This window comes from Martinezella lusitana (assembly GCF_016901135.1).
Classification (GTDB): Bacteria; Pseudomonadota; Alphaproteobacteria; order Rhizobiales; family Rhizobiaceae; genus Rhizobium; species Rhizobium lusitanum_D.
Map to the genome: position 1 here is coordinate 168569 of NZ_JAFEVL010000061.1, position 46569 is coordinate 215137.

General features: G+C 60.3%; 38 protein-coding genes and 1 pseudogene (1 of these 39 running past the window's edge). 17 read left to right on the forward strand and 22 right to left on the reverse strand.

The features are described from left to right. The 3 genes from JTP94_RS26280 to JTP94_RS26290 all read right to left on the reverse strand — a co-directional run. Nucleotides 1-271: the 5' portion of a PIN domain-containing protein gene (locus tag JTP94_RS26280; RefSeq protein ID WP_204853350.1), read on the reverse strand. Its footprint begins 125 nt before the window's first position; only the first 271 of its 396 coding nucleotides appear in the window; its start codon is at nt 269-271; its stop codon lies off the left edge, out of view. Beyond that, complete coding sequence (locus tag JTP94_RS26285) at nt 268-528, reverse strand: type II toxin-antitoxin system Phd/YefM family antitoxin (RefSeq protein WP_204853351.1); 261 nt, start codon at nt 526-528, stop codon at nt 268-270. The genes JTP94_RS26280 and JTP94_RS26285 overlap by 4 nt, the downstream gene beginning before the upstream one ends. Before the next feature lie 71 nt (nt 529-599). Then, entirely contained in the window at nt 600-1391 is a 792-nt protein-coding gene (locus tag JTP94_RS26290; RefSeq protein ID WP_204853352.1) for a creatininase family protein, read from the reverse strand. Between the two features lie 86 nt (nt 1392-1477). On the opposite strand from JTP94_RS26290, the gene JTP94_RS26295 reads away from it, so the two are divergent. The 3 genes from JTP94_RS26295 to JTP94_RS26305 all read left to right on the forward strand — a co-directional run bounded on the left by JTP94_RS26295 (nt 1478) and on the right by JTP94_RS26305 (nt 4129). Continuing rightward, nucleotides 1478-1990 (forward strand): MarR family winged helix-turn-helix transcriptional regulator, encoded by a 513-nt coding sequence (locus JTP94_RS26295; protein WP_204853353.1) that lies wholly within the window; start codon nt 1478-1480, stop codon nt 1988-1990. A 118-nt stretch (nt 1991-2108) separates the two neighbouring features. Further along, nucleotides 2109-3131 (forward strand): LacI family DNA-binding transcriptional regulator, encoded by a 1023-nt coding sequence (locus tag JTP94_RS26300; protein WP_204853354.1) that lies wholly within the window; start codon nt 2109-2111, stop codon nt 3129-3131. 29 nt (nt 3132-3160) lie between these two features. Further along, nucleotides 3161-4129: a 2-hydroxyacid dehydrogenase gene (locus JTP94_RS26305; RefSeq protein WP_204853355.1), complete on the forward strand. Its 969-nt coding sequence runs from the start codon at nt 3161-3163 to the stop codon at nt 4127-4129. Here JTP94_RS26305 and JTP94_RS26310 read toward each other — a convergent pair whose 3' ends face one another. Continuing rightward, nucleotides 4130-4918, reverse strand: coding sequence for a gamma-glutamyl-gamma-aminobutyrate hydrolase family protein (locus JTP94_RS26310; RefSeq protein ID WP_204853356.1), 789 nt, complete (start codon nt 4916-4918; stop codon nt 4130-4132). It abuts the gene before it with no gap. A gap of 292 nt (nt 4919-5210) precedes the next feature. Here JTP94_RS26310 and JTP94_RS26315 point away from each other — a divergent pair, with 292 nt between their 5' ends. From JTP94_RS26315 to JTP94_RS26345, 7 genes are all read left to right on the forward strand, one after another. Further along, entirely contained in the window at nt 5211-6317 is a 1107-nt protein-coding gene (locus JTP94_RS26315; protein WP_204853357.1) for a TRAP transporter substrate-binding protein, read from the forward strand. Nucleotides 6318-6547: 230 nt separating this feature from the next. Continuing rightward, nucleotides 6548-8851 (forward strand): bifunctional diguanylate cyclase/phosphodiesterase, encoded by a 2304-nt coding sequence (locus JTP94_RS26320; protein ID WP_204853358.1) that lies wholly within the window; start codon nt 6548-6550, stop codon nt 8849-8851. Between the two features lie 377 nt (nt 8852-9228). Continuing rightward, nucleotides 9229-9984: an N-acyl amino acid synthase FeeM domain-containing protein gene (locus JTP94_RS26325; protein WP_204853359.1), complete on the forward strand. Its 756-nt coding sequence runs from the start codon at nt 9229-9231 to the stop codon at nt 9982-9984. Nucleotides 9985-10164: 180 nt separating this feature from the next. After that, entirely contained in the window at nt 10165-10389 is a 225-nt protein-coding gene (locus JTP94_RS26330; protein WP_204853360.1) for an aa3-type cytochrome c oxidase subunit IV, read from the forward strand. A 112-nt stretch (nt 10390-10501) separates the two neighbouring features. Further along, nucleotides 10502-11665: a Re/Si-specific NAD(P)(+) transhydrogenase subunit alpha gene (locus JTP94_RS26335; RefSeq protein ID WP_204853361.1), complete on the forward strand. Its 1164-nt coding sequence runs from the start codon at nt 10502-10504 to the stop codon at nt 11663-11665. A gap of 1 nt (nt 11666) precedes the next feature. After that, nucleotides 11667-12065 (forward strand): proton-translocating transhydrogenase family protein, encoded by a 399-nt coding sequence (locus JTP94_RS26340; RefSeq protein WP_204853362.1) that lies wholly within the window; start codon nt 11667-11669, stop codon nt 12063-12065. A gap of 10 nt (nt 12066-12075) precedes the next feature. After that, nucleotides 12076-13470 (forward strand): NAD(P)(+) transhydrogenase (Re/Si-specific) subunit beta, encoded by a 1395-nt coding sequence (locus JTP94_RS26345; RefSeq protein WP_204853395.1) that lies wholly within the window; start codon nt 12076-12078, stop codon nt 13468-13470. Between the two features lie 35 nt (nt 13471-13505). Here the strand turns inward: JTP94_RS26345 and JTP94_RS26350 are convergent, their stop codons facing one another. The 4 genes from JTP94_RS26350 to rpsU form a co-directional block, all read right to left on the reverse strand. Then, nucleotides 13506-15161: a sensor histidine kinase gene (locus JTP94_RS26350; protein WP_204853363.1), complete on the reverse strand. Its 1656-nt coding sequence runs from the start codon at nt 15159-15161 to the stop codon at nt 13506-13508. 255 nt (nt 15162-15416) lie between these two features. Then, nucleotides 15417-16487, reverse strand: a complete 1071-nt coding sequence (locus tag JTP94_RS26355) for an FAD-binding oxidoreductase (protein WP_204853364.1) — start codon at nt 16485-16487, stop codon at nt 15417-15419. A 116-nt stretch (nt 16488-16603) separates the two neighbouring features. Then, nucleotides 16604-17479 (reverse strand): tetratricopeptide repeat protein, encoded by an 876-nt coding sequence (locus JTP94_RS26360; RefSeq protein ID WP_204853365.1) that lies wholly within the window; start codon nt 17477-17479, stop codon nt 16604-16606. A gap of 137 nt (nt 17480-17616) precedes the next feature. Next, nucleotides 17617-17829, reverse strand: coding sequence for a 30S ribosomal protein S21 (gene rpsU, locus JTP94_RS26365; protein ID WP_003585885.1), 213 nt, complete (start codon nt 17827-17829; stop codon nt 17617-17619). A gap of 348 nt (nt 17830-18177) precedes the next feature. On the opposite strand from rpsU, the gene JTP94_RS26370 reads away from it, so the two are divergent. The 7 genes from JTP94_RS26370 (at nt 18178) to JTP94_RS26400 (ending at nt 24765) form a co-directional block, all read left to right on the forward strand. Then, a complete protein-coding gene (locus JTP94_RS26370) occupies nt 18178-18456 on the forward strand; it encodes a hypothetical protein (RefSeq protein ID WP_204853366.1) in 279 nt (92 codons plus the stop codon). Between the two features lie 162 nt (nt 18457-18618). Then, the gene (locus JTP94_RS26375) at nt 18619-19872 is read left to right on the forward strand and encodes a sarcosine oxidase subunit beta family protein (RefSeq protein ID WP_204853367.1); all 1254 of its coding nucleotides are present in this window, start codon (nt 18619-18621) and stop codon (nt 19870-19872) included. Further along, nucleotides 19872-20291 (forward strand): hypothetical protein, encoded by a 420-nt coding sequence (locus JTP94_RS26380; RefSeq protein ID WP_204853368.1) that lies wholly within the window; start codon nt 19872-19874, stop codon nt 20289-20291. Before JTP94_RS26375 ends, JTP94_RS26380 begins: the two co-directional genes overlap by 1 nt. A gap of 15 nt (nt 20292-20306) precedes the next feature. Next, complete coding sequence (locus JTP94_RS26385) at nt 20307-20672, forward strand: sarcosine oxidase subunit delta (RefSeq protein WP_204853369.1); 366 nt, start codon at nt 20307-20309, stop codon at nt 20670-20672. Continuing rightward, the gene (locus JTP94_RS26390) at nt 20669-23662 is read left to right on the forward strand and encodes a sarcosine oxidase subunit alpha (RefSeq protein ID WP_204853370.1); all 2994 of its coding nucleotides are present in this window, start codon (nt 20669-20671) and stop codon (nt 23660-23662) included. Before JTP94_RS26385 ends, JTP94_RS26390 begins: the two co-directional genes overlap by 4 nt. Then, nucleotides 23655-24203, forward strand: coding sequence for a sarcosine oxidase subunit gamma (locus tag JTP94_RS26395; protein WP_204853371.1), 549 nt, complete (start codon nt 23655-23657; stop codon nt 24201-24203). Before JTP94_RS26390 ends, JTP94_RS26395 begins: the two co-directional genes overlap by 8 nt. A 184-nt stretch (nt 24204-24387) precedes the next feature. Next, nucleotides 24388-24765: a hypothetical protein gene (locus JTP94_RS26400; RefSeq protein ID WP_204853372.1), complete on the forward strand. Its 378-nt coding sequence runs from the start codon at nt 24388-24390 to the stop codon at nt 24763-24765. On the opposite strand, the gene JTP94_RS26405 is transcribed toward JTP94_RS26400, so the two are convergent. The 14 genes and pseudogenes from JTP94_RS26405 to JTP94_RS26465 all read right to left on the reverse strand — a co-directional run. Then, the gene (locus tag JTP94_RS26405) at nt 24762-25250 is read right to left on the reverse strand and encodes a MaoC family dehydratase (RefSeq protein ID WP_204853373.1); all 489 of its coding nucleotides are present in this window, start codon (nt 25248-25250) and stop codon (nt 24762-24764) included. The genes JTP94_RS26400 and JTP94_RS26405 overlap by 4 nt on opposite strands. A gap of 170 nt (nt 25251-25420) precedes the next feature. Next, the gene (gene glgX / locus JTP94_RS26410) at nt 25421-27391 is read right to left on the reverse strand and encodes a glycogen debranching protein GlgX (protein WP_204853374.1); all 1971 of its coding nucleotides are present in this window, start codon (nt 27389-27391) and stop codon (nt 25421-25423) included. A gap of 212 nt (nt 27392-27603) precedes the next feature. Further along, nucleotides 27604-29232, reverse strand: coding sequence for an alpha-D-glucose phosphate-specific phosphoglucomutase (locus JTP94_RS26415; protein WP_204853375.1), 1629 nt, complete (start codon nt 29230-29232; stop codon nt 27604-27606). Between the two features lie 4 nt (nt 29233-29236). Continuing rightward, on the reverse strand, nt 29237-30679 hold the full coding sequence (gene glgA, locus JTP94_RS26420) for a glycogen synthase GlgA (RefSeq protein WP_204853376.1): 1443 nt from the start codon (nt 30677-30679) through the stop codon (nt 29237-29239). Between the two features lie 3 nt (nt 30680-30682). Next, on the reverse strand, nt 30683-31945 hold the full coding sequence (gene glgC / locus JTP94_RS26425) for a glucose-1-phosphate adenylyltransferase (protein WP_204853377.1): 1263 nt from the start codon (nt 31943-31945) through the stop codon (nt 30683-30685). A gap of 26 nt (nt 31946-31971) precedes the next feature. Further along, entirely contained in the window at nt 31972-34179 is a 2208-nt protein-coding gene (gene glgB, locus JTP94_RS26430; RefSeq protein WP_204853378.1) for a 1,4-alpha-glucan branching protein GlgB, read from the reverse strand. Continuing rightward, a complete protein-coding gene (locus tag JTP94_RS26435; RefSeq protein WP_204853379.1) occupies nt 34176-36638 on the reverse strand; it encodes a glycogen/starch/alpha-glucan phosphorylase in 2463 nt (820 codons plus the stop codon). The genes glgB and JTP94_RS26435 overlap by 4 nt, the downstream gene beginning before the upstream one ends. A gap of 274 nt (nt 36639-36912) precedes the next feature. Continuing rightward, the gene (locus JTP94_RS26440; RefSeq protein WP_246755347.1) at nt 36913-38115 is read right to left on the reverse strand and encodes a vWA domain-containing protein; all 1203 of its coding nucleotides are present in this window, start codon (nt 38113-38115) and stop codon (nt 36913-36915) included. A 132-nt stretch (nt 38116-38247) separates the two neighbouring features. Beyond that, a pseudogene (locus JTP94_RS35655) lies at nt 38248-38408 on the reverse strand (transglutaminase family protein); the annotation flags it as partial. Nucleotides 38409-38429: 21 nt separating this feature from the next. Further along, on the reverse strand, nt 38430-39395 hold the full coding sequence (locus tag JTP94_RS26445; protein WP_204853380.1) for a TadE/TadG family type IV pilus assembly protein: 966 nt from the start codon (nt 39393-39395) through the stop codon (nt 38430-38432). A gap of 128 nt (nt 39396-39523) precedes the next feature. Further along, nucleotides 39524-40405, reverse strand: coding sequence for a transglutaminase family protein (locus JTP94_RS26450; RefSeq protein ID WP_204853381.1), 882 nt, complete (start codon nt 40403-40405; stop codon nt 39524-39526). 4 nt (nt 40406-40409) lie between these two features. Beyond that, a complete protein-coding gene (locus JTP94_RS26455; RefSeq protein WP_204853382.1) occupies nt 40410-42827 on the reverse strand; it encodes a circularly permuted type 2 ATP-grasp protein in 2418 nt (805 codons plus the stop codon). A gap of 13 nt (nt 42828-42840) precedes the next feature. Next, on the reverse strand, nt 42841-46161 hold the full coding sequence (locus JTP94_RS26460; RefSeq protein WP_204853383.1) for a DUF2126 domain-containing protein: 3321 nt from the start codon (nt 46159-46161) through the stop codon (nt 42841-42843). A gap of 181 nt (nt 46162-46342) precedes the next feature. Continuing rightward, on the reverse strand, nt 46343-46569 hold a 227-nt coding region (locus JTP94_RS26465; protein WP_204853384.1), incomplete at its 5' end, for a cupin domain-containing protein.

Sequence of the window (46569 nt, forward strand, 5' to 3'; positions counted from 1 at the left end):
CTGGATGAATTCCCTTGCCCCAACGCGAATACGCATCTGCGGCACGCTCCGCGCGTTCCGAGGTGACTTCGATAACCTCGATCGCAGGCGAGGTCAGAAGCTCCCGCATTTGCTGACTGAAGCCGCGCCGTGTCGCAACAATGAGTGCTTCGAGCATTGTTCCTGCTGAGATAAGGACGCGATTTTCACTCTCAAACACGACTTCGCATGCTGAAGCGTGCAGCTCATTTGCAAGCATCGCAACAAGAGCCGAAGTATCGATGACAATCACTTGGGCAAGCCATGTTCATCGTACAGGAAATCCTGGCTTCCGGCGGCATCGGGGCCTGGAGGCAAGTTTTTCTTCCTGATCTCCTCCTGCAGCCTTTTGATCAGATTTTCCTTTTCCGCGGATGTCATGGGCTTTTTCACTGGCTGTATGCGTGCAGCCGGCAGACCATCCTGTGTCAGGACAACTTCCTCGCCTTGCTTTGCAAGTCGTACCAATTCTTTGAGTTGGCCCTCCGCATCATCGAGGGAAATACGCATATCTGCCTCCCGGCGGACAAAGATAATTGCTGATAATATGATGGATTGCGCCGCTTGATACAAGCGATCGGCTATCGCAGCTTCGTCACATCGAACCGATCGACATCCTGCAAAAGCTCCACCAGCCCTCGCACCGTATGCGCGACTAGCTGCTCGCCCTTTGCCGCCGTTGCGGCGCCCGCATTGCCGGTGACACCCTGCGTGTTCAAATCGGACATCTTCCAGCCGAAGGCATGCGGCCCATAGGCTCGCAAGTGCTTGAAGCGCTGTATATAGTCGGACTGCCGGGATGGGAAATCCGCGGCCTTCGACATATCGACCTTTTCAGGGTGCAGGGCGAGCATGACCGATGTCTCGATATCGCCGCCGTGAATGTCGATGGCCTTGTCATCAGGCGCGATCAGTCCGTCCGGAATGCCGAAGCGGGTCCAGCTGGTCGCCACCGCCAGCATGGCGAAGCGCACGCGCGCTTCCGTCGCGACGATGGTCATGAGCGGCGAGTTGCCGCCGTGAGCATTGAGCATGACGAGTTTGCGGATGCCGAGCCCGCTCATCCGCTCGGCAATGCCGAGCCAGCGCCTGATGGCTTCGTCGGAGTCCAGGGTCCTCGAACCGGCGACGTCCATATGCTCGACGGAGTAGCCGACAGGCTCGACGGCCAGGAAGGTGACAGGTAAATTGGCGGGCAAGGCGACCTTCAGACGCGAGACGATGCCTTCGGCGATCAGCGTGTCGGTCTCGAAGGGCAGATGCGGGCCGTGTTGCTCATAGGCGCCAAGCGGCAGCACGGCGATCCAGTTTGCCCGCTCCCGCGGCGTCAATGTCCTATCATTGTCGTCGAAACATGGCAAAGGATGCGCCATCTGAGGGTGTGCCTCTTGTTTATGTCAATAACCTGCGCAATGTCATAGCGTGATGGCGCATCGGCGAAAAGGTCAACGGAATCACGATGGGTAAGAAGAACAAGGTCGGGAAGAAAAGTAAGTCAGGTAAAAAGAAGGATCACCGCGACTATACGCTTGCCGATCTGTCGCCCGCGTTAACGCAGGCGGCGCGGTCGATGCGTACGGTGATAACGCGGAGCCTGACGGCGAGCGGTCTCTATGCCGGGCAGGACGGTGTCATCCTCGCACTGGCGACAACCGACGGTCTTCCGGCTGGGTCGCTGGCGCAGAAGCTCGGCGTCAAGGCGCCGACGATGACGCGTACGATCGGCCGCATGGAGGCGCAGGGCTTCGTCGAGCGCCGGCCGGATGCCGAAGATGCCCGGCTGACCAAGGTCTACCTTACCGAGGCGGGACGCAACAGCGTCAGCGAGATTGAAAGCTCGGCCGCCACCTGCGATGAACTCGCCACACGCGGCTTCTCCGAGAAGGACATCCGCTCGCTCGTGCGCCTGCTCAAGGCGATCGAAAGCAATCTCCAGGCCGGCGATGACGACGAGGACGAAGACGAATTCTGAGAATCCCCGAGAATTCGAGTTGCACGACGTGATTAAACCTTTTAATTAAATATTTTAAATTCCGGAATCGTAAAACGACGGAATGTGAATATGGCTGCGTTTCACGGGGAGGGTGCGCGTGGCGCAAAAGATAAAGCTTTCGACGATTGCGGAAACGCTTGGCATTTCAACGGCAACAGTATCCTTAGCCTTACGCGACAGCCCGCTGGTCGCGACCAACACGCGCGAAAAGATCAAGGATCAGGCTCGCGCGCTGGGCTATATCTACAACCGCCGCGCGGCCAGTCTCAGGACGTCGCGATCCGGGATCATCGGCGTCGTCGTCCATGACATCATGAACCCCTTTTACGGGGAAATTCTCAAGGCGATCGAAAGCGAGCTCGACCGCAGCCGCCACACCTTCATCCTTTCCAACCATTATGATTCGGTCGAGAAGCAGCGGACCTTCATCGAGACGCTGCTGCAGCTCGGTGGCGACGGTGTCATCATGTCGCCGGCGATCGGAACGCCGCCTGAAGATTTCGAGCTGGCAGAAGCAAACGGTATGCCGGCCATCCTCGTGGCGCGCCAGATCGAGGCTCTCGATCTGCCGACCTTTCGCGGCGACGACAGCTACGGAATTTCGCTTGCGACCAACCACCTGATCAGCCTCGGTCATCGCACCATCGCCATGATCGGCGGCACGGATCAGACCTCGACCGGGCGTGACCGCTATCAGGGCTATGTCAATGCGCTGCGCAAGGCGGGCATCGAAGTGGACCCCGATCTGCGCATTCCCGGCGCGCGCTCCAAGCAGGGCGGTTTCGAGGCGGCCGTGCATTTCCTGTCTCTGCCGCAGAAGCCGACCGCGGCCGTCTGCTGGAACGATCTGGTCGCCATCGGCCTGATGAACGGCATTTCCCGCGCCGGCCTCGTGCCGGGACGGGACATCTCGGTCACCGGCTATGACGATCTGGAGGAAGCGGCGATCGCAACGCCTGCGCTGACCACCGTGTGGAACGGCCAGGCCGAGGTCGGAAGGCTTGCAGCGCGAGCACTTTTGGATAGGTTAGCGGGAAGCCATGAGCCGGATGGTATTCATCTTATCAAGCCGGAAATGCGCATCCGCCAGTCGACGACGCCCTACAAAGCTCGCCAGTAGCGCCGAACCGTATCTCAAGAGGAAGATCCATGTCCGATAATCGCATTACCGTCCTCGTTCCGGGGAAGATACACCCGCGTGTTCTTGAAAGGCTCGGGAAGCAATTCGATGTCGTCTCCGTTGATCGCAACGACGAGCCTCAGGTCGATGCGAACGTCGCGGCGCGCGTGCGTGGCATCGCGGTCGCCGGCGGCGTGAATGCCGCCTGGATCGATGCCTTTCCGCATCTGGAAGTCATCGCCAATTTCGGCGTCGGTTATGACGGCATCGATGTCAAGCATGCCGCCTCGAAGGGGATCGTCGTCACCAACACGCCCGATGTCCTGAACGATGAAGTTGCCGATACGGCGATCGCCTTGCTGCTGAACACGCTGCGGCAATTTCCGAAAGCGGAAAGCTGGCTGCGCGATGGGCGCTGGGTGAAGGATGGAGCCTTTCCGCTCTCGCCCTTCTCGATGAAGGGGCGTCGCGTCGGCATTTATGGTCTCGGCCGCATCGGCCTGGAGATCGCGAGAAGGCTTGAGCCGTTCAAGGTGAAGATCGGCTACCACACGCGCTCGCCGCGCGACTCGTTGCCCTACGACTACTATCCGACCCTGAAGGAGATGGCTCAATCGGTGGATACGCTGATCTCCATCGTGCCGAAGACGCCGGAAACGCACAAGGTGATCAATGCTGAGATCCTGTCGGCGCTCGGACCGCAGGGCGTATTCATCAATGTCGGCCGCGGCTGGTCCGTCGACGACGATGCGTTGATTGCAGCGCTCGGCAACGGAACGCTCGGCGCCGCCGGCCTCGACGTCTTCTACGACGAGCCCAATGTCCCGGCCGGCTATCTCTCGCTGCCGAACGTTTCGCTATTGCCGCATGTGGCTTCCGCCTCCGTGCCGACGCGAGACGCGATGGCCGATCTCGTTGCCGACAACATCATCGAGTGGTTCGCGAAGGGCAAGCCGCTGACGCCGGTGCCGGAAACTCCGGTCAAGCCGCGCGGCTGATCAAATGGCTTTTTGCTGATGAGGAGCGGCGACCGGCCGCTCCTTGCTCGCAGCATAGTCGCGCACGGCGTCGCCGAATGCGACAAAGAGCTTGCGTGACGGCGAGTCCGTTTCCGCCCAATATTCCGGGTGCCATTGCACGCCGACGGCAAAGGCCTTCGCGCCGATGACGGAGACGGCTTCGATCGTGCCGTCTTCGGCAAGCGCCTCCACCTGCAGTCTCGGGGCCGTATCGGCAATCGCTTGGCGATGCAGCGAGTTGACCCGCACTTCGCCCGGGCCGACGACGCGGGCGATGCAGGAGCCTTCCTTGACGAAAACGCTCTGGCGGATGGAATACATCGTATCGCGATCGACATTCTGCGGCTTGCGATGGTCCCAGATGCCCGGCTGTTCCTGGATCTCGCTGGCAAGCGTACCGCCGAGGGCAACGTTCAGTTCCTGAATGCCGCGGCAGATGGCAAGCATGGGAATGGCGCGATCGATGGCCCGGCGGATGAGCGGCAAAGATGTCGCATCGCGTGCCGGATCGAAGGGGCCGTCGCTTTCACGAGCCTCCTTGCCATAGAGCGATGGATGCACGTTGCTGGCAGAGCCGGAGACGAGCAGTCCGTCGACGCGGTCCAGAATGGCGTCCGCATCACTGTCTTCTTCCAGCGCCGGGACGATCAGCACCGTCAGCCCGGCAGCCTTGACGGCCGCCCGGACATATTGTTGCTGCACCGCATGCCAGGTCGCGCCGTCGAACTCGCGGATATCGGCGGGAATGGCGATAATCGGTCTGGACATTCAAGGCTCCGGAAGATGCGAAATGGTTATTCGTTGAAACCCCTGGATGATCATGATGTCAATCCGAGGGCGGATTATCCCTGCTGCAAATCTACGCGAAGAGCGCTCCGCCGGCAACGCGGAGTGGTTTCGATAAGGCTTTGTTTCCGTTCGTCATGAGGATGTACAGGAATCGCCATAATGCGATGCGAAAGCAAACTTGAAAGACCGTGTGCGGCGTGGTTAGTTCCATCGCTTGCGCCATGACCGGGAACGTCGTTCCCCAGCAATGCCGTCCGTATGGGAGATTTCAATGGATCGCCGTTCCTTCATCAGGCGGGCAGGAGCAGTTGGCGCGGGCGCTGCCGCCTCCACGCTTGCGAGCCCGGCCCTGGCCCAGGAATATCCCAAGATCACCTGGAAGATGACATCGTCCTTTCCGAAGAGCCTGGATACGATCTACGGCGGTGCCGAGGATATTGCCTCGCATGTCTCCGACGCGACAAACGGCAATTTCGTCATCCAGACTTATGAAGCCGGCGAAATCGTGCCTGGCGCGCAGGCCGCCGATGCGGTGAGCGCCGGCACGGTCGATGCCGCGCATACCTGTTCCTATTATTTCTGGAACAAGGATCCGACCTACGCCATCGGCACGGCCCTTCCCTTCGGCCTCAATGCGCGGCTTACCAATGCCTGGTTCTACCAGGGCGACGGCAACAAATTGATGAACGAGTTCTATGCCACGCAAGGCATAATGGGTCTGCCGGCCGGTAATACAGGTGCGCAGATGGGCGGCTGGTTCCGCAAGGAAATCAATACGCTGGATGATCTAAAAGGCTTGAAGATGCGCATCGCCGGCCTTGCGGGCAAGGTGATCGAGAAGATCGGCGTGGTGCCGCAACAGGATATTGCCGTCAGTGGCGTGTACGACGCGCTGGACAAGGGCACGATCGATGCCGCCGAATGGGTCGGCCCCTACGACGACCTGAAGCTCGGGCTGCAGAAGATCGCCAAATACTACTATTATCCCGGATGGTGGGAGGGCGGTGCGGTTGTGCACGCCTTCTTCAATCTGGAAAAATGGGGTGCTCTTCCAAAAAACTATCAGGCGATCCTGGCCGATGCCTGCGCCTTCGCCAACACCAACATGCTGGCGAAATATGATGTCAAGAACCCCCAGGCGCTGAAGGATATCGTCCAGCAGGGCGTGACGCTGCGTCCTTTCAGCCAAGAGATCATGGAAGCTTGCTTTCAGGCGGCCAGCGGATTGTACGCCGATCTTTCAAAGTCGAACGACTACTTCAAACGTATCTATGAGGATCAGGTCGCCTATAAAAAGGATGCCTATCTTTGGATGCAGCTCTCGGAATATACTTTCGATACATTCATGATGATCCAGCAGCGGGCGGGCAAACTTTGATCGATGTCGTCTAAGCGCTCGGCAATATTCTGCTTTTTCATGAGTGACTTGAAACATATACTGCGGGTAGAGTAACTGTTAGGTGAATGCGCGAATACGATGCGGTGTGCAACTTAAAATCAACGTAAGTTACCGGCATGATTGGAAAATTCGCCCGCATGCATGCTATTTGGGCAATCAAATTTTAAAACGTTTCACCTAGGGTGTCCGCCGCATCAGGGGAACTCTGAATGAAGCCTCCAAGCCCGGACACCGTACCGACAGATGTTTATCTGTCGTTCGTCAGTTCGCTTTTCGGAAACCGTAAAACGCTGTTTACGGGGGTGTTCGTTCACATCCTGACATATGTCATCGTTTTCCTGAGCACGCGTGCAAATATTTACCTCATTCTTTGCGTGGCTTTTGCCGCTGTCTTTGCGCTACGCATGTATTCCTTTTGGTTATTCGATGCCGCCGACAAGCATAGCTTCGCACGTGCCGATATCGCTCGTTGGGAAATCCGCTATGTGATCGGTGCTGCGGCAACAGCGTCCATTCTCGGCATTGGCAGCGGCTATGCCATCCTGATCGTGCAGGATCCGCTGGCGGAATTCATCTGCATCGCGGTGACCATGGCGTCGATGGTGTCGATCGTCGGCCGCAACTATGGTTCCCAGAAAGCGATCGATCTCCAGACCTTGGCATGCTGCCTGCCGATCATCATCGCCTGCCTGATGTCGCAACAGCTCTACAAGGCGATCGTTTCCATCATGCTCGTTCCCTTTGGGTTGACGACGCGCGCAATGGCGAACGGCGTGCGCGAGTTTCTGTACAAGAATGTCATCGCGTCGCGCGAGATATCGCAGATTGCCGACCGGTTCGACACCGCGCTCAATAATATGACGCATGGCCTGTTCATGCTGGATGCCCAAAACCGTATCCTCGTGGTCAATCGCAAGGCATGCGAACTCCTGAATTTCACACATCAGGAGCAGCTCAAGGATTGCGAATTCGACGTCGTGCTGCGGTATGGTGCGCGTCATGCCTTCATCGACGGTTCCTTGCCTGGATTGATCCAGCGGCAGATGGCGCAACTCGTCAGCGGTTCGCTTTCCCGCACGCTCATTCAGTTCAATGAGGATCAGTTTCTGGAATTCGCGGCCAGCCGTCGCGCCGACGGTGTCGTCATCCTGATCTTCGAGGATGTGACAGTGCGCATCCGGGCGGAGCGCAAGATCCTGCATATGGTGCGCTATGACCCGCTGACGGGCTTGCCGAACCGTGAATATTTCGTCGAGCTGGTCAAGGAGCAGCTTGCCGCTCGCACCAGAGAAAGCCAGGTCGGCATCCTGGTTCTCGATGTCGACGACTTCAAACATGTGAATGACACCAAGGGGCATGTAACCGGAGACCGTCTGCTGGTCGCCATAGCGGAGCGCCTGAAGGAGCTTGCGGGCACCACGGCGCTTGCCGCGCGTCTGGTCGGCGATCAGTTCGTGCTGTTTTTCCCGAATGAGGATGGTGCGTCGGACGTGGGCAGCCGCGTGCAGGCGTTGCATGCCGCGGTGACGGGCACTTACGATGTGGATGGCAACAGCTTCCGGATTTCCTTCAGCGGCGGTTACGTGACCATGTCGAGCCGCGAATTCCGCTCGGAGGAATGGCAGATCAAGGCCGACCTGGCGCTGTTCGATGCCAAGCTGCGGATGAAGGGTGGCTGCACCGCCTTCGAAGAGGAGATGGATGCGCGCTACGTCGAGCGGCAAAAGCTGAAGGAGGATCTGCGCGAGGCGGTGGAAGCCGGCCGCCTTCAGGCCGTGTACCAGCCCATGTTCACGCCGGATGGCTCCCGCATCGATTGCTGCGAAGCCCTGGCGCGATGGATTCATCCGGAGAAGGGCTCGATCCCTCCCAACATCTTCGTGCAGATCGCCGAGGAGATGGGCATCGTTGGCGGTATCACCCGCTTCATGCTCAACCAGGCCTGTCGCGATTGCGTTTCATGGCCGGCGCCAGTGTCGGTGTCGGTCAACCTGTCGGCGCAGGATCTGCGCAGCAACGACATCGTCGATATCGTCATGGATGCACTGGAGGCATCGGGGCTGGATCCGTCGCGGTTGCATCTCGAAGTCACCGAAAGCTGCCTGATGGACGAGGTGGCGACAGTCCGGTCCATTCTTGCCGATCTGCGTGCCAGAGGCATCACGATCGCCATCGACGATTTCGGAACGGGCTTCTCCAGCCTCAGCTATCTCGATTCGCTGCCCGTGGACGTCGTCAAGATCGATCGCTCCTTCGTCCGCGATATCACGGCAGACAGCCGTCGTTTCAAGCTGCTGTGCGGTATCGTCGATCTCTCCCGCGCGCTCAGCCTCCATATCGTGATCGAGGGTGTGGAGACGCTTGAGCAACTGGCGCTTGTCGTTGAGAAGAACCTAGCCGACATCATCCAGGGTTATGTGTTCTCTGTTCCCGTATCGCGCGAACAAGTCGTCGAGATGGTCGACAGCCTCATCCGGCGACAGTCGGCCTTGCGGCAGGACAACGTCGCTTGAAGCGATCAAAGCTTTTCACACCGCGCCGCTGAAGCACCTGCCCTGAAAGGCGCATAGTAACGGCCGTGTCTCACCGCCATGCCGGTGCAGGCCATTTACGTCGTTCTTTCCACATCAGACCAGAGCTGACAGTCACCTGACCGCCTCCACGAATATCGGGCCTGTGCCTTCATAGGATGGTTCTGGCAGGCGCATGCGCGCCTTCATGAATAGCAGTAATGCAATATTCAGAACCTGATCATATTCGAATCTATACCGGTATTCGTTGAAAAAATTAACCTTGATGAACGAATAGTTAATGAAAATTTGAAACAAAGATTGATCAATTTTTCTCTTAATACCAATAATGGTCCGTTAATCATAACGGAACATTAACCATGACTCATGTGAGTGTTAAAGAAAGCGGCTTTGCCGGCAAGCTGATGGAGGTGCTCGATCACGTAGAATACCGCCGAATCGAAAGTAGCGAAGACATGGAGGATGTCGCGCGGTTGCGCTATAAGGCCTACAAGGCGCACGCAGTCTTGCCGGTGGCGGCCAAGAACCTGATCGACAACGTCGACTTCGACGACCATGCCTATGTATTCGGCGTCTATTATTACGAGGAGCTGGTGAGCACGGTGCGGATACACCATGTCACGCCGGATCATCGCGTATGCCAGTCGACCGGTATCTTCCCGGATGAAATTCACGCCTTCCTCGATGCCGGCATGACATTGATCGACCCGGCGCGCTTTGCCGTCGACCCCGATTTCGAGCTGGAATTGCCGGCGTTGCCCTATCTGACGCTGAGACCGGCGATCGTGGGTGCCATCTATTTCGACACCGACAGGGTGATGCAGCATATTCGTCCGGCGCATGCGGCTTTTTACAAGCGTGTCTTCTACGCCGATACGGTCGTTCCGCCGCGCATGACCAAGACCTATGGTTTCGAATTGACGCTTCTGGCATCTCGGTCAAAGGAGATCCGCGGCAAGCTGATGCAGCGATATCCGTTCTTCGATTCCGAACCCTGCGAGCGGCGCATGATGTTTTCCCGCGGCGAGGATACCGGCTCGCCTCCCTTGACTATCCTGCCGACGGCGAGACTGGCAAGTGGCGTCCGGCGTGAAATTCGCGGGCAATTCGGCTAGCCTGCGCGCTGATGCGACCTTGTCGTGCATTGCATTTTTCGTCGCTTTGTGTAACCCCTCGGTAGAGGAAATTCGGCTGCGGTGTCTCCTTGCTAGATGCCACAGCTTTTGAGGACGAACTCCAACCGCCGGCCCGTTGTCGGGCCTTTCGGGAGGAGCGCATCGAGGGGAGATTTTTGAATGGCCGAACATAATACCGGACCCGCTGAAACCGGTGCTCCCATGGACTACAAGGAGCATGAGAAGACTTATAATCTTTTCCTCGTAAGTGCCCGGGTCGGATCTGCGATCATTGTCGCATTGTTGATCGCCATGGCGGCCGGCTTCTTCGGCCATGCCGGCTTCCTCGGTGGCGTCCTCATTTTCATCGTTCTTTCCATAGCCAGCATCATCCTGTTGCGCTGACATTCCAGCGCTGATCGACGCCGGGCCTTTCTGGCTCGAGCCTTCCCGTAGTTCTACAGGCCGTCACGCCACCGCATTTGGGCGTGCTGCCGTTTGATGCGAGGTGTTGTCGTTGGGTAATCTGGTTTTCGTGGCCAAGGAAAGCGTGGCGGAGGAGTCGCGCGTTGCGGCATCCGTCGAGACAGTGAAGAAGATGAGAAATCTCGGCTTCGATGTCGTGATCGAAGCCGGTGCGGGCGCTTTCTCGCGCATTCCGGATGGCGAATACGAGACCATCGGCGCGCGTATCGGCGCTGTGAAGGATGCCAAGCGGGCGGATGTCATTCTCAAGGTCAGGCGACCGACCAGCAAGGAGATGACCGGCTACAAGACCGGCGCGATCGTGATCGCCATCATGGATCCCTATGGCAACGAGGCGGCCCTTGTCGAGATGGCGCGCGCCGGGCTGACGAGCTTCGCCATGGAATTGATGCCCCGCATCACGCGCGCGCAGTCGATGGACGTTCTGTCGTCGCAGGCAAACCTTGCCGGCTATCAGGCTGTCATCGAGGCTGCCGCCGTTTATGACCGGGCACTGCCGATGATGATGACGGCGGCGGGCACGGTGCCGGCGGCAAAGGTCTTCGTCATGGGCGCCGGCGTCGCCGGTCTGCAGGCGATCGCGACGGCACGGCGCCTGGGTGCTCTGGTGTCGGCCACTGACGTGCGTCCGGCAGCCAAGGAGCAGGTCGCCTCGCTCGGCGCGAAATTCATCGCTGTCGAGGACGAGGAGTTCAAGGCCGCCGAAACCGCCGGCGGTTACGCCAAGGAAATGTCAGGAGAATATCAGGCCAAGCAGGCAGCGCTGGTCGCGGATCACATCGCCAAGCAGGATATCGTCATCACAACAGCACTTATCCCCGGTCGTCCGGCGCCACGGCTTGTCAGCCGCGACATGCTGAAGGCCATGCGCCCCGGTGCGGTCGCGGTCGATCTCGCCGTCGAGCGCGGCGGCAATATCGAGGGCGCGGAATACGGCGCCGTGGCCGATGTCGAAGGCGTCAGGGTGGTCGGATATCCCAACATGGCCGGCCGGATCCCGGCGAGCGCGTCGGCTCTCTATGCCAAGAACCTCGTCACCTTCCTGGAAACGATGGTCGACAAGGACAGCAAGAGCCTCGGCCTCAATCGCGCCGATGAGTTGATCAAGGCGACGATGCTGACCGACGGCGGCGAAGTCGTGCACCCGAATTTCGTCGATCCCGACCAGCCGACGGTCAACAAGGGAGATCTCTGAGATGGCCAGCCAAGCAATGGACCGGGCACTCCAGCAACTGAATGATGCCGTTACCGCCGTTATGACCGCCGCTGCACAGGCGCCGGACGCGGCCAGCGCCGCAACCGGCGGGGCGATCGATCCCTTCGTCTTCCAGTTCGCGATCTTCGTGCTGGCGATCTTCGTCGGCTACTATGTGGTCTGGTCGGTGACGCCGGCCCTGCACACGCCGCTGATGGCGGTAACGAACGCCATCTCCTCGGTCATCGTCGTCGGCGCGCTTCTGGCAGTCGGTATTTCCGCCAGCGGATTGGCCACGGGCTTCGGCTTCGTGGCGCTGGTGCTCGTTTCGGTCAATATCGTCGGCGGCTTCCTTGTCACCCAGCGCATGCTGGCGATGTACAAGAAGAAAGACAAGTGAGGGCGGCATGCTGACCAATATCGCGGCTTTCCTCTATCTGGTTTCCGGCGTCCTGTTCGTTCTGGCGCTGCGCGGTCTTTCCCATCCCGCAACCAGCCGGCGCGGCAATCTTTACGGCATGATCGGCATGGGTATCGCCATCGTCACCACGCTGGTGCTGGCGACGCCGTCCTTCGGCGGCTTCGTGCTGATCGTTCTCGGACTCGCCATCGGCGGCGGAGCGGGCGCCTATATCGCCCGCGTCATTCCGATGACCTCGATGCCGCAGCTCGTGGCCGGCTTCCACTCGCTGGTCGGCCTGGCGGCGGTTCTGGTGGCGGCGTCGGCGCTCTATACGCCGTCCTCCTTCGGCATCGGCAATATCGGATCCATCCATACCGAGGCCCGCATCGAAATGGCGATCGGCGTCGCCATCGGTGCCTTGACCTTTACTGGTTCGATCATCGCCTTCCTGAAGCTCGACGGGCGCATGTCCGGCAAGCCGATCCTGCTGCCATACCGGCACATCATCAATGCCGCCCTGCTTATCCTGATCGTGTTCTTCATCGTCGGTCTCGCGGTGAGCGAAAGCCATTTCGATTTCTGGGCCGTCGTCGTCCTGTCGCTGGCGCTCGGCGTACTCTTGATCGTGCCGATCGGCGGTGCCGACATGCCTGTTGTCGTGTCGATGCTGAATTCCTATTCCGGTTGGGCGGCGGCGGGCATCGGCTTCACGCTCGGCAATCTGGCGCTCATCATTACAGGCGCGCTTGTGGGGTCTTCAGGTGCGATCCTGTCCTACATCATGTGCAAGGGCATGAACCGCTCCTTCGTATCGGTCATTCTCGGCGGCTTCGGCGGTGAAAGCGTGTCGGGCGGCGCCGACAATTCCGACAAGACCGTGAAGCTGGGCTCGGCTGAAGATGCCGCCTATCTCATGGCGAATGCCTCCAAGGTCATCATCGTGCCGGGATACGGCATGGCGGTTGCCCAGGCCCAGCATGCGCTGCGCGAGATGGCGGACAGGCTGAAGGCCCACGGCGTCGAGGTGAAATATGCTATCCACCCGGTCGCCGGCCGGATGCCCGGCCATATGAACGTGCTGCTCGCCGAAGCCAACGTGCCCTATGACGAAGTGTTCGAGCTCGAGGACATCAATTCCGAATTCGCCCAGGCCGATGTCGCCTATGTCATCGGCGCCAACGACGTCACCAATCCGGCCGCGCGCGACGACAAGACCTCGCCGATCTACGGCATGCCGATCCTCGACGTCGACAAGGCCAAGACCTGCCTCTTCGTCAAGCGCTCCCTCGGCTCCGGCTATGCCGGCATCGACAATACCTTGTTCTACAAGGACGGGACGATGATGCTGCTCGGTGACGCCAAGAAGGTAACGGAAGAGATCGTCAAGGCGATGAACGACTAATAGCGTTCACGCCTCATTCCCGATCGTAACCCGTTTTATGTCCGCTCGCGCTCCATCGTGGCGCGCGGAGCGGTCAATATCCAGACGAGGCCGGCAGGTCGGAAATCGATCTCGACATGACCGCTGAAGGACGCGGCGGCGTGGGCTTTCGTCACGGTCGTGCCGAAGCCGGTCTCTGTCGGCGACTTGACCGGTGGGCCGTCGCTTTCGGTCCAGACGAACCGGATCATCGGTCCGTTTTCACCGGGCTCGTTCGTCCATTCGATGGCAATCTTGCCCTCGGGGGCGGAGAGCGCTCCGTATTTCACCGAATTCGTTGCCAGCTCGTGCAGGACCAGGCCGAGATTCTGCACGGCTTCGGGCTTCAACAGGAAATCGTTGCCTCTGACGTCGAGCTGTTGCGGCCCTTGCAGGAAGGTCGCCAGATGGATGTCGATTACGCGGCGCAGCGAGACGCCGGACCATTGCTCGCTGGTCAGGACCTCTATCGAGCGCGCCAATCCTTCCAGCCGGTCGGCGACCGCGCGCTGGAAGGTATCGACGCTATCCGTCTGGCGTGCGAGCTGGCGGGTCATCGCCTGGGCGAGCGCCAGCAGGTTCTTGGTGCGGTGGACGAGCTCGTGCATGACGAAATGCAGCCGGTCCTCGGTGACGCTGCGGTCGAAGGACGCGTTGGAAAGTGCGACGGCCACCTGATTGGCCTCGACGACACTGCTGTCGATCGGCGACACGATCTCGCCCCGGCCCATGCGATCCGCCATGTCGGCGATGCTCTGTATGGTGGTGCGCACCTGGCGCGCCAAGGCATAGACGGCGATCAGCGCGACCAGCAGCAATGTGACGCCGCCATAGATCAGGAAACGCCACGTGCTCATCAGCGATGCCTGCGCCGAGGCGACGGGTCCCCAGACCACGGCTTTCCATGACCAACCGGAGATCTGCGCATAGCCGACCAGCGAGTGCGGCAGGACCTTGTCATCCTGATAGACGCCGCTGGAAGCGATCAATTTCGGCAGAATATCCTTGTTGAATGCATCGCCGGGGGAAAGGATCGTCGGGCCGCCGGCGGCGACGACATGGCCGGATTTGTCCAGAACCGCGGCTGACCAGCCCGGAGGGAGCGCCTCCGTCGTGATCAGCTTGGCGAGCTGATCGGCGTCCTGGGTTATCGCCAATGCGGCGCCGGCCGGTGAATGATCGAGCGGGAGGGTGACGTTGTAGACCCATCGACGGGCGGTCGAGCCGACAAAGACATCGGATGCCTCGATGCGTCCGGAGTCCAGCGCCGATTGCAGCGCGACGATGTTGCCCGTCTTGCCAAGCGGCTTGCCGAGCGGCCAGCGGGTATTTAACCGAAGTTGGCCATCCTTTTCCAGGAGCAGGACGAAAAGCGCATCGGTGCGCAACACCGTCTCCGTCCGGGCGAAAAAGGTTGCGATATCGTTGCGCTCTAACTCCGGCGAAGAGGAGAGCAGCCGCAGGGTCGTCGCCATATCCTGCAGTTGCCGATCGATCACGCGCGCCAAAGACTGGGCGGCCTGAACGGTATCGCCTTTCAATGCATCGCGTTCATTGTCTTCGAGCTGGACCAAAAGCAAGGCGACGAAGGCCAGAATAGGCAGGGCAATCGCCAATGCGATGGCGATCAGATAAGCCCCAATCGACGCCTTCGGGAAATGTAGCTTCCTCATGGTGCGATCAACCGATCGTACCTCGATGACGACCGGGAGCGCTTGCGGAAGCAAGAATAACGGTTCTGGTTATCATGCTAAGCGCCCCCATGCGTAGACCCTGAGCTACATGCTCTCGAAGGACCCATGTTAGGGCTCGGTAAATTGCCTTGCAACATCTGAAAATTCATTGCCGTGAAATCGTAAGCGATCTCGGACGTTTACGGGGCGGCAATGCATCCTTGTAGTTGCGCGTCCGTGCCCCCAGCGTCCGCCTTAGGCGAAGCGCGACAGTCGGAAAGGCGAGAGTTCCGCAACCTCCTTGCCATCGAGGATTTCCTCCGCTGCCAGCAGACCGACGAGCGGCGCCAGCGTTACGCCGGAATGAAGGACTGCGAGATAGAGCCCTGGCCTGGTGTCGACACCGCCGAGGATGGGCAGGCCGTCTTTCGGCGTCGGACGATAGCCGATGGTATGGAAATCGAGTTCCAACGCATCGCCATCCTTCAATGCCGCCTTCACCTTGGCGAAAAGCTCGCCTGCGGCTTTCTGTGGATTGTCGCCGGGAGCGGTGCCGCCGAAATCGCCGCCGGCAATAATCCGACCTTCCATCGTCTGGCGCATATGCAGTTCCGGGGCCATCACCAGGCCGTTCAGCAGTTTCGGCGCGGGGCGGGAATGAACGATCAGACCAGGCGGCGTTTCGAGCGGCACATGAATGCCGGCCGATGCGGCAAGTGCTGCCGTGCCGGCGCCGGCGGCAAGAACGACATGATCGGCGTGCATCGGGCCTTCGCTTGTCTCAACGCCGGCGATCCTGCCGTTCTCAGTCAATAGACTTGTCACGTCGGTACCGTGTAGCAGCCTCGCGCCATGACGGCTGGCGTCCTCCAGCAGCAGCTCGGCGGCAGCAACGGGCTCGACGGCGCCTTCTTCGGCGATATGCAACGCATAGTCGGGTGGAGTGGCGAGGTTCGGCTCGATCATGACGCTCGTCGCGCGATTGACCGGCTGTATACCATAGCCCCAACCATGATGTTGCGCGGCATAGGCATCCAGTTCGGCCTCCGGCATATCCCAGCACAATCCGCCACACCAGGACAGCGGCAGACCGGGCAGATCCGCCGCAAGCCGCGACCATTCGGCCATCGAGCGGTGACGGAAATGAAAATAGAACTCGGGATTGCCCCAGCTGGCATTGATCCAGGCAAAGGAATTCGGCGTTGCCTCGCCACCAATCTTTTGCGCGATCGTCGTAACGGACGCACCCTTGCGCTGGAGATGCCAGGCGATGGAGGCGCCGATGATTCCGGCGCCGATGACGATGATTTTCTGAGGGGAGGGCATGTCGTTGTCTCGTTCGGATGGGGAGGGATTCGAGACTAGGCGTTCGATGACGCAAAGAAAAGCCGCCGGACGAAGGATCGTCGGCGGCCGAGTGCCTTATTACGATGCTGCCTGTATCAGGAGCCGACGCCGACGCGCGCCAGGCCATCTTTGGCCGGCTGGTAGTTCGGATCAAGGTTGACGGCATGCTGGTACGAACGGCGGGCTTTCGCCTTGTCGCCTTTGCGCTCGTATACGAAGGCCTGGTTTGCCCAAGATTGGGCGACCTTGTTGTCCAGGTCGATGGCATGGTTGAAATCGGCGAAGGCGTTATCGTCGTCATTCTGCGCGAGATAGGAAATGCCGCGGCTATTGTAGGGCTCGGGCGAGTTCGGTGACAGCGAGATCGCCTTGGAGAAATCGTCGATCGCCTTATCCTGCTGATTGCGCTTCTGATAGATCACGCCGCGACCGTTGAAGGCACGGCCATCCGTCGTTCCCAGGCTGATCGCCTTGGAATAGTCGTTGAATGCGTCGTCGTCGCGACCTGACTGGCGATAGAGATTGCCCCGGCCGATATAGGCGACGTCGTAGTTGGAATTGATCTGCAGCGCGGCATTGTAGTCCGCGACCGCTTCCGGCAGCTTGCCCATGTTGCGGTAGATGAGCGCGCGGTTGGCGTAGGCCTGGTAGAACTTCGGATTGAGCTGGATCGCCTGATTGAAGTCCGCAAGCGCGCGGCTGAAATCGCCGCCGCGGCCGTAGGCCGTCCCGCGAACATTGTAGCCTTCCGGATCCTGTGGATTGGCACTGATGACCGAGGTCAGCGAAGCGATATTCCCCGAGGAGCCCTGCGCCTTGTCGATGCGGATCACGCTATCCGTGGAAGCGGTCTGGCAGCCGGACAGGCTGATTGCGGCGAGAATCGCCAAAGCTGGCAGTGCGGCGGCGCGCTTCGAAACAAAAAAAGACAGGTTCGAAGTGCGGAGCCGTTCGGTAGTCGTGATTGCCATTATCGGATTCGCTTTCCCATGCGTCATATCAGGCTGTTCTGATTTAATCCGATTTGTGCGCAGAATAAATCAAAAAGGCGGTGGCGAACGACTCGCCCCCGCCACACATGCATCTGAAAACGTCGAAAAAACGACGATTAGCGTGCGACCAAGCCTTCACGCTGTGCGCGCTTGCGTGCCAGCTTGCGAACGCGACGAACAGCTTCAGCCTTCTCGCGAGCACGCTTCTGCGACGGCTTTTCGTAGTAGTCGCGCATCTTCATTTCGCGGAAAATACCTTCGCGCTGCATCTTCTTCTTGAGAGCGCGGAGAGCCTGGTCGACATTGTTATCGCGGACAAGTACCTGCACGAGAATCACGTTCCTTTGGTTTAGTTGATGCCAGCGGCGACGGCAGCGCCAGGAGGCAAAAATATAACGTTCGCACAGCCGTAGCCTTGCGATTGGTTAGGCGAGATAGCAGATCGGTTTGTCAAAGTCTAGCCAGATCGTGAGTTTGCAGGGTAAAAAGCGGCTTGTCGAGCGCTGAATTGAGCCGGGAATGTCTTTCTCGCCTCGTCGCGCCTATCGAACATGGAGTTGACTCGCAATGTTTTGCGACACTGACATGCTCGTGCGAAGATTCTAGATCACAGTCATTTGCGCCATGACGATTGCCCGATCTCGGCCGTTGCCTGCGCGCCAAGGGGGAATTGCTGCATGACGTTTCATGACCTCGCTGCCGCTGGAAGGTTGATTGCGGCGCCGATGTTCGGCTTTGCGGTTCTTGTCGCAACGCTTGCGCCTGCTGGAGCCGGCGAAGTGCGTCTCGGAAACAATGTCCGCATCGGCGGTCACGATTTTTCGAATCAGACCTTCGACAGCAAGCATCGGGCGCGAATCTATCTTTACGATCGCAAGCCGCCGAAGGAAGGATGCGTCTGGCGCAGCGATGGCCGTGGCGGTCGGGTGAAGATCTGCCATCTGCAGCGCAAATAAAGCTGCTAACAAACGATAAGTTGGCCGTTCGATCGCGTTCCAATTTTAACCGTGTCGAAAGCCGGTCCTGAATGCGTCGCAAAAGAGCCGTTGTGTCGGTTTTTGATTTGCGATTTGTATGACCGATAATAAAGGGCTCTGGCCTGAAGGAGTTGAGGGCGAATGCGTAAATACTCGGTTTTTGCCGTGGCAAGGGAAGCGATGCGGGCCCACAAGGGCTGGGAGGCCCAATGGACCTCGCCGGAGCCGCGCAAGGAGTATGACGTCATCATCATCGGCGCCGGTGGTCATGGCCTGGGCGCGGCCTACTATCTCGCCAAGGAGCACGGCATCACCAATGTCGCCGTTATCGAGAAGGGCTGGCTCGGCGGCGGCAATACCGGCCGCAACACCACCATCATCCGCTCGAACTATCTCTATGAAGAGAGCATGCACATCTACGAGCATTCGATGAAGCTCTGGGAAGGGCTGTCTCAGGATCTCAATTACAATGTCATGTATTCGCCGCGCGGCGTGATGATGCTGTCGCACAATGTGCACGACCAGCAATCGTTCAAACGGCATATCCACGCCAACCGCCTCTATGGCATCGACAATGAATGGCTGACGCCGGAGCAGGCCAAGGCCTTCTGTCCGCCGCTCGATATTTCCGGCAGTGCGCGTTACCCCATCAATGGCGCCGCCCTGCAGCGTCGCGGCGGCACCGCGCGGCACGATGCGGTCGCCTGGGGCTTTGCCCGCGCGGCGTCGGATCGCGGTGTGCATATCATCCAGAATTGCGAAGTGACCGGCATCCAGCGCGGACCGGATGGACGTGTGACCGGCGTCGATACGAGCCGCGGTTTCATCGGCGCCAAGAAGATCGGCGTCTCCGCAGCCGGCCATACCACCGTCGTCATGCAGATGGCGGGCGTGCGCGTGCCGCTGCAGTCGAGCCCGCTGCAGGCGCTTGTTTCCGAGCCGCTGAAGCCGATCTTCCCCTGCGTTGTCATGTCGAACACGGTGCATGCCTATATCTCGCAGTCCGACAAGGGTGAGCTGGTCATCGGCGCCGGCACGGACCAGTATAATTCCTACAGCCAGACCGGCGGCCTGCAGATCATCACCCACACACTGGATGCGATCTGCGAACTCTTCCCGATGTTCCGGCGCGTGAAGATGATGCGCTCCTGGGGCGGCATCGTCGACAACACGCCGGATCGCTCGGCGATCCAGTCGAAGACGCCGGTGCCGGGGCTCTATGTCAATTGCGGCTGGGGCACGGGCGGGTTCAAGGCAACGCCGGGTTCGGCCAATCTGTTTGCGCATCTGATTGCTCGCGACGAGCCGCATAAGTTTAATGCGGGGCTGACGCTGGATCGTTTCCGCAGCGGCCGATTGATCGACGAGGCGGCAGCGGCTGCCGTGGCGCATTGATGCTGGCGGCGGTTGGGATCGTTCTGGCGGCGGGATTTTCGCTTCCGGCAGGGACGATCGTGACCAAGGTCAGCGATCTCTTTCCGGGGGCCGGGGATGTTCGCATGCAGGTGATCCACAAGGCACAGGACGAAGCGGATTGGCCGTTCGAGGCCGAAAGCGGTGTGCTTGCCTGCGTCAAGGTGCTGAACAAGCCGACCGTTTATTTCGTGCCGGAACAGACGCCGGCGGCAACGAGGGCTTTCGAAGTCGACACGGATCTGCTGGGCATGAGTCTGATCAATATGGGGATGACCAACGTGCTGAAACCCTACGGGTCGCTGGAGGCGCTGCTGAAGCGCATAACACCTTTCGTCACCATGGGGCGGCAGCTTTGCGCGCAGCCTCCCGGTACCAATATCTCCGGCTCCGAGCTTTAACACAGGTAGAAAACGATGCTGCTGATTTACTGCCCCTATTGCGAGGAAGAGCGTTCGGAACTCGAATTCCGCAACGCCGGCGACGCGCATATCGTGCGGCCGGCCAATATCGCCGGAATCTCCGACGAGGAATTCGAGGAATATTTCTTCCTGCGTGACAATCCGAAGGGCCTGATCTTCGAGCGCTGGCGGCATATCCATGGCTGCGGCCGCTTCTTCAATGCGGCGCGAGACACCGTGAGCGACCATTTCTACCGCACCTACAAGGCCGGCGAGCCGAAGCCGGATCCTGCGACGCTGCTGCCGGGCGCATCCGAGCCGGTCGTCCAGAGCCACAGCGAACAAGAACAGACGGCACAAAAAGAGGGATTTGCTGAATGAGCGGCGCCAATCGTATTGCGGGCAAGGGGCGTCTGACGCCCGCCAGAACCGCCCGCTTCACCTTTGACGGCAAAAGCTACACGGCGCTCGAAGGCGACACCGTCGCCTCCGCCCTGCTTGCCAATGGCGTTCATCTCCTCGGCCGCTCGTTCAAGTATCACCGTCCGCGCGGCATCCTGTCGGCCGGGGCGGAAGAACCGAATGCGCTGCTCGACATCTCCCGCGATGCGGCTCGGCGCCAGCCGAACGTTCGCGCCAGCGTGCAGGAGGTGTTCGATGGCATGAAGGCGCAGTCGCAGAACCGCTGGCCGTCGCTCGCCTTCGATATCGGCGGCGTCAACAATTTGATGTCGCCCTTCTTTGCCGCTGGCTTCTACTACAAGACCTTCATGTGGCCGAAGGCTGCCTGGAAGCACATCTACGAACCCTTCATCCGTCGTGCTGCCGGCCTTGGCGTCGCGCCGACGGAAGAGGATCCCGATCACTACGCCAGCCGCTATGCCCATTGCGACGTGCTTGTCGTCGGTGCCGGTATTTCCGGCCTCTCGGCGGCATTGGCCGCTGCCGAAACCGGCGCGAAGGTCATTCTCTGCGACGAGCAGGCGGAAGCGGGCGGCGCGTTGCGCTTCGACACCGGCGTCAAGATCGACGGCGTCGAAGGCTATGCCTGGGCGCAGGTCGTCGTCGCCAGGCTCAAGGCGATGCCGAATGTCGAGGTGCTGACCCGGACGACGGCGTTCGGCTATTACAATCACAATTTCTTCGGGCTTGCCGAGCGCGTCACCGATCACCTGGCAAGGCCTGGCCGCAATCTGCCGCGCGAGCGCCTGTGGCAGGTCCGCGCCAAGCGCGTCATTCTGGCGACGGGCGCGATCGAGCGCCACATGGTGTTCCCGAACAACGACCGGCCGGGCATCATGCTGGCATCGGCGGCGCGCGCCTATCTCAATCATTACGGCGTCGCCGTCGGTGCGAAGATCGGCGTCTATACGGCGCATGATTCGGCCTATGAGGCCGCCTTCGATCTCAAGCGTGCCGGCGTTTCTGTCGTCGCCATCGTCGACAGCCGGGCGCGGCCGGGCGAGGCAGTCGTTGCCGAGGCCAAGCGGCTCGGCATCGAGGTCATGACCGATTATGCTGTCGTCGATACCGCGGGCAAGCTGCGGGTCTCTTCAATGACCGTTGCGCGTAACGGCAGCTCCAGCTCTCGCAAGATCGCGATCGATGCGCTCTTGGTCTCGGCCGGCTGGACACCATCGGTGCATCTGTTTTCGCAGTCGCGCGGCAAGCTGAAATTCGATACCGAGAAGCAGCGTTTCCTGCCGGGCACCTATGTTCAGGATTGTCTTTCCGTTGGCGCATGCAACGGCACGGACGGGCTGCAGGCGGCGATCGAGGAATCGCTTGCCGCCGGCGAGCTGATGGCGCGGGCAGCCGGAGCAAGCGGCGGGGAGAAGATCCAGCTCCAGGCCGAGCAGGCTTTCGAATGGACCGGCGGTATGATCGGTGCTGCCGAGGGTGCGGGGCCGGACACCAATGCCAAGGCCTTCGTCGATTTCCAGCACGACGTCTGCGCCAAGGATATCCGTCTTGCCGTGCGCGAGGGCATGCATTCTATCGAGCATATCAAGCGCTTCACCACCAACGGCATGGCGTCCGACCAGGGCAAGCTTTCCAACATGCACGGGCTGGCGATTGCCGCCGAAATGCTTGGCAAGGATATCCCGCAGGTCGGTCTCACCACCTTCCGTGCACCCTATACGCCGGTGACCTACGGCACGCTGATCAGCCATTCGCGCGGGTCTCTCTTCGATCCCGCCCGCAAGACGCCGATGCATGCCTGGGAAGAGGCGCATGGCGCAATCTTCGAGGATGTCGGCAACTGGAAGCGCGCCTGGTTCTATCCGCGCGCCGGCGAGACCATGCATCAGGCCGTCGACCGCGAATGCCGCACGGCGCGCGAAGTAGCCGGCGTGTTCGATGCCTCGACGCTCGGCAAGATCGAAGTGGTCGGGCCGGATGCGGCGGAGTTCCTGAACCTGATCTACACCAATGCCTGGGATACGCTGAAGCCTGGCCGTTGCCGCTATGGCATCATGCTGCGCGAGGATGGCTTCGTTTATGACGACGGCGTCGTCGGGCGCCTGGCTGACGATCGCTTCCATGTGACGACGACGACCGGCGGTGCGCCGCGCGTGCTGCATCACATGGAGGACTATCTCCAGACGGAATTCCCGCATCTGAAGGTCTGGCTGACATCGACGACCGAGCAATGGGCCGTCATCGCGGTGCAGGGGCCGAAGGCGCGCGAGATCATCGAGCCACTGGTTGAAGGGCTGGATCTTTCCAACGAGGCCTTCCCGCATATGAGCGTTGCCGAGTGCAAGGTGTGCGGCGTGCCGGCGCGGTTGTTCCGGGTCTCCTTCACCGGCGAGGTCGGCTATGAAATCAACGTGCCGGCCGATTACGGCCAGTCGGTTCTGGAAGCCGTCTGGGCGCGCGCCGAGCCGCTGGGCGCCTGCGCCTATGGCACCGAGACCATGCACATACTGCGTGCCGAAAAGGGCTATATCATCGTCGGCCAGGATACCGACGGCACGGTGACGCCTGATGATGCCGGTCTCTCATGGGCCGTCTCCAAGAAGAAGACGGATTTCGTCGGTATTCGCGGCCTCAAGCGGCCCGATTTGGTGAAGGAAGGCCGCAAGCAGCTCGTCGGCCTCGTCACCCGCGACCCGAAGGTGGTGCTGGAAGAAGGCGCGCAGATCGTCGCTGATCCCAACGAGCAGAAGCCGATGACCATGCTCGGTCATGTCACTTCGGCCTACTGGTCGGAAAATCTTGGCCGCTCCATCGCCTTCGCTCTGGTCGCCGGCGGCCGCGATCGCCTGGGAAAGACGCTTTACGTACCGATGCCCGACAAGACAATTGCCGTCGAAGTGGCGGATCTGGTGTTCTTTGACAAGGAAGGAGGCCGGATCAATGGTTGATCTCGCAACCCGTAAACTGCCGCTCGCCGGCCGCAACGGCGGTTCGTCCATCGTCCGGCTGACGCCTGCCGCGCCCGCCACCCGCATTGCGCTGCGCGCGCCGGTCGATTCCATCGACGGCCTTTCGCAGGCGCTCGGCCTGCAAGTGCCGAACCGGCCGAAGACCTCGGCCAGCGCCAACGGCCGCCACGCGCTTTGGCTCGGCCCGGACGAATGGCTCGTCATCGATGAGAACGGCGCCGACCTGGTCGGCCTCGCGGCGTCGGCCGGCGTGCTCCATTCGGCGACCGACGTCTCGCACCGCAATACCGCAATCGTTGTGTCCGGCCCAGGTGCTGAAGCGACTCTCTCGGGCGGCTGCTCGCAAGATCTTTCGCTGCAGGCTTTCCCCATCGGGGCCTGCTCGCGCACGCTGTTTGGCAAGGCCGAAGTCGTACTGCTTCGGCTTGAAGAGGAGACGTTCCGCGTCGAGGTCTGGCGTTCCTTCTCCGATTATGCCTTCGGCCTTCTGGCCGAAGCCGCGGAGGATGCGGGCCTTTAGGTTCGACAGGCCTTCGCGAGCAAAGCTGATATAAAGATCGGCTCGTTGCATGACGCCGATGGTTGGTGGCAATCGATCTTGTTTGCCGTCAATTTCGGTCGCATAGTGGTTGTACCGGCGGACGTTCCGTTACACTCGCCAGTACAACCAACTTGCCGTGGTGCACGATACACAGGTCATGTTCATGGGCTCTGACAAGGAACGACTTGACGTAGATTCTGAGTCATGGACGGGGATAGGATTTGCCGAAAACAACCTTGGCAAAACCGAAAAATCAGAATTCTCTTTGAGAAATGTATTTTCTTTCAAAAGGGTTTTGGATTTTACGTTGGTCCTTACTGCGAGCCAGATGTTACTGCAGGCAGCTTTTCACGTTATTTACCAGCTTATCTATGGGAACCTGAGTTTAAATGTTCAGGCTATAGCGAGCGATCCATTTTTCAGCGGGTCTGATTTTTCATACCATCTGAAGATTGGGCTGAATGTCTGCGGCGCTATTATTCTAATAAAAACAATTCTGTTTCTGATTAGAGCAACGTCTCGCTTTTTGCAAAAAAGCTAAGCCTCTTCCGGCCGATCCTTCGGATCGAACTGCGATATGGTCGTCCATGTCGCGGTGAGTGCCGGCTTGCGCTCGTTCTCGATTTCGACAGTCACATCATAGGTCAGCATCAGCATGCTGGCACCACGCAGCCGCGTTTCGGCGAGCATGAAACGGCCGCGCACGCGCGCGCCGCATTTGACCGGCGACATGAAGCGGACTTTTTCGAAGCCATAGTTGATGCCCATGGTCTGCTCACGGATCTTGGGCAGGCCGCTGTAGTTCATCGCCGACAGCAACGACAGGGTGAGGAAGCCATGCGCGATGGTGCCGCCATAGGGCGTTTCCGCTTTGGCGCGCTCCGGATCGACATGGATGAACTGGTGGTCGTGCGTCGCGTCGGCGAAAGTATCGATCATGGTCTGGTCGACCGCGATCCAATCGGAGACGCCGATCTCCGTTCCCACACGTTTCATGATTTCAACAAGCGAGATATCGCCGGGCATTCCATCCTCGTCAGTCTAGAGCAATTCCAGCAAAAGTGCGAAGCGGTTTTGCGTCCGGAATTGCGTGGAAACAAAGACATAGAGCATTTCCGTGACTCTGGTTAAAACGGAAATGCTCTATGTGGTCACTGGCCCTTTCTGACGAATCGGGACGGAAAGTGCAACGGAGATCAGGTTTCGACGAAGAAGCTGACGGAGCGGGCGGGAATAGTGGTCTGCTCGCCGGCTGGCATTTCGCCTGTCGTAGTGAGCAGCGACCAGCCGTCTTTCTCCGATGGCGGCAGCGTGACGTGGAGTCCACCTGCGGTGCGATTGAGGAGCACGGCGAGACGTGTCGGCCGGCCGCTGACGCGATCCTGCGTTTCGATCGCCATGCCGAGCATGCCGGCATCTGGTGCTTCCCACTCCGGCACGGTCAGCGGCGTACCCGTGGCGGAGACCCAGACGACGTCGTTGTCGCCACGAAAGAATTCCGTTTTGCTGAAGACGCCGAAGCGGCGGCGCAGGCCGGCAAGCCATGCGGTGTGGCCTATCAGTTCCTCGTCCAGCTTTGCCCAGTCCATCCAGGTGATGGCATTGTCCTGGCAATAGGCGTTGTTGTTGCCTTGCTGGCTGCGTCCGCCTTCGTCGCCGGCCGTCAGCATGATCGTGCCACGCGTGGCAAAGAGCGTCGAGAGCATCGCTTCGATATCGGCGCGGCGCTTGCGCTGGATGGTCTGATCTTCGGTCCAGCCTTCGACGCCGTTGTTCCAGGAGAAATTCTCGTTGTGGCCGTCGCGGTTGTTCTCGCCGTTGGCTTCATTGTGCTTTTCGGCATAGGAGACGAGGTCCATCAGCGTGAAGCCGTCATGGGCGGCGAGGAAGTTGACGCTGCGCGTCCGCGTGCGGCCGTCGCGGCCGAAGATGGAGGAGGAGCCGGCAAGGATCGTCGCCAGATCGCCGATCCTGCTGTCACCGCGCCAGAAGCGGCGGAGATCGTCGCGGGCGCGGTCGTTCCATTCGAGAAAAGGTGCTGGAAAATTCCCCAGCTGATAGCCGCCGGGACCGATGTCCCAAGGTTCGGCGATGAGGATGCGATCCTGAAGTACCTCATCCGCCAGCATGGTGCGCAGTGTCATGCTTTCGGGATCGAACCCCTTGGTGCCGCGTCCGATTACCGTGGCGAGGTCGAAACGGAAACCGTCGATGCCGGCATGCTGGACGAAATGGCGAAGGCTGTCGAGGATGAGCTTGCGCGTCGCCGGCTGGTCGCAGGCGACAGTGTTGCCGGTGCCTGTGTCGTTGACCAGCGTGCCGGGCTGATCCGGCAGATGACGGAAATAAGTGGGGTTGTCGAGGCCGCGCAGCGATAGCGTCGGCCCCTGGCGATCGCTTTCACCCGTGTGATTGAAGACGAGATCGAGGATGACGGCGATGCCTTCGGCATGGAGGGCCGCGACCGTTTCGCGCAATTCCCTGATGCCGCCGGGCACGAGACGCGGGTCGAGCGCCATGAAGGCAACGGGATTGTAGCCCCAGCCATTGGTGAGGCCGAGCGGCGGCAGGTGCCGTTCGTCGATCCAAGCGGTAATCGGCATCAGCTCGACGGCGTTCACCTGCAGGCGCTTGAGGTGGGCGATGACGGAGGGATGGGCGAGGGCGCTGAGCGTGCCGCGTTTTCCCGCCGGCACGTCCGGGTGCAGCATGGTGAAGGGCTTGACGGCGATCTCGTAGACCAGGCCGCCCGGCTGAAACAGCGGCTTGGCCGGGGTAACAGTGACATCGCGTGAGACGATCGCCTTCGGCATGAGATCCTGCGTGTCTTCTCCGAAAGACCCAAGGCGCGGATCGTACCTGAACGGCCGGTCGATCTCCTTGGCATAGGGATCGATCAGCAGTTTGGACGGGTCGAACCACAAGCCTTGGTCGGGATCGTATGTGCCGTGGGCGCGCAGGCCATAGCGCATACCCTCCTTGGCCCCCTTGACGAAAAGGCGATGCTCCTCGCCGTCGCGGGTCAATGGCAGGCGCGAGATTTCCTTCTTGCCCTCGGCATCGAACAGGCAAAATTCGATCCGTTCGGCATGCCTGGACCAGACGGCAAATTCAACGCCCGTGTCGGTGAGGGTAGCGCCAAGGCAGCGGATTGTCGGCTCTGACATGTCTGGCGGGCTTTCCGGATGTCTGGAGATGGTCCCCTCTCCCCGCTTGCGGGGAGAGGGCTAGGGTGAGGGGCAGAGCGTCCGGCAAGTTCTGCGGTCGCGGTGAATTTTGAGAAGGCCCCTCATCCGACCAGTCGCTGGCTCACTTCGTTCGGAAACGACTGGCCACCTTCTCTCCGCATATGCGGGGAGAAGGGGCTTAGTCCGTAGGTTCAGGTGATAACAGTCGGTGCGTCGCGGCCGGTGCGGCCCTTGATGTCAGCGATTTCCTGGGCTGCGGTAATGAGGTCGGCGAGTGCTTCCTGCGTCTCGATGTTGTGGCGGGTCGGATCGGGCTCGTAGCGTTCGATGTAGACGCGCAGGGTCGCGCCCGTCGTGCCGGTGCCGGACAGGCGGAAGACGACGCGGGAGCCGCCCTCGAACAGGATGCGGATGCCCTGATGCTGGCTGACGGATTTGTCGACCGGATCGTGATAGGCGAAGTCATCGGCAGCGGAAACAGTGAGATCGCCATACTTCGTGCCCGGCAGGGTCGGCAGCTTCTCGCGCAGCGCCGCAATCAGGCCGTTGGCGGCATCGGTGTCGACGCCTTCATAGTCGTGGCGGGAATAATAGTTGCGGCCGTAGGTTGCCCAATGCTGGGTCACGATATCCACGACGCTTTCGCCGCGCACGGCGAGAATGTTGAGCCAGAGCAGCACGGCCCAGAGGCCGTCCTTTTCGCGAACGTGGTTGGAGCCAGTGCCCGAGCTTTCCTCGCCACAGATCGTCGCCATGCCGGCATCGAGCAGGTTGCCGAAGAATTTCCAGCCGGTCGGGGTTTCGTACATGCCAATGCCGCGCTTTTCGGCGACGCGGTCGGCAGCACCACTGGTCGGCATGGAACGGGCGATACCGGCAATGCCGTGCGAATAGCCGGGCGCGAGATTGGCGTTGGCCGCGAGGATCGCCAAGCTGTCCGACGGCGTGACATAGATGCCCTTGCCGATGATCAGGTTACGGTCGCCGTCGCCGTCCGATGCCGCGCCGAAGTCGGGCGCATCGTCGCCCATCATCTCGTCGTAGAGCTCCTTGCAGTAGACGAGGTTCGGGTCCGGGTGATGGCCGCCGAAGTCGGGCAGCGGCAGAAAGTTGCGCACCGATCCATCGGGCGCCCCGAGGCGGATCTCGAATATCTCCTTGGCATAGGGTCCGGTGACCGCGCTCATCGCATCGAAGCAGAGGCGGAAGCCGAGGCTGATCAGATTGCGGATGGCGCCGAAATCGAACAGCTCCTCCATCAGGGCAGCGTAGTCTTCGACCGGGTCGATGACCGAAACGATCATGCCGCCGATATCTTCGCGGGCGATGCGATCGAGATTGATGTCCGGAAAATCTGATATCTTGTAGCTGTCGATGACCTTGGAGCGCTCGTAGATGGCATCCGTGATCTTTTCCGGCGCCGGGCCGCCATTGCCGATATTGTACTTGATGCCGAAATCTTCGGTCGGGCCACCGGGATTGTGGCTGGCCGACAATATGATGCCGCCGAACGCCTTGTACTTGCGGATGATGTTCGAGGCAGCGGGCGTCGAGAGGATGCCGCCCTTGCCGACCATCACCTTGCCGAAGCCGTTTGCGGCGGCCATCTTGATGGCCTTCTGAATGACGTCGCGATTGTAGTAACGGCCGTCGCCGCCGATGACCAGGCACTTGCCCTGATAGCCTTCGAGCGAATCGAAAATCGACTGAATGAAGTTCTCCGCGTAATTCGGCCGCTGGAATTCGGGAACCTTCTTTCGCAGGCCCGAGGTGCCGGGTTTCTGATCCGCGTAGGGGGTGGTGGATACGGTTTTAATCATCGGGTTAAGCGCCTCTCGAGACAAGACTGGAGTAGAGAGCGGCGTAGCGTTCTGCGCTTCTGCCCCAGGATACGTCGGATTTCATGCCCTGCTTTTGCATCTGCGTCCAGACCTTTCGATCCTGGAAAAGGTGCATGGCACGGCGCATGGCTTGCAGCAGCCCTTCGGCAGTAACGGGCGAGAACTGAATGCCGGTTGCGACTTTGGCCTGCAGCGCAGCGTGGTTGGCGTCGATAATGGTGTCGTTGAGCCCACCCGTACGCGCGACAATCGGCAGGCAGCCATAGCGTAAGCCATAAAGCTGCGTGAGGCCACAGGGTTCGAAGCGCGAGGGGATGATAATCGCGTCGCAACCGCCCTGCATGATATGCGACATCGGCTCGTTATACCCGGCCGAAACCCCGACGCGGCCGCGATGGCGGCCGGCTGCGGCGAACAACGCGCCTTCCAGCGCCGCGTCGCCGGCGCCCAGGATGGCGAGCTTGCCGCCCATGTGAACGATCTCGCTGGCAATGCCGGCCAGAAGGTCCATGCCCTTCTGCCAGGTGAGGCGGCTGACGACGCAGAAGATCGGCCCGTCATCGTGGTCGAGCCCGAAATGCGCGATGACGCGCTCGCGGTTGACAGCGCGGTCCTTGAGTGTCGCGGCGCTATAGGTCTGCGCGATCATCGCGTCGGTCGCAGGATTCCAGATGTGGTCGTCGATGCCGTTGACGATGCCGTGGAGGCTGTTTGCCCTGCTGGCGATGACGCCCTCGAGACCCATGCCGAATTCCGGCGTCAGGATTTCCTCGGCATAGGACGGGCTGACGGTGGTCAGCGCATGGGCCGTCTGCAGGCCGCCCTTGAGAAAACCGACATCGCCGTAATATTCGACACCCTCCACGGAAAAGGCGTGCGCCGGCAAGCGCAGGCCGGGGAAGATGCTGGGGCCGAATTGACCCTGAAAGGCAATGTTGTGGATCGTGAGCACGCTCGGCAGTTCCGGCGTCGGATAGTAACGCATGTAGACCGGCACCAGGGCGGATTGCCAGTCATGGGCATGCACCAGATCCGGCTGCCAGCCGGGCAATCGGCCAGCAGCGATTTCCGCACCGGCCAGCGACAAGGCGGCGAAACGCCGCCAGTTGTCAGGGTAATCCTTTCCCATGGCATCGACATAGGGTCCGCCGGTGCGGGTGTAGTAGGCCGGCGCATCCAGCACGAGGAAAGAAATGCCGCCATGCTCGACTTCCAGCACGGTCGCCTGTTCGCCGAGCAGATCGGTGAATTCTAGGCAGACCACTGGGTCGCGAATGGCTTTCATGACCGCGGGATAGCCCGGGATGAGGGTCCTGGTTTCTACACCATAAGGTTTCAGTGCAATGGGCAGGGCGCCGGCCACATCGGCCAGGCCCCCCGTCTTGATCAGGGGGAAAACCTCGGATGCAACCGAAAGGACCTTCATGCCTCAGATATCCAGCTTGTCGATCATCGTCTGGGTGATCAGGCAGATGCCACTTTCCGTACGGCGCCAGCGCTTGGCGTCCAGTTCCGGATCTTCGCCGACGATCAGGCCCTCCGGAATGGTGACGCCATGGTCGATGACGACATTCTTGAGCTGCGCTCGGCGGCCGACCTTGACGCTCGGCAGCACCACTGCTCCCTCCAGCTTGGAGTAGGAGTTGGCGCGCACGCCGGTGAACAGCAGGCTGTTGTAGAGGCTGGCGCCGGAAATGATGCAGTCGCCGGCGACGACGGAGGAGACAGCCGAACCGCGACGGTCCTCGTCGTCATGGACGAATTTGGCCGGCGGGCTGATTTCCGCATAGGTCCAGATCGGCCAGGACTTGTCGTAGATGTCGAGTTCCGGCACCACGGCGGTCAGGTCGATATTGGCCTGCCAATAGGCATCGATCGTGCCGACGTCGCGCCAATAGGCTTCGCGCTCGAAATCGGAACGGACGCAGGACTGCGCGAAGCGGTGCGCGACGGCTTTGCCGTTCTTGACGATGTAGGGAATGATGTCCTTGCCGAAGTCACGGCTGGAATTCGGGTCGGCGGCGTCGCGCCGCAGGCATTCGATCAGGAACTTCGTGTGGAAGACATAGATGCCCATCGAGGCCAGCGCGAAATCCGGATTGCCGGGAATACCGGGCGGATCCGCGGGCTTCTCGACGAAATCGATGATCTCGTCCTTCTCGTTGACATGCATGACGCCGAAGCCGACCGCCTCCATGCGGGGCACTTCGAGGCAGCCGATGGTGACCTCGGCGCCGGAATCGACGTGCTGCTGCAGCATCCATTCATAGTCCATCTTATAGATGTGGTCGCCGGCGAGGATGACCATGTATTCCGGGCCATAGGGCTCGATGATGTCGATGTTCTGGTAGACGGCGTCGGCCGTGCCTTCATACCATTGCGTTTCCGACACGCGCTGCGAGGCCGGCAGGATATCGAAACTTTCGTTTCGCTCGGGCCGAAAGAAGTTCCAGCCGCGCTGCATATGGCGGATCAGCGAGTGCGCTTTGTACTGAGTGGCGACACCGATGCGGCGGATACCGGAGTTGAGTGCGTTGGACAGGGCGAAATCGATGATTCGGGTCTTGCCGCCGAAGTAGACGGCCGGCTTCGCCCGGCGGTCAGTGAGTTCCTTCAATCGGCTGCCTCGACCCCCGGCAAGAACGTAGGCCATGGCATCGCGTGCCAGCGGCTGGAAACGTTTTTCTACCATTTTATTCCTCCCTGTCCGTAATGATCTCAAAATTCCGGTTCGAGCATGATGGTCGCCAACGGAGGCAGCGTTATCGTCGCCTGTACGCCTCCGCCTGCATTGACGGCCTGGACACGCCCGCCGTTCCCCTTGCCGCTGCCGCCATAAATGTCGGCATCGGTATTCAGTATTTCACGCCACCGCCCCTCCGCCGGCAAGCGCAACGTATAATTCTCACGGTAGACTGGCGTAAAATTGGTGATGACCGCAACCGGTTTTTCACCCGGCGCCTTGCGCAGCCAGGCGAAGACCGAATTCTCGAAATCATCGACGATCAGCCATTCGAAACCGTCGCCCTCGCAATCGCGGGCATGCAATGCCGGCTTGCTGCGATAGGTGAAGTTGAGATCGCGCACCAGGCGCCGCATGCCTTCATGCATGCGATATTGCAGCAGATTCCAATCCAGCGCGCGCTCTTCGCTCCACTCGCTCCACTGCGCGAATTCCTGACCCATGAACAACAGCTTCTTGCCGGGATAACCCCACATGAAGGCATAGTAGGCACGCAGGTTGGCGAATTTCTGCCAGTCGTCGCCGGCCATCTTGGCGATCAGCGATCCCTTGCCGTGCACCACTTCGTCATGGGAGAGCGGCAGGACGAAGTTTTCCGAGAAGGCATAGATCAGGCCGAAGGTCAGCTCATTGTGGTGATACTTGCGGTGCACGGCCTCGCGGGAGAGATAGCTCAGCGTGTCGTGCATGAAGCCCATGTTCCACTTGAAGCCGAAGCCGAGGCCGCCTTCGTGGACCGGCTGCGACACTTTCGGCCAGGAGGTGGATTCCTCGGCGATGGTCATGACGCCCGGATGCGCGCCGTAAACCCGCGCGTTCATCGACTGGAGAAAGCGGACCGCCTCGAGATTTTCGTTGCCGCCATATTCGTTGGGGATCCATTCGCCGTGCTTGCGGGAATAATCCAGGTAGAGCATGGAGGCGACGGCATCGACGCGTAAACCGTCCAGATGGTACTTTTCCGCCCAGAAGAGCGCATTGTTCTCGAGATAGGAGAGAACTTCGGTACGACCGAAATTGTAGATCGCCGTATTCCAATCGGGATGAAAACCCTTGCGCGGGTCTTCATGCTCATAGAGCGCCGTGCCGTCGAACCAGCGAAGCCCGTGCTCGTCGGTCGGGAAATGCGCCGGCACCCAATCAAGGATGACGCCGATGCCGACCTTGTGGCAGCCATTGACGAAACGGGCAAACCCTTCCGGCTCGCCGAAACGGGCCGTGGGTGCATAGAGGCCCGTGGTCTGATAGCCCCAGGACGGGTCGTAGGGATGCTCGGTGATCGGCAGGAACTCGATATGGGTGAAGCCCATATCGACGCAATAGGGGATCAGGCGCGAGGCGAGCTCATCCCAGGACAGCATGGAGCCGTCGTCGCGGCGCTGCCAGGAGCTCGCATGCACCTCATAGATGCTGATCGGCTGACGGCGCTGGTCGACGCTCGCCCAATGCTCGCGATGGGCCGCATCCTCCCAGATCTGGCTCATCTCGTTGGCCGTGACAGAAGCGGTCTTCGGGCGCAGCTCACTCCGGCGGGCGAAGGGATCGGCCTTCAGCGGCAGCACAACGCCGTCCTTGCCGCGGATTTCGAACTTGTAGGCCACACCGGCCGGCACATCCGGCGCGAAGATCTCCCAGATGCCAGAGTCCGATCGGTAACGCATGACATGCCGACGGCCATCCCAGGCGTTGAAGTCGCCGACGACAGAAACGCGCTGGGCGTTCGGCGCCCAGACGGCGAAATGAAAGCCCTGGACGCCCTCATGCTTCAGGGGATGGGCGCCCATCTTGTCGAACAGGCGCAAATGCGTGCCCTGACGAGCGAAATAGTCATCCATCGGTCCGAGAACCGGGCCGAAGCTGTAGGGGTCGGTCACCGCCCATTCGGCATCGCCGCGCCGGGCGCGATAGCGCACCGGTTGCTGCTTGGTAAGTTTCACATCGCCGGAAAAGAAGCCCGCCGGATCAAGGCAATCCAGCTCGCCGATGACGGAACCGTCCAGTGCCATGGCGGTCACGGCCTCGGCGCCAAGAATGAAGCAGCGGGTCACAAACCCATCATCCGTCCGATGCACGCCGAGAACGGCGAACGGGTCGGAATGCGTGCCTGCGAGAATTGCAGCAATTTCGTCTGCCGAAATGTCCCTCAAGCTTGTGCCGTCAGCGGGTCTTTTCGGCTTTTTCATCCGGCTCTCCAAATTTCCTTGGCATATTGACGGATCGTCCGGTCGGAGGAGAACCAGCCCATGCGAGCGGTGTTGTTGATCGTCTTGGCATACCATTCGGATGGATTGGCCCAGAGTATATCGACTTCGCGTTGAGCTGAAGCATAGGCGTCGAAATCGGCGGCGACCATGAACCAGTCATGGCTGTAGATGCCCTCGGTCAGGACAGCATAGCGATTGCGGTCGTCAGGAGAGAAGACGCCCGACGCGATGGCCGCAAGCGCCTGCGACAGCTCGCGCGAGCGTTCGATGACGGCGCGGGGATCGTGGCCGTCGCTGCGCAGGCTGGCGACTTCGTCCGCCTTGAGGCCGAAGATGATGATGTTGTCCTCGCCGACATTGTCGCGCATTTCGACATTGGCGCCATCCAGCGTACCGATGGTCAGCGCGCCATTGAGGCCGAACTTCATGTTGCCGGTGCCGGATGCTTCCATGCCGGCGGTCGAAATCTGCTCGGAGAGATCGGCGGCCGGAACCATGACTTCGGCCAACGAGACATTGTAGTTCGGCACGAAGACGACCTTCAGCAGGCCGCGCACCGACGGGTCATTGTTGATGACGCGGGCGACATCGTTGATCAGCTTGATGATGAGCTTTGCATTGTGGTAGCTCGGCGCCGCCTTGCCGGCGAAGAGCTTGACGCGCGGCTGCCAGTCCAATTCTGGATGCGAACGGATCTGATCGTAGAGCGCCACGGTCTCGATGATGTTGAGAAGCTGGCGCTTGTATTCGTGGATGCGCTTGATCTGAATGTCGAACATCGCATTCGGATCGAGCTTGATGCCCATGCGGCTCGCCACGAGATTGGAAAGCTGCACCTTGTTGGCGCGCTTGATGGCGGCGAACTTCTCCTGGAAGGCGCTGTCCCGGGCGAACTTATCCAGCGGCTTCAGCAGTTCGGCGTCGTCAAGGAAGGCGTCGCCGATGGTTTCACGGATAAGACTGGTGAGGCCGGGGTTGCACTGCATCAGCCACCGACGCGGCGTGATGCCGTTCGTCTTGTTGTTGATGCGGTCCGGATAGAGCTTGTGCAGGTCGGCGAAGACGGTGACCTTCATCAGGTCGGTGTGGAGTGCGGAAACGCCGTTGATCGAATGCGAACCGACAAAGGCGAGATTGCCCATGCGCAGGCGCCGGTCACCGTTCTCATCGATCAATGAAATCGAGCGGATTTCGGTGTCGCTGAAATTGCGGGCCTTGCGGGCTTCGACGAGAATCTTGGCGTTGATGGCGTAGATGATCTGCATGTGGCGCGGCAGGAGCCGTTCGAACAGCGGCACGGGCCAGCTTTCCAGCGCTTCCGGCAGAAGCGTATGGTTGGTGTAGCCGAAGGTGTTGCGGGTGATATCCCAGGCCTTGTCGAATTCGAGGCCATGAATATCGACCAGCAGGCGCATCATTTCGGCGACGGAGACGGCCGGATGCGTGTCGTTCAGCTGGATTGCGACCTTGTCGGCCAGATTGGTCAGATCGTCATATTGCTGCAGATGGCGGCGAATAATGTCCTGCAGCGAGGCCGACGAGAAGAAAAACTCCTGGCGCAGGCGCAACTCCTGGCCGGCGGGGGTCCCATCAGCCGGATAGAGAACGCGCGTCAGGCTCTCGGCCTTGTTGCTCTCCCGGAGCGCGCCGATGTGGTCGCCGGCATTGAAGGCATCGAGCAGGATCGGATCGATCGGTTGAGCCGACCAGAGACGCAGCGTGTTGACGCGCTTGGCGCGCCAGCCGACGACGGGCGTATCGAATGCGGCGGCAATAACGCGTTCGGCCGGCTTCCACACATAGCGAGGCTGATCGTCATGGCTGCTGACGGTCTCGACGCCGCCGCCGAAGCCGATTTCATAGGAGCTTTCCTGGCGTTCGAATTCCCAGGGATTGCCGTGCGCGAGCCATGTTTCCGGCAATTCCACCTGCCAGCCGTCGGCCATCTGCTGACGGAACAGGCCGTGCACGTAACGAATGCCATAGCCATAGGCCGGCACTTCGACGGTCGCCATGGATTCCATGAAACAGGCGGCGAGGCGGCCGAGACCGCCATTGCCGAGTGCGGCGTCCGGCTCGAGGCCGGCGATGACGCGAACGTCGACGCCGAGCGAGGCGAGCGCGTTGGTGATTTCCTCCATCAGGCCGAGATTGGAGACGGCGTCGCGCATCAGGCGGCCGATCAGGAATTCGAGAGATAGATAGTACACGCGCTTGGCGCCGGTCTCGTAGACCTTGCGGGTCGATTCCATCCATCTGTCGATAACGCGGTCACGAACGACGAGGATCGTCGCGGTCAGCCAATCGTGCGGCTTGGCCACTTTCGCATCCTTGCCGATGCGGTAGGTCAGGCGTTCGATGATTTCTTCCGCGAGGATTTCAGGGCGGGAACTGCGGGGCGCTGGAACGGGCAGATCGGCCTTCGTCAAGTTATTCATACTATCAACTCTCGCCATTTGTGTTTTATATTCAGAGTGTTATGCCTGAATAAAGCAAATTGCCTTTCCGTTTCACTATCACTTTACGCACCGATGTAAAGCAGTTGCAACAGGTGAATGACGCGGATGCGAAAATAGCGAGCCAACGCTTCCGAGGCGGCGAAAAGACTTGATTTCGATTGTTTTTCCGGCTCTTATCGATGGATTGATTGACAAGAAAAAGCCGCTCCGGAGCGATCCGGGCGGCTTTCTTATGAATCAAGCGGCGCACCTATTACTTCGTTAGGAGCGTAGTTTGTTTCGATGCCTGCGCGCCGATGGTTTTGAAGGCGGCGAGGAGATCGGACATTTGTTGTGCATCAAAGTAATTGGAGGAGCTTGATGCACAGCTCTGCAAGAGATTTTGACCACGTGTCGGCGCCATGAAGGCGACGGTATAGATTTGTACGCCCGCAGCTTTTGCCATCGCGCATGTGTCTAGTGTCTTCTGATCCGAACTGGTGGCGTTGTTTTCTCCATCGGTCATCAAGACGATGAATTTCTGAAATGTCGTATTGCCTTTCTTGGCTTGTTCGGTTGCTTCGGCGGGTGCAATGAGGCTGCTATACGCCAACGCCATCGGTGCGCTGGACTCGGTGCCGCCGTCGGCATTCAGCCCGCTAATGACATTGTTGCGGGTCGACTTCGTCCCCCAGGCAAGTGTGCTGGAGCTATCGACCTGGCTGCTCCATGCTATGGCCGCCGTGCGGACATATTGCGAATTGGGGTCGGCGGCATCGAGCTGGTCGAGCAGAGTGCCGACAGCCGTCTTCAAAGCTGCGATCTTCTTGATGTAGCAAGGGCTTTTGGGTTTCGAATACTGATATAGGTAGATTCCATCAGTATAATACTGGATACAGCTGGTCTGCGTTGTATCGACGACGTTGGTGTTCAGCAGCATCGAGCCGGACTTGTCGAGCGCGATCTCCATCGACAATGCGGTTTTCTCAACTGCAGTTCCGCTGCTTGTAGAACTCGATGCGGAAACGGTCATCGTATGCAGACCGAGCAATTGGCTCATACCGTTCACTGACATATTGTAGGACGCGTTGACGACAACCGAATAGCTGGTGCCGCCCGATGAGTTGCTGCTCGACGTAACGGTGGTCGAAGTCCCCGCTTTGAGCGCATTCGTCGTGTCCGTATCCCCGGCAAGATAGTTCGACATCTGACCGAGGACGAAATTGTTGGCGAGGTCCTTTGCGGTCGTCGTCGTAGCGCTGCCAGCGGCCAGCGCCGTTGCTGCAGCAAGCGCGGCGGAGTCCGTAGCTTCCTGGAGCTGGCTGTGCGACAGCGACATGTTGGTGACATCGATCGCGACGCCACCTGCCGCGGCGAGCACCGGGATCGCAATCGCCGTGAGGATGCCGAAGTTTCCGGCCTTATCACGTAGAAGTTGTTTTAAGGTACGAAGTTTATCCGAACCGGAGATCATCATGTCCGCCTGTTGGAGAGAGTTAAAAGCCTCAAGAATGAGCGGGACTATGCGATCACAAATATTGGTCGACCGTTTAAGCAGTCGTTCGAATTTTAGAAAACTATCGGATCGGTCTCATTTTGACTTGGTTTATTACTGTTTTAGCGAAACGACATCCACGGCCTGGACCGTTTTCTGGTTGCCGTAGCTTTGAGCACGCCGATGACCGGCGCGACATCGGAATAATCGCGGCCATAGGCGACGACGATATGGTCGATTCCGGCGGGAATATTGTTCGTCGGATCGAGCTCGATGCTTTCAAGCTGAGAGCAAGCCTATTGAGTCAACCGGGCGGCATCGCCGTCTGAGGAAGCGCAGACCGAGGATATGGTGTAGAAAAAATCCTGGCGTTCCCAACCGCCACCGTCTTCCCAGGCATGGCTCTGCGGCTGTGCGCAGCCGAAGTAATTTTCGATAGGTACGACGGTTCCCTTCGGAAGCTCTACTCCATTGACGAAAAGATAATAGGACGTGTCCGGGTTGTCGGTTCTGAGGGTCAGATCGTAACTCTTGTCTACCGCCCTGGAACTATTGCTGCATGTGACGTCATTTCTACCGTTTACGGAAGCGGTTTGATTGAGCGGGCAGCCATCATTCTTGATGTCCATTTGCAGGACAAGCTTGGTATATTGGCCGAGATCGATAGCACCTTGCGGATTGGCTACCATAGTGCCTTGACCCTGGTCATTATGCGTATTTGGCTGATAAACGACCGTGCCGAGAACGACTTCCGATGTTGTGTTCGGCCGGACAACGCGAATGGTAACGATCTTATAGTAGTATCCTTGAGCCTTTGTGGGCGTCAGGGTGACCTTCTGGGGTTTGGGCGGCGAAAAGGTGGAGGAATTGACGCTGATGTTGACGCTGTTGATATTGCCAAGCCGCATCAACGTCGTCGGCACGGCGCCGGTCAAGGCCACCTGCAGCGTGTTTCCATTGGCGGTTATGGTAGAGGTGAGGCCAACGGGCGTGGTTGTCGCATAGGCATCGATGAAGGCCTGCGCCTGTGCCTTGGCAGCATCAAAATTGGTTCCGTCATATACCTTTGCGCCGGCTAGGACCGCGCCATCAGCAATTTCCTGCAGATTGGTCCTCTGGCTGACAGCGGTCGTATAGTCGATCGCGGTACCTGCAGCCAAGCATATTGGAACAAGCAAGAGCGCGGTCAGGATGCTGAAATTGCCGGCTCGATCTTCTAGAAGTTGTATAATGCGACGAAGTTTACTCGAACCGTTAATCATCACGCTCGCCCCAACGAAGTAATAGCCTCAGACTGGTGGCGAATATCTGCGAAAAGTCTAAACCCACGGTTTAAGCGGCAGTTCGAATTTTAACAACCGCCGGATCGGTCTCATTTTGACCTGGTTTGTTACTGTTTTATCGGAACGACATCCACCGCCTGGACGGTTTTCTGGCTGCCATAGCCCTTGAGCACGCCGATGACCGGCGCGACATCGGAGTAGTCGCGGCCATAGGCGACGACGATATGATCGGTTCCGGCGGGAATATTGTTCGTCGGATCGAGCTCGATCCAGCCCGCGGTTTCTCCGCACCAGACGCGCACCCAGGCATGCATGGCGTCGGCACCTTCCAGCCGTTCCTTGCCCGGCGGCGGGATGGTGCGCAGGAAGCCGCTGACATAGCCGGCGGGTATGCCAAGGCTGCGCAGCGCAATGATCATCACATGCGAGAAATCCTGGCAGACGCCGCGCTTCAGGCGGAAGGCTTCCTTGGGCGTGGTATCGACGGTGGTCGCCTTCGCATCGTAGACGAAATCCTTGTGGATCTGGGAGCAGACCGCATGGGCGATCTGCATGGTCGTCAGGTTCGTCGTCTTCCATTGCCTGCTGTAGCCGGCGATTTCGCCTGTTTCGGGCAGGCGAGGGCTGCTGGCGAGGAAATGGTGCGGCGAGGAGGGGTCGACCGACCAGCAGTCGCTGACCTCATCCGGCAATTTGGCGAGCAAGGGCGAGAAGTCGGCCGCGACGGGCTGGCTCTCCACCTGGACGCGCGCCTGCATGCGGATATCAAGCTTCTCGTGCGGGTCGCGCACCAGGATCGATGTTGCCGGATGCTGGAAGAAATCGGTGAAATTCGATTGCTCGTCCGGATGTGGCGTAACTTTCAGCGAGCCGGCGATCAGCCGCTGACGGTTGGTCAGCGACAGTGGCAGCAAACGCACGATGTGACGCGCGCCGCTGGCCGGCGCGTCGTAGATATAGCCCATGTGCAGCGACAGGTCGTATAGCATCACATCATCCGAGATAAGTCCGGGCCAGCAGGTCCGAGAGGCGTTCCAGCTCGCGTTCCAGCCGCTGATAGACCTCGCCGGTCATCGTTTCCGGCGTCATGACCGCAAGGCCTGAATGCAGCCGCATGGCTTCGCGATAGAAGGGTGACATCTGACCGTTGACGAAGGCGTTCGGCAATTGCTCCACTTCGCGGTGGATCTCGTTCATCTGGAAGAGGATTGAGCGCGGGTTGAGCGGATCGAGCGCCAGCAGGTCGGTGACCGTCAGGCGCGCCGTGTTGACGTTGTAGCGGCGGCGATGGGTCATGACGCTGTCGCCGATTTCGAGCAGCATATCGAGCGCGCCATCGGGCGCCTCGGGGCCGGACATATGGCCGAGAAGCCGCGTCATGTGCAGCCCGCGTTCGATATAGCGGCCGAGCGACAGGAAGCGCCAGCCGGTGAAGCGATACATGTTCTCGTGCACGAGGCCGGCAAAACCCGCAAGCTTGCGCAGGAGGATCGTCATGGCGTGGCTGGCGTCGTCGCCGTGCTTCACCTTCTCCTTGAAGCGGCGCGCGGTCTTGGCGAGATCGGTCAGCGCCAACCAGCCGTCCGGGGAAAAGCGGTCGCGAATGTTGCTGGCCGAGTAGACGGCGCTGTCGATGTTGCGCAGCAGGCTTTCCGGTACGGCTTTCTCGGTGTCTATGTCGATGGCGGCCAGATAGGCGGTGACGTCGGCGAGCAGCGGCTGGTTGGGATCGGCGGCTTCGGCGAAGCGCCCATGCCAGGCGCGCAGGATGCGCAGGGCTCCCTCGGCCCGCTCGATATAGCGGCCGAGCCAGAAAAGATTGTCGGCTGCGCGGCTGGGCAGGCTGCCCGGCATGTTGCGGGTGAAGGTCTCTTCCGCCGGCAGCAGCGTGTGGGCTTCCACGGGCTTGTCGGAGACGATCCAGACGTCGGCGGCCGAGCCACCCGCCTGCATGGCAATGGCGGCAACATCATCACCGCTGCCGATGCGGGCAAAGCCGCCCGGCATGATCTGCCAGCCGTTGTCCGTGCGGGCGGCGAAGACGCGCAAGCTCATCGGCCGCGGCATAAGCTTGCCGTTGACCCAGGCCGGCGTCGTCGAAAGGGTGACGACTTCCTGGCCGACCAGCTTTTGGCCGTCGGTCGCCAGCCAGTCGGCGATCGAGTCGCGGGCGGTGCTGCGCAGCGTCGAGCCCAGCACCGATTGGCCGCTGTCGTCGAAGAAGGGCATGCGGGAATAGGCCGGGCCGATCACCATCTTCTCGATATTGGCCGCGACCTGTTCTCGCTCGCTCTTCTGGCCGCACCACCAGGTGGCGATCGACGGCAGTTTCAGGTCTTCGCCGCGCAGATGCCGACAGATGGTGGGCATGAAGGCAAGCAGGGCACGGGTTTCGAGAATACCGGAGCCGAGGGCGTTGACGATTGAGACGGTCTGCGCCCGCAGTGCTTCCACCAAGCCCGGCGTGCCGATATGGGAGTGCTGATTGAGCTCCAGCGGATCGGCGTAGGAGGCGTCGAGGCGGCGCCAGAGCACGCTGATCGGCCGCAGCCCGGCGACGGTGCGCACCATCAGCTGGTCGTTGACGACGCTGATGTCCTCGCCCTCGAGCAGCATGAAGCCGAGATAGCGGGCGATATAGGCGTGTTCGTAATAGGTTTCGTTGGCCGGGCCCGGCGTCAGAACGGCGACGCGTCCCTCGGCGCCGCGCTTGCCGCCGAGCAAGGCATCGCGAAAGGCGCCGAAGAAGGAGGCGAGGCGGTGAACCCTGGTTTCAGCATAGATGTCGGAGAAGGCGCGCGTCGTCGCGACGCGGGTTTCGAGCGCAAAGCCGGCGCCGGATGGCGCCTGGGCGCGATCGGCCAGCACCCACCAGTTGCCGTCAGGACCGCGGCCGATCTCGAAGGCCAGGAAATGCAGATAGTGGCCGTTCGCAGGCGTGACGCCGACCAGAGGCCGCAAGAACTCCGGATTGCCGGCGATCAGGGCCGGCGGCAGCAGACCTTCGTTTACCAATCGGTTGTCGCCGTAGATGTCGGCAATGACCTCTTCAAGCAGATCGGCGCGCTGGCGCAGGCCCTCGGAGAGCGTCTGCCATTCGCTCTCGTCGATCAGCACCGGGATATGCGAGATGGGCCATTCGCGCTCGCTGACGCCAGTCGCTCCATAGGCGCGATAGAAAACCCCGGCATCGCGCAGATAGCGGTCGGCGCGGGCGAAACGCTCCATCAGCTCCTGTTCCGACATGCGGCTCAGCGCTGACAGCAGGTTCTGCCAGACCGGCCGCACGGCGCCGGTATTGTCGACCATCTCGTCGGCGACGCCGGGCAGCGCGCAATAGGCAAAGGCCGGATCGTTGCCGATGCCAGCCTTTACCTCGTTACGTCGTTCCGCTGCCGGTTTTCTAGCCATGCATATTTCCGCTTCAAATTCCCGCCGGCCGTCTGAGGTCGAGCGTCAGCGGGAATTCCGCCGATACCGCCTCCGGCCGCAGGCCGTAGCCGCCAGCCGTATGCCCCCAAGGTTCGAATCGCGCAAGGCGTCGCGCTTCGGCCTCGTTGCCGTTGACGGGAAAAACGTCATAGTTCCGGCCACCCGGATGGGCAACATGATAGATGCAGCCGCCGACCGAACGGCGCGACCATGTATCATAAATGTCGAAGGTCAGTGGCGTATCGGTTGATAGCACCGGATGCAGGCCCGAAGCCGGATGCCATGCCTTGTAGCGGACGCCGGCGACAAAGACGCCCGAGGCGCCTGTCGACGTCAACGGCATCGGGCGCCCGTTGCAGGACACGGTGTAGCGCGTGGGGTTGCTGGTTTCCAGCCGTACCTGCAAGCGCTCCACCGACGAGTCGACGTATCGGACCGTACCTCCGATCGCGCCCTCCTCGCCCAGCACATGCCAGGGCTCCAGCGCCTGGCGCAGTTCCAGCTTGTTGCCTTCGTATTCGACCTCGCCGCAGAAGGGAAAGCGGAATTCCAGCTGCGCCTGGAACCATTCGGAACGCAGATCGAAGCCGTTTTCACGGAGATCGGCGAGCACATCGAGGAAATCCTGCCAGACATAGTGCGGCAGCATGAAACGATCGTGCAGCGTCGTGCCCCAGCGCACGAACTTTCCGTCGATCGGATTGCGCCAGAAGCGGGCGATGAGGGCGCGCACCAGCAATTGCTGGGCAAGGCTCATGCGGGCATTGGGCGGCATTTCGAAGCCGCGGAACTCGACCAGACCGAGGCGCCCCGTCGGGCCATCCGGCGAAAACAGCTTGTCGATGCAGATTTCCGAGCGATGAGTGTTGCCGCTGGAATCGGTCAGAAGATTGCGAAACAGACGGTCGACAAGCCAGGGCAGAGGCGGAATGCCATGACCGGGCGCCGGCACCTGGGCTATCGCGATTTCCAGCTCGTAGAGGCTGTCGTGACGCGCTTCGTCAATGCGCGGGGCCTGGCTGGTCGGGCCGATGAACAGGCCGGAAAAGAGATAGGAGAGGGAAGGATGGCGCTGCCAGTGAAGCACGAGGCTCTTCAGAAGATCGGGGCGGCGCAGGAACGGGCTTTCGTTCGGATTGGCACCGCCGACGACGACATGGTTGCCACCGCCGGTTCCGGTGTGACGGCCGTCAATCAGGAACTTGTCGGTGCCGAGACGCGTCAGCCGGGCCTCTTCGTAAACCGTCGTGGTGATGTCGACGCATTCCTGCCAGTTCGATGCGGGATGGATGTTGACCTCGATCACGCCGGGATCGGGCGCGACGCGGATGACGTTGATGCGCTCGTCCTGCGGTGGCGAATAGCCTTCGATATGTACCGGCAACCCGAGCTCAGCAGCCGCATTCTCGGCGGCAGCCAAAAGCTCGAGATACTGCTCGATCCCTTCGGTCGGCGGCATGAAGACACAGAGCCGGCCGTCGCGCGGCTCGACCGAGATGGCCGTGCGTACAGCACCTCGGATATCGCCGAGCGTCTGTTCGACGCGCGATTGCCCGCTTTCGTCGGCCTGGAACGAGGCTTCCGGCATGGCGCGGCCGGCGGGCACGATGACATCGGGCAAGGGCGTGCGCGGAATGGAGGGATCGACAGTATGGATATAGGGATAACGCGATGGCGGCACATAGGGCAGGGTGCCGAGCGGCAGGCGGTAGCCGATCGGCGAGTCGCCCGGCACCAGGTAGATCTTGCCGCGGCGCGTGCTCCATTTTTCACTGACCCAGCGCGTGGCTGAGGCGCGTGCATTCCAGGCCTGCACGGGAAGAACATAGCCGGTCGCCGTCGTCAGGCCGCGCTCGAAGACGCGGGCGATGCGGTTGCGCTCCTCCGGGTCCTTCAGTTTCGAATTGGAGGGGTCGACATTTTCCGGCAGGCTGCCTTCCTTGATGATCCATTCGGCCGGGTCTTCATAGGCCGGCAACACCATGTCGGGTTCGATCGCCAGCTCCTTGGCAATTGCGCTCAGAAGCTTTCCAGCATCGTCCGCAGTTGCGCCGGTCTTGACGGTCTCCTGTGCGATCAAGGCCGGGTTTTGCCAGACGGGCTTGCCGTCCTTGCGCCAGTAGAGCGAGAAGGTCCAGCGCGGCAGGCTTTCGCCCGGATACCATTTGCCCTGGCCATAATGCAGGAAGCCGCCGGGAGCGAGGCGATCGCGCAGGCGGCGGATCAGCTGATCCGCCATGTCGCGCTTGGTCGGGCCGACGGCGGCTGTGTTCCATTCCTCCGATTGGAAATCGTCGATCGAGACGAAGGTCGGCTCGCCGCCCATGGTCAGGCGCACGTCGTCTTCCTTGAGAATGCGATCGACCTCATTGCCGAGCGCATTCAGTGCATCCCAGCTTTCATCGGAGAAAGGCTTGGTGATGCGTGGATGCTCGGCGACACGCACGACCTTCATGTCGAAGTCGAATTCGGTGTTGGCTTCGCCGAAATAGCCGCCGGAGATCGGAGCGGCGTTGCGGTAATGCGGCGTGGCGGCGAGCGGAATATGGCTCTCGCCGGTGAGCAGCCCCGATGTCGGGTCGAGGCCGACCCAGCCGGCGCCGGGAAGATAGACCTCCGTCCAGGCATGCAGATCGGTGAAATCGACTTCGGTGCCGGACGGGCCGTCGAGCGCCTTCAGATCCGGGGTGAGCTGTATGAGGTAGCCGGAGACGAAGCGGGCGGCAAGGCCGAGATGGCGGAGAACCTGAACGAATAGCCAGCTCGAGTCGCGACAGGATCCCCTAGCCGTTTCCAGGGTCTCCTCCGGCGTCTGCACGCCGGTTTCCATGCGGATGACGTAGCCGATCTCTCTTTGCAGCCTTGCATTGATGCCGACGATCATGTCGACGGTCGGCTGTTCGGAGCGGTCGAGCGTGTCGAGGAAGGCCTGTAGGCGGGGGCCGGCTTCTTCCGGTGTCATATAGATCGACAGATCCTCGCGGATCGTCTCGGGATAGGCGAAGGGCCATTTGGTGGCCTCCTCTTCGACGAAGAAGTCGAAGGGATTATAAACAGTCATATCGGCAACGAGATCGACCTCGATCTTCAGCTCGGTCACCGGATCGGGAAAGACGAAACGGGCGAGATAATTGCCGTAGGGATCCTGTTGCAGGTTCACGAAATGATTTGATGGCGTGACCTTCAGCGAGTGGCTGAGGACGCGGGTCTTGGAATGAGATGCAGGTTTCAGGCGAATGATCTGAGGGCCGAGGCGGATCGGATTGTCGTATTTGTAATGGGTGAGATGATAGATGCTTGCCTTGATCGCCATATGTCTCTTTGCCTAGCCCACATCGTTGTGCGGTGGTTGCTGTTCCCAAAGGCAGTGTGTGCAATGCAGCGAGAGAATGCAAGACATCTCGGTGGACTGCCAAAGTCTTGTCGCACAATACCAAAATAAAAACGGCGGGTTTGCGCCCGCCGTTTCGAAATCTTTGTTTTACTGCGGGAATTCAGCTTCTGCCAAATTCGTCGACGAGGCGGATGATATCGTCTTCGCCGAAATAGGAGCCCGTCTGCACTTCGATCAGCTCCAGCAGAATCTTGCCGGGGTTGGAAAGGCGGTGCACTTCGCCGAGCGGGATATAGACCGATTCGTTTTCGCGCAGCATCTGCACGTTCTCTCCGACCGTCACTTCCGCCGTGCCCTTGACGACGACCCAGTGCTCGGAGCGATGGT

Excerpts from the sequence above, each read along its gene's own strand:
- JTP94_RS26285 (WP_204853351.1), bottom strand. The coding sequence starts at position 528 with ATGCGTATTTCCCTCGATGATGCGGAGGGCCAACTCAAAGAATTGGTA.
- JTP94_RS26290 (WP_204853352.1), bottom strand. The coding sequence starts at position 1,391 with ATGGCGCATCCTTTGCCATGTTTCGACGACAATGATAGGACATTGACG.
- JTP94_RS26295 (WP_204853353.1), top strand. The coding sequence starts at position 1,478 with ATGGGTAAGAAGAACAAGGTCGGGAAGAAAAGTAAGTCAGGTAAAAAG.
- JTP94_RS26305 (WP_204853355.1), top strand. The coding sequence starts at position 3,161 with ATGTCCGATAATCGCATTACCGTCCTCGTTCCGGGGAAGATACACCCG.
- JTP94_RS26310 (WP_204853356.1), bottom strand. The coding sequence starts at position 4,918 with ATGTCCAGACCGATTATCGCCATTCCCGCCGATATCCGCGAGTTCGAC.
- JTP94_RS26315 (WP_204853357.1), top strand. The coding sequence starts at position 5,211 with ATGGATCGCCGTTCCTTCATCAGGCGGGCAGGAGCAGTTGGCGCGGGC.
- JTP94_RS26320 (WP_204853358.1), top strand. The coding sequence starts at position 6,548 with ATGAAGCCTCCAAGCCCGGACACCGTACCGACAGATGTTTATCTGTCG.
- JTP94_RS26325 (WP_204853359.1), top strand. The coding sequence starts at position 9,229 with ATGACTCATGTGAGTGTTAAAGAAAGCGGCTTTGCCGGCAAGCTGATG.
- JTP94_RS26330 (WP_204853360.1), top strand. The coding sequence starts at position 10,165 with ATGGCCGAACATAATACCGGACCCGCTGAAACCGGTGCTCCCATGGAC.
- JTP94_RS26340 (WP_204853362.1), top strand. The coding sequence starts at position 11,667 with ATGGCCAGCCAAGCAATGGACCGGGCACTCCAGCAACTGAATGATGCC.
- JTP94_RS26350 (WP_204853363.1), bottom strand. The coding sequence starts at position 15,161 with ATGAGGAAGCTACATTTCCCGAAGGCGTCGATTGGGGCTTATCTGATC.
- JTP94_RS26355 (WP_204853364.1), bottom strand. The coding sequence starts at position 16,487 with ATGCCCTCCCCTCAGAAAATCATCGTCATCGGCGCCGGAATCATCGGC.
- JTP94_RS26360 (WP_204853365.1), bottom strand. The coding sequence starts at position 17,479 with ATGGCAATCACGACTACCGAACGGCTCCGCACTTCGAACCTGTCTTTT.
- JTP94_RS26370 (WP_204853366.1), top strand. The coding sequence starts at position 18,178 with ATGACGTTTCATGACCTCGCTGCCGCTGGAAGGTTGATTGCGGCGCCG.
- JTP94_RS26375 (WP_204853367.1), top strand. The coding sequence starts at position 18,619 with ATGCGTAAATACTCGGTTTTTGCCGTGGCAAGGGAAGCGATGCGGGCC.
- JTP94_RS26380 (WP_204853368.1), top strand. The coding sequence starts at position 19,872 with ATGCTGGCGGCGGTTGGGATCGTTCTGGCGGCGGGATTTTCGCTTCCG.
- JTP94_RS26385 (WP_204853369.1), top strand. The coding sequence starts at position 20,307 with ATGCTGCTGATTTACTGCCCCTATTGCGAGGAAGAGCGTTCGGAACTC.
- JTP94_RS26390 (WP_204853370.1), top strand. The coding sequence starts at position 20,669 with ATGAGCGGCGCCAATCGTATTGCGGGCAAGGGGCGTCTGACGCCCGCC.
- JTP94_RS26395 (WP_204853371.1), top strand. The coding sequence starts at position 23,655 with ATGGTTGATCTCGCAACCCGTAAACTGCCGCTCGCCGGCCGCAACGGC.
- JTP94_RS26400 (WP_204853372.1), top strand. The coding sequence starts at position 24,388 with ATGGGCTCTGACAAGGAACGACTTGACGTAGATTCTGAGTCATGGACG.
- JTP94_RS26405 (WP_204853373.1), bottom strand. The coding sequence starts at position 25,250 with ATGCCCGGCGATATCTCGCTTGTTGAAATCATGAAACGTGTGGGAACG.
- glgX (WP_204853374.1), bottom strand. The coding sequence starts at position 27,391 with ATGTCAGAGCCGACAATCCGCTGCCTTGGCGCTACCCTCACCGACACG.
- JTP94_RS26415 (WP_204853375.1), bottom strand. The coding sequence starts at position 29,232 with ATGATTAAAACCGTATCCACCACCCCCTACGCGGATCAGAAACCCGGC.
- glgA (WP_204853376.1), bottom strand. The coding sequence starts at position 30,679 with ATGAAGGTCCTTTCGGTTGCATCCGAGGTTTTCCCCCTGATCAAGACG.
- glgC (WP_204853377.1), bottom strand. The coding sequence starts at position 31,945 with ATGGTAGAAAAACGTTTCCAGCCGCTGGCACGCGATGCCATGGCCTAC.
- glgB (WP_204853378.1), bottom strand. The coding sequence starts at position 34,179 with ATGAAAAAGCCGAAAAGACCCGCTGACGGCACAAGCTTGAGGGACATT.
- JTP94_RS26435 (WP_204853379.1), bottom strand. The coding sequence starts at position 36,638 with ATGAATAACTTGACGAAGGCCGATCTGCCCGTTCCAGCGCCCCGCAGT.
- JTP94_RS26440 (WP_246755347.1), bottom strand. The coding sequence starts at position 38,115 with ATGATGATCTCCGGTTCGGATAAACTTCGTACCTTAAAACAACTTCTA.
- JTP94_RS26445 (WP_204853380.1), bottom strand. The coding sequence starts at position 39,395 with ATGATTAACGGTTCGAGTAAACTTCGTCGCATTATACAACTTCTAGAA.
- JTP94_RS26450 (WP_204853381.1), bottom strand. The coding sequence starts at position 40,405 with ATGCTATACGACCTGTCGCTGCACATGGGCTATATCTACGACGCGCCG.
- JTP94_RS26455 (WP_204853382.1), bottom strand. The coding sequence starts at position 42,827 with ATGGCTAGAAAACCGGCAGCGGAACGACGTAACGAGGTAAAGGCTGGC.
- JTP94_RS26460 (WP_204853383.1), bottom strand. The coding sequence starts at position 46,161 with ATGGCGATCAAGGCAAGCATCTATCATCTCACCCATTACAAATACGAC.